This window comes from Actinophytocola sp., assembly GCF_009379765.1.
Taxonomy (GTDB): domain Bacteria; phylum Actinomycetota; class Actinomycetes; order Mycobacteriales; family Pseudonocardiaceae; genus Actinophytocola.
Genome location: NZ_WHTD01000004.1, coordinates 1 through 57,070, shown reverse-complemented (window position 1 = coordinate 57,070; position 57,070 = coordinate 1). Strand labels below are relative to the sequence as shown.

Annotated in this window: 56 protein-coding genes and 5 pseudogenes (1 of these 61 cut by a window edge); 37 read left to right on the top strand and 24 right to left on the bottom strand. The window is 71.0% G+C overall.

What is annotated here, in order from left to right:
* The 8 genes from GEV28_RS02020 to GEV28_RS01985 form a co-directional block, all read right to left on the bottom strand.
* Positions 1-267 carry the 5' end (the start) of a LacI family DNA-binding transcriptional regulator gene (locus tag GEV28_RS02020; RefSeq protein WP_291407927.1) on the bottom strand. 768 nt of this gene lie to the left of the window's left edge, so 267 of the gene's 1,035 nt are visible here — the first part of the coding sequence; the start codon lies at positions 265-267; its stop codon lies beyond the left edge, outside the window.
* An 8-nt stretch (positions 268-275) separates the two neighbouring features.
* On the bottom strand, positions 276-1,199 hold the full coding sequence (locus GEV28_RS02015) for an ABC transporter ATP-binding protein (RefSeq protein WP_291408046.1): 924 nt from the start codon (positions 1,197-1,199) through the stop codon (positions 276-278).
* On the bottom strand, positions 1,199-2,149 hold the full coding sequence (locus GEV28_RS02010) for an ABC transporter ATP-binding protein (RefSeq protein WP_291407925.1): 951 nt from the start codon (positions 2,147-2,149) through the stop codon (positions 1,199-1,201). Before GEV28_RS02010 ends, GEV28_RS02015 begins: the two co-directional genes overlap by 1 nt.
* Complete coding sequence (locus tag GEV28_RS02005; RefSeq protein WP_291407923.1) at positions 2,150-3,112, bottom strand: ABC transporter permease; 963 nt, start codon at positions 3,110-3,112, stop codon at positions 2,150-2,152.
* Positions 3,109-4,104 carry an ABC transporter permease gene (locus tag GEV28_RS02000; protein WP_291407921.1) on the bottom strand — a complete coding sequence of 332 codons (996 nt, stop codon included), beginning with the start codon at positions 4,102-4,104 and terminating at the stop codon, positions 3,109-3,111. Before GEV28_RS02000 ends, GEV28_RS02005 begins: the two co-directional genes overlap by 4 nt.
* A gap of 3 nt (positions 4,105-4,107) precedes the next feature.
* Positions 4,108-5,838: an ABC transporter substrate-binding protein gene (locus tag GEV28_RS01995; protein WP_291407919.1), complete on the bottom strand. Its 1,731-nt coding sequence runs from the start codon at positions 5,836-5,838 to the stop codon at positions 4,108-4,110.
* Positions 5,839-5,862: 24 nt separating this feature from the next.
* Positions 5,863-7,761, bottom strand: a complete 1,899-nt coding sequence (locus tag GEV28_RS01990) for a cellulase family glycosylhydrolase (protein WP_291407917.1) — start codon at positions 7,759-7,761, stop codon at positions 5,863-5,865.
* 366 nt (positions 7,762-8,127) lie between these two features.
* Positions 8,128-8,661 (bottom strand): hypothetical protein, encoded by a 534-nt coding sequence (locus GEV28_RS01985; RefSeq protein WP_291407915.1) that lies wholly within the window; start codon positions 8,659-8,661, stop codon positions 8,128-8,130.
* Here GEV28_RS01985 and GEV28_RS01980 point away from each other — a divergent pair.
* Positions 8,639-9,451, top strand: a complete 813-nt coding sequence (locus GEV28_RS01980; RefSeq protein ID WP_291407913.1) for an alpha/beta hydrolase — start codon at positions 8,639-8,641, stop codon at positions 9,449-9,451. The two genes, GEV28_RS01985 and GEV28_RS01980, sit on opposite strands and share 23 nt — an antisense overlap.
* A 55-nt stretch (positions 9,452-9,506) precedes the next feature.
* Entirely contained in the window at positions 9,507-10,277 is a 771-nt protein-coding gene (locus GEV28_RS01975; protein ID WP_291408044.1) for a putative hydro-lyase, read from the top strand.
* Between the two features lie 42 nt (positions 10,278-10,319).
* Here the strand turns inward: GEV28_RS01975 and GEV28_RS01970 are convergent, their stop codons facing one another.
* Positions 10,320-10,481, bottom strand: a complete 162-nt coding sequence (locus GEV28_RS01970; RefSeq protein ID WP_367115015.1) for a hypothetical protein — start codon at positions 10,479-10,481, stop codon at positions 10,320-10,322.
* On the opposite strand from GEV28_RS01970, the gene GEV28_RS01965 reads away from it, so the two are divergent.
* From GEV28_RS01965 to GEV28_RS01955, 3 genes are all read left to right on the top strand, one after another.
* Complete coding sequence (locus GEV28_RS01965; protein WP_291407911.1) at positions 10,474-10,776, top strand: VOC family protein; 303 nt, start codon at positions 10,474-10,476, stop codon at positions 10,774-10,776. The genes GEV28_RS01970 and GEV28_RS01965 overlap by 8 nt on opposite strands.
* Positions 10,777-10,887: 111 nt before the next feature.
* Complete coding sequence (locus GEV28_RS01960; protein ID WP_291407909.1) at positions 10,888-12,333, top strand: arylsulfotransferase family protein; 1,446 nt, start codon at positions 10,888-10,890, stop codon at positions 12,331-12,333.
* 15 nt (positions 12,334-12,348) lie between these two features.
* Positions 12,349-13,164 carry an alpha/beta hydrolase-fold protein gene (locus GEV28_RS01955; protein ID WP_291407907.1) on the top strand — a complete coding sequence of 272 codons (816 nt, stop codon included), beginning with the start codon at positions 12,349-12,351 and terminating at the stop codon, positions 13,162-13,164.
* A gap of 1 nt (position 13,165) precedes the next feature.
* On the opposite strand, the gene GEV28_RS01950 is transcribed toward GEV28_RS01955, so the two are convergent.
* Entirely contained in the window at positions 13,166-13,663 is a 498-nt protein-coding gene (locus GEV28_RS01950) for a VOC family protein (protein ID WP_291407905.1), read from the bottom strand.
* Positions 13,664-13,732: 69 nt separating this feature from the next.
* On the bottom strand, positions 13,733-14,143 hold the full coding sequence (locus tag GEV28_RS01945; protein ID WP_291407903.1) for a nitroreductase/quinone reductase family protein: 411 nt from the start codon (positions 14,141-14,143) through the stop codon (positions 13,733-13,735).
* Between the two features lie 193 nt (positions 14,144-14,336).
* Here GEV28_RS01945 and GEV28_RS01940 point away from each other — a divergent pair, with 193 nt between their 5' ends.
* Positions 14,337-15,659 (top strand): M28 family peptidase, encoded by a 1,323-nt coding sequence (locus GEV28_RS01940; protein WP_291407901.1) that lies wholly within the window; start codon positions 14,337-14,339, stop codon positions 15,657-15,659.
* Positions 15,660-15,776: 117 nt separating this feature from the next.
* Here GEV28_RS01940 and GEV28_RS01935 read toward each other — a convergent pair whose 3' ends face one another.
* Genes GEV28_RS01935 through GEV28_RS01915 form a run of 5 tightly spaced genes read right to left on the bottom strand, consistent with a single transcriptional unit; the run spans position 15,777 to position 19,506 of the window.
* Positions 15,777-16,523 (bottom strand): IclR family transcriptional regulator, encoded by a 747-nt coding sequence (locus tag GEV28_RS01935; protein WP_291407899.1) that lies wholly within the window; start codon positions 16,521-16,523, stop codon positions 15,777-15,779.
* A gap of 16 nt (positions 16,524-16,539) precedes the next feature.
* Positions 16,540-17,460: a PDR/VanB family oxidoreductase gene (locus GEV28_RS01930; RefSeq protein WP_291407897.1), complete on the bottom strand. Its 921-nt coding sequence runs from the start codon at positions 17,458-17,460 to the stop codon at positions 16,540-16,542.
* On the bottom strand, positions 17,457-17,612 hold the full coding sequence (locus GEV28_RS01925; RefSeq protein ID WP_291407895.1) for a hypothetical protein: 156 nt from the start codon (positions 17,610-17,612) through the stop codon (positions 17,457-17,459). The genes GEV28_RS01930 and GEV28_RS01925 overlap by 4 nt, the downstream gene beginning before the upstream one ends.
* Positions 17,609-18,625: an aromatic ring-hydroxylating dioxygenase subunit alpha gene (locus GEV28_RS01920; protein WP_291407893.1), complete on the bottom strand. Its 1,017-nt coding sequence runs from the start codon at positions 18,623-18,625 to the stop codon at positions 17,609-17,611. The genes GEV28_RS01925 and GEV28_RS01920 overlap by 4 nt, the downstream gene beginning before the upstream one ends.
* A 44-nt stretch (positions 18,626-18,669) precedes the next feature.
* On the bottom strand, positions 18,670-19,506 hold the full coding sequence (locus tag GEV28_RS01915) for a PaaX family transcriptional regulator C-terminal domain-containing protein (RefSeq protein ID WP_291407892.1): 837 nt from the start codon (positions 19,504-19,506) through the stop codon (positions 18,670-18,672).
* Between the two features lie 92 nt (positions 19,507-19,598).
* On the opposite strand from GEV28_RS01915, the gene GEV28_RS01910 reads away from it, so the two are divergent.
* The 12 genes and pseudogenes from GEV28_RS01910 (at position 19,599) to GEV28_RS01855 (ending at position 29,147) form a co-directional block, all read left to right on the top strand.
* Positions 19,599-20,774 carry an ABC transporter substrate-binding protein gene (locus GEV28_RS01910; RefSeq protein ID WP_291407890.1) on the top strand — a complete coding sequence of 392 codons (1,176 nt, stop codon included), beginning with the start codon at positions 19,599-19,601 and terminating at the stop codon, positions 20,772-20,774.
* A gap of 66 nt (positions 20,775-20,840) precedes the next feature.
* Positions 20,841-21,065 (top strand): annotated as a pseudogene (locus tag GEV28_RS01905) (ATP-binding cassette domain-containing protein); the annotation flags it as partial.
* A pseudogene (locus GEV28_RS01900) lies at positions 21,002-21,271 on the top strand (hypothetical protein); the annotation flags it as partial. The pseudogenes GEV28_RS01905 and GEV28_RS01900, both read left to right, overlap by 64 nt.
* Positions 21,272-21,562 carry a hypothetical protein gene (locus tag GEV28_RS01895; protein ID WP_291408050.1) on the top strand — a complete coding sequence of 97 codons (291 nt, stop codon included), beginning with the start codon at positions 21,272-21,274 and terminating at the stop codon, positions 21,560-21,562.
* A 117-nt stretch (positions 21,563-21,679) separates the two neighbouring features.
* Entirely contained in the window at positions 21,680-22,330 is a 651-nt protein-coding gene (locus GEV28_RS01890; RefSeq protein WP_291407887.1) for an ABC transporter ATP-binding protein, read from the top strand.
* Positions 22,320-23,180, top strand: a complete 861-nt coding sequence (locus tag GEV28_RS01885) for a branched-chain amino acid ABC transporter permease (protein ID WP_291407885.1) — start codon at positions 22,320-22,322, stop codon at positions 23,178-23,180. Before GEV28_RS01890 ends, GEV28_RS01885 begins: the two co-directional genes overlap by 11 nt.
* Complete coding sequence (locus GEV28_RS01880) at positions 23,177-24,121, top strand: branched-chain amino acid ABC transporter permease (protein ID WP_291407883.1); 945 nt, start codon at positions 23,177-23,179, stop codon at positions 24,119-24,121. Before GEV28_RS01885 ends, GEV28_RS01880 begins: the two co-directional genes overlap by 4 nt.
* Positions 24,118-25,074 (top strand): alpha/beta hydrolase, encoded by a 957-nt coding sequence (locus GEV28_RS01875; protein ID WP_291407881.1) that lies wholly within the window; start codon positions 24,118-24,120, stop codon positions 25,072-25,074. The genes GEV28_RS01880 and GEV28_RS01875 overlap by 4 nt, the downstream gene beginning before the upstream one ends.
* 300 nt (positions 25,075-25,374) lie before the next feature.
* Positions 25,375-26,286 carry an SDR family NAD(P)-dependent oxidoreductase gene (locus GEV28_RS01870; RefSeq protein WP_291407878.1) on the top strand — a complete coding sequence of 304 codons (912 nt, stop codon included), beginning with the start codon at positions 25,375-25,377 and terminating at the stop codon, positions 26,284-26,286.
* Positions 26,283-27,200 (top strand): amidohydrolase family protein, encoded by a 918-nt coding sequence (locus GEV28_RS01865; RefSeq protein ID WP_291407876.1) that lies wholly within the window; start codon positions 26,283-26,285, stop codon positions 27,198-27,200. Before GEV28_RS01870 ends, GEV28_RS01865 begins: the two co-directional genes overlap by 4 nt.
* Positions 27,193-28,692, top strand: a complete 1,500-nt coding sequence (locus GEV28_RS01860) for a long-chain fatty acid--CoA ligase (RefSeq protein ID WP_291407874.1) — start codon at positions 27,193-27,195, stop codon at positions 28,690-28,692. Before GEV28_RS01865 ends, GEV28_RS01860 begins: the two co-directional genes overlap by 8 nt.
* The gene (locus GEV28_RS01855) at positions 28,689-29,147 is read left to right on the top strand and encodes a MaoC family dehydratase (RefSeq protein ID WP_291407872.1); all 459 of its coding nucleotides are present in this window, start codon (positions 28,689-28,691) and stop codon (positions 29,145-29,147) included. The genes GEV28_RS01860 and GEV28_RS01855 overlap by 4 nt, the downstream gene beginning before the upstream one ends.
* Here GEV28_RS01855 and GEV28_RS01850 read toward each other — a convergent pair.
* Positions 29,077-29,547: a GNAT family N-acetyltransferase gene (locus GEV28_RS01850; protein ID WP_291407870.1), complete on the bottom strand. Its 471-nt coding sequence runs from the start codon at positions 29,545-29,547 to the stop codon at positions 29,077-29,079. The two genes, GEV28_RS01855 and GEV28_RS01850, sit on opposite strands and share 71 nt — an antisense overlap.
* A gap of 78 nt (positions 29,548-29,625) precedes the next feature.
* Here GEV28_RS01850 and GEV28_RS01845 point away from each other — a divergent pair, with 78 nt between their 5' ends.
* Positions 29,626-31,077, top strand: coding sequence for a hypothetical protein (locus tag GEV28_RS01845; protein ID WP_291407868.1), 1,452 nt, complete (start codon positions 29,626-29,628; stop codon positions 31,075-31,077).
* An 87-nt stretch (positions 31,078-31,164) separates the two neighbouring features.
* Positions 31,165-31,629 carry a response regulator gene (locus tag GEV28_RS01840; RefSeq protein ID WP_291407866.1) on the top strand — a complete coding sequence of 155 codons (465 nt, stop codon included), beginning with the start codon at positions 31,165-31,167 and terminating at the stop codon, positions 31,627-31,629.
* Between the two features lie 52 nt (positions 31,630-31,681).
* Here the strand turns inward: GEV28_RS01840 and GEV28_RS01835 are convergent, their stop codons facing one another.
* Positions 31,682-32,296 carry a hypothetical protein gene (locus tag GEV28_RS01835; RefSeq protein ID WP_291407864.1) on the bottom strand — a complete coding sequence of 205 codons (615 nt, stop codon included), beginning with the start codon at positions 32,294-32,296 and terminating at the stop codon, positions 31,682-31,684.
* A gap of 129 nt (positions 32,297-32,425) precedes the next feature.
* On the bottom strand, positions 32,426-32,965 hold the full coding sequence (locus GEV28_RS01830) for an AraC family transcriptional regulator (protein ID WP_291407862.1): 540 nt from the start codon (positions 32,963-32,965) through the stop codon (positions 32,426-32,428).
* Positions 32,966-33,028: 63 nt separating this feature from the next.
* Between GEV28_RS01830 and GEV28_RS01825 the strand changes: the two are divergent.
* Positions 33,029-33,466, top strand: a pseudogene (locus GEV28_RS01825) (VOC family protein); the annotation flags it as partial.
* Positions 33,467-33,500: 34 nt separating this feature from the next.
* On the opposite strand, the gene trxA reads toward GEV28_RS01825, so the two are convergent.
* On the bottom strand, positions 33,501-33,878 hold the full coding sequence (gene trxA / locus GEV28_RS01820) for a thioredoxin (RefSeq protein ID WP_291407860.1): 378 nt from the start codon (positions 33,876-33,878) through the stop codon (positions 33,501-33,503).
* Positions 33,879-34,020: 142 nt separating this feature from the next.
* Here trxA and GEV28_RS01815 point away from each other — a divergent pair, with 142 nt between their 5' ends.
* From GEV28_RS01815 to GEV28_RS01780, 8 genes are all read left to right on the top strand, one after another.
* Positions 34,021-35,184, top strand: coding sequence for a histidinol-phosphate transaminase (locus tag GEV28_RS01815; protein WP_291407858.1), 1,164 nt, complete (start codon positions 34,021-34,023; stop codon positions 35,182-35,184).
* Positions 35,185-35,268: 84 nt separating this feature from the next.
* On the top strand, positions 35,269-36,270 hold the full coding sequence (locus GEV28_RS01810) for a LacI family DNA-binding transcriptional regulator (protein ID WP_291407856.1): 1,002 nt from the start codon (positions 35,269-35,271) through the stop codon (positions 36,268-36,270).
* 117 nt (positions 36,271-36,387) lie between these two features.
* The gene (locus GEV28_RS01805) at positions 36,388-37,683 is read left to right on the top strand and encodes an extracellular solute-binding protein (protein WP_291407854.1); all 1,296 of its coding nucleotides are present in this window, start codon (positions 36,388-36,390) and stop codon (positions 37,681-37,683) included.
* Between the two features lie 12 nt (positions 37,684-37,695).
* A complete protein-coding gene (locus GEV28_RS01800) occupies positions 37,696-38,643 on the top strand; it encodes a carbohydrate ABC transporter permease (protein WP_291407852.1) in 948 nt (315 codons plus the stop codon).
* Positions 38,640-39,476, top strand: coding sequence for a carbohydrate ABC transporter permease (locus tag GEV28_RS01795; protein WP_291407850.1), 837 nt, complete (start codon positions 38,640-38,642; stop codon positions 39,474-39,476). The genes GEV28_RS01800 and GEV28_RS01795 overlap by 4 nt, the downstream gene beginning before the upstream one ends.
* Entirely contained in the window at positions 39,473-41,737 is a 2,265-nt protein-coding gene (gene yicI / locus GEV28_RS01790; RefSeq protein WP_291407848.1) for an alpha-xylosidase, read from the top strand. Before GEV28_RS01795 ends, yicI begins: the two co-directional genes overlap by 4 nt.
* 18 nt (positions 41,738-41,755) lie before the next feature.
* On the top strand, positions 41,756-44,734 hold the full coding sequence (locus GEV28_RS01785) for a glycoside hydrolase family 3 protein (RefSeq protein ID WP_291407846.1): 2,979 nt from the start codon (positions 41,756-41,758) through the stop codon (positions 44,732-44,734).
* Positions 44,731-47,577, top strand: coding sequence for a beta-galactosidase (locus GEV28_RS01780; RefSeq protein ID WP_291407844.1), 2,847 nt, complete (start codon positions 44,731-44,733; stop codon positions 47,575-47,577). Before GEV28_RS01785 ends, GEV28_RS01780 begins: the two co-directional genes overlap by 4 nt.
* Positions 47,578-47,580: 3 nt before the next feature.
* Here the strand turns inward: GEV28_RS01780 and GEV28_RS01775 are convergent, their stop codons facing one another.
* Positions 47,581-47,802, bottom strand: a complete 222-nt coding sequence (locus tag GEV28_RS01775) for a hypothetical protein (RefSeq protein ID WP_291407842.1) — start codon at positions 47,800-47,802, stop codon at positions 47,581-47,583.
* Positions 47,803-47,844: 42 nt separating this feature from the next.
* On the opposite strand from GEV28_RS01775, the gene GEV28_RS01770 reads away from it, so the two are divergent.
* Genes GEV28_RS01770 through GEV28_RS01760 form a run of 3 tightly spaced genes read left to right on the top strand, consistent with a single transcriptional unit; the run spans position 47,845 to position 50,538 of the window.
* Positions 47,845-48,615 carry a FadR/GntR family transcriptional regulator gene (locus GEV28_RS01770; RefSeq protein WP_291407840.1) on the top strand — a complete coding sequence of 257 codons (771 nt, stop codon included), beginning with the start codon at positions 47,845-47,847 and terminating at the stop codon, positions 48,613-48,615.
* A 46-nt stretch (positions 48,616-48,661) separates the two neighbouring features.
* Positions 48,662-49,378, top strand: coding sequence for a cache domain-containing protein (locus GEV28_RS01765; RefSeq protein WP_291407838.1), 717 nt, complete (start codon positions 48,662-48,664; stop codon positions 49,376-49,378).
* Positions 49,375-50,538, top strand: a complete 1,164-nt coding sequence (locus tag GEV28_RS01760) for a metallophosphoesterase (protein ID WP_291407836.1) — start codon at positions 49,375-49,377, stop codon at positions 50,536-50,538. The genes GEV28_RS01765 and GEV28_RS01760 overlap by 4 nt, the downstream gene beginning before the upstream one ends.
* 24 nt (positions 50,539-50,562) lie before the next feature.
* On the opposite strand, the gene GEV28_RS01755 is transcribed toward GEV28_RS01760, so the two are convergent.
* On the bottom strand, positions 50,563-50,976 hold the full coding sequence (locus GEV28_RS01755) for an MmcQ/YjbR family DNA-binding protein (RefSeq protein WP_291407835.1): 414 nt from the start codon (positions 50,974-50,976) through the stop codon (positions 50,563-50,565).
* 84 nt (positions 50,977-51,060) lie between these two features.
* Here GEV28_RS01755 and GEV28_RS01750 point away from each other — a divergent pair, with 84 nt between their 5' ends.
* From GEV28_RS01750 to GEV28_RS01730, 5 genes are all read left to right on the top strand, one after another.
* Positions 51,061-51,549, top strand: a complete 489-nt coding sequence (locus GEV28_RS01750; protein WP_291407833.1) for an SRPBCC family protein — start codon at positions 51,061-51,063, stop codon at positions 51,547-51,549.
* Positions 51,550-51,589: 40 nt separating this feature from the next.
* Positions 51,590-51,943: a LuxR C-terminal-related transcriptional regulator gene (locus GEV28_RS01745; RefSeq protein WP_291407831.1), complete on the top strand. Its 354-nt coding sequence runs from the start codon at positions 51,590-51,592 to the stop codon at positions 51,941-51,943.
* Between the two features lie 455 nt (positions 51,944-52,398).
* Positions 52,399-53,136: a transposase gene (locus GEV28_RS01740; RefSeq protein ID WP_291407829.1), complete on the top strand. Its 738-nt coding sequence runs from the start codon at positions 52,399-52,401 to the stop codon at positions 53,134-53,136.
* Between the two features lie 658 nt (positions 53,137-53,794).
* On the top strand, positions 53,795-54,109 hold the full coding sequence (locus GEV28_RS01735) for a hypothetical protein (RefSeq protein WP_291407827.1): 315 nt from the start codon (positions 53,795-53,797) through the stop codon (positions 54,107-54,109).
* The gene (locus GEV28_RS01730) at positions 54,106-55,743 is read left to right on the top strand and encodes an ABC-F family ATP-binding cassette domain-containing protein (RefSeq protein ID WP_291407825.1); all 1,638 of its coding nucleotides are present in this window, start codon (positions 54,106-54,108) and stop codon (positions 55,741-55,743) included. Before GEV28_RS01735 ends, GEV28_RS01730 begins: the two co-directional genes overlap by 4 nt.
* Before the next feature lie 534 nt (positions 55,744-56,277).
* Here the strand turns inward: GEV28_RS01730 and GEV28_RS01725 are convergent.
* Together GEV28_RS01725 and GEV28_RS01720 are read right to left on the bottom strand one after the other, a co-directional pair.
* Positions 56,278-56,695 (bottom strand): annotated as a pseudogene (locus GEV28_RS01725) (transposase); the annotation flags it as partial.
* A 168-nt stretch (positions 56,696-56,863) separates the two neighbouring features.
* Positions 56,864-57,070 (bottom strand): annotated as a pseudogene (locus GEV28_RS01720) (hypothetical protein); the annotation flags it as partial.

The following is a 57,070-nucleotide window of genomic DNA, read 5'->3' as shown; positions in this document are numbered from 1 at the left end:
CATCGCGCTCTCCATCCCGGAGATCAGCTTCATGAAGAACGGCTCGACCCCGAGCGTGCTCGCCGGCCGGGCCAGCACCAGCCCGAACGCCCCCGCGCGGGCACCGGACAGCGCCTTGGCCGCGCTGTTGGGATGCCAGCCCATCTCCAGCGCCATCTGCAGCACCCGCTGCCTCGTCGACTCCGACACCCCGGGCTGGCCGTTGAGCGCGTAGGAGACCGCCCCCTTGGACAGTCCGGCCCTCCTGGCGATGTCGGTGATCGTCACACGTTTCGTCACTCGTTACCGCATTTCCGTCCCTCGTGGAGCTTGAAGCATGCCACGAGATGCTCGTCCTCGACCTCGGCGAGATCGGGCCCCTCGCCCGGGTGTCGCTGGTGGTAGAGGCACGGGCCCGCCGACTCGGCGACGTCCTCCTCCGCCCACTTGCGACGCAGCTGCGGGACCGACGCCAGCAGTGTCCTCGTATAGGGATGCAGCGGGTTGCCGAACACCTTCTCCGTCGATCCGCGCTCCACCACCGACCCGCGGCGCAGGATCACCGTCTGGTCGCTCAGGTAGTTGCCGAGCGACAGGTCGTGGGTGATGAACAGGACCGCGAGGCCGCGCTCCTTGAGGTCGGCCAGCAGGTTGAGCACGTCGATGCGGGTCGACGCGTCGAGCATGCTGATCACCTCGTCGGCCACCAGCAGCTTGATGTCCAGCAGCAGCGCCCGCGCGATCAGCAGCCGCTGCAGCTGCCCGCCGGAGAGCTGGTGCGGGTACCGGTCGAGCACCGCGGCGGGGTTGAGGCTCACTGCCGCCAGCGCATCGTCCACCTTGGTCCGCCACGCCGCGTCGCTCGTTCCCGGGAAGTACGCGGTCCGGATCATCGCGAGCACCCGGTCCGCCTTGAACACCGGGTTGTAGGAGCTGAACGGGTCCTGGAACACACCCTGGGTCGTGCGGTAGTACGACTTCAGCCCGCCGCGCCGCAGCGAGGAGATGTCCGTGCCGTCAAAGGTGATCGTGCCGCTGGTCGCCCGGTCGAGCCGCAGGATCAGCCGGCCGATCGTGGACTTGCCGCTGCCGCTCTCGCCGATCAGCGACACCACCTCGCCCGGCCGGATGTCGAAGCTGACGTCCCGCACCGCCGGCAGGTCCTTGCCGGCGAACGCGCCCACCCGGTAGGTCTTCGAGATCCGGTCCAGCTTGAGCATCACGAGGCCTTCCAGCAGGCGACCGAGTGGTTCGGCTCGATCTCGACGAACGGCGGCTCCTCGGCGCACTTGTCGAAGGCGAGCGGGCAGCGGTCGCGGAAGCGGCACCCGGTGGGAGGGTTCAGCAGCTGCGGCGGGCTGCCGGGGATCCCGCTGAGCCGCTTGCCGCCGTAGCGCACGCCCACCTCGGGCAGCGAGGAGATCAGCAGTTGGGTGTAAGGGTGGCGGGGCGAGTCGACGAGCACGTCGGTGGGTGCCTTCTCGGCCAGTTTGCCCGCATACATCACCGTGATGCTGTCCGCGATCTGGTAGACGAGCGACACGTCGTGGGTGATCACGATCATGCTGCGCACGAGGTCCTCGTCGCGGAAGCGGGCGAGCGTCCGGGCCACCGCGCGCTGGGTCGACACATCCAACGCGGAGGTGACCTCGTCGGCGATCAGCAGCGACGGGTTGAGCAGCGTCGAGATCACCATGACCATCCGCTGCTTCATCCCGCCGGAGAGCTCGATCGGGTACCGGTCGAGCACGGCCCGGTCGAGGCCGACGAGCTCGAGCCGGCTGTCCAGCTCGGACCGGACGGTGGCGAACCTGATCCGCCGCGACTCGACCAGCTCGCGCACCATCCTGCCGATCTTGCGGGTGGGGTTCATCGCGCTCATCGCGTACTGCGGGACGATCGAGACCTCGGTGAACCGGAACTCGTTCATCTTCGCGTCGGTCCCGATCGGCAGCTCCCGGCCGTCGAGCGTGACCGCGCCGCCGACGTGCCTCATCCGACTGTCCAGCCGGATGAGACTCTTGCCGAGCGTGGTCTTGCCGGAGCCGGACTCCCCCACCAGCCCCATGATCTCCCCGTCGGTCACCGAGAAGCTCACGCCGTCCAGCGCCCGCACGTCACCGCGCAAGGTCCGGTAGTACACCCGCAGGTCGTCGACGACGAGACTCATCTACATCTCCCGCAGCTTCGGGTTGAACACCTCGTCCAGGCCGACGTTCATGATGTAGAGCGCGCCGACGATCATCGTGATGCCCAGGCCCGGCGGGATGAACCACCACCACATGCCGAGGTTCATCGCGCTCCACTGCTTGGCGTGGTTGAGCATCAGCCCGAGCGAGATGCCGTCGGTGGGACCCAGTCCGATGAAGTCGAGCGTCGCGGCGAACAGCACCGAGCCGCCGAACAGCAGGATGAACACCATGAACAGGTAGGAGGCCATGTTCGGGGCGATCTCGCGGAGGATGATCCGGCGCACCGGCGCGCCACTCAGCTTCGCGAGGTCGACGAACTCCCTGGCCCGCAAGGAGAACGTCTGTGCCCGAACCGCCCTGGCCACCCACGGCCAGGAGAACAGCCCGATGATCACGGCCTGCACCTGGACGTCGCGGACCTGGAGGTAGGCGGCGATGATCATGAGCACCGCGAGCACGGGCAGCACCAGCACGACGTTCGTGATCATGTTCAGGATCTCGTCGACCATCCCGCCCCGGTAGCCCGCGGTGAACCCGATGAGCATGCCGATGACCCCGGCGATCAGCCCGGCCACCACGCCGACGAAGAACGTCGCCCGCAACCCGTGCACGAACTGGGACGCCACGTCCTGGCCGAACGTCGTCGTGCCGAGCCAGTACTCGCCCGACGGCGCCGCGGCCGGCGGGCCGACGTAGGCGAGCGGGTCGGCCGAGGTGAACCACGGCCCGACGAGCGCCGCGAGGAGGAACAGCACCACGACGGAGAGCCCGCCCACGAGCTTGCGGTTGCGCACCGCGAAGTACAGCGCCTCCCGGCGGACCCCCGCCGCCGGGACGACGGCGACCCCGGGCACGGCCGCGAGCTCGGGTACCGGCCCGCCCGGCACCGCGACGGGCTCGTCCGGGCCGACAGCCTCCGGCGCCCTGTCCGACGTGGTCACGCCGACCCGCCTCCCATCCCGGTCCTGGTCCGGGGATCGACCAGGACGTAGACGATGTCGATGACGAAGTTGGCCACCAGCACCCCGATCACGATGAACAGGAAGATGCCCTGCAGGAGGAACAAGTCGTTCGTCTTGATCGCCTCGAGCACCAGGTAGCCCAGCCCGCGGTAGTCGAAGACGATCTCGGTGACCACCGCGCCGCCGACGATCACGCCCAGCTGCAGCGCGAGCCCGGTGATCTGCGGGAGCATCGCGTTGCGGTAGGCGTAGCGGCGGACCAGCTTCGTGGGCGCGCCGAGCGCCCCGAGGTAGTGCGCGTAGTCCGCCTCCAGCTCGTAGATGATCAGGTTGCGCATCCCGATCGCCCAGCCGCCGAAGGCCACCAGGAACAGCGACAGGAACGGCAGGAACCAGTGGCTGATCAGGTCGTTGATGAACAGCCACGACCAGGCCGGCTCGAGCGACGCGCTGAAGCTGCGGCCGACCGGGAAGATGCCGGCAACCTTGCCCAGCCCCCACGCGAGCAGGATCGCCAGCCACATGTACGGCGTCGCGGTGAGCACGTACCAGACCGGCAGGACGGTGTTGTCGAGCACCTTCTTGCGTGCGGCGTAGGCGCCGAACTTGTTGCCGGCCCAGTAGCTCAGCAGGATCGCCGGGATGAGCAGGCCGAGCGTGTAGGGCACCGCGGCGAGGATGATGCCCGTGACCGGCTGCGGGAACGCCCACAGGCTCACCCCGAGGTCACCGCGGAACAGACCGCCCCAGAAGTTGAGGTACTGCTGCCACACGGGGACGTCGAACCCGAACAGGGCCGAGTAGTACTCCCGCATGGCCGCCACGCCCTCGGGCGTCTGCAGCCCGGCCCGTGCCACCATGCTCCGGACCGGATCCCCCGGCATGAACCGGGGGATCAGCCAGTTGATCGTGACCGCCACGAAGAAGGTGAGGGCGTAGATCAGCAGCTTTCGGCCGAAGTAACGAGCCATCGGTCACTTCTTCTCGGCGGGCCGCAGCTCGGTCAACATCTTGATGGCGTCCCGCTGGAGGTAGCCACGCCACATGGTCGGCAGGTAGTTGGGTCCGCCTTGCTCGGCCGACGGCCAGTTCGTCCACACGGCATTGCTGGCCTGGGCCCACAAGCCGTTGTACCACAAGGGAATCGCCGGCATGTCGGTCAGCTGGATGCGCTGCAGCTGCGAGGAGATCGCCTTCATCCCGGCCAGGTCGTCGATCTTGGTGCCGTCGAGCTGGTTGACAAGCGCCCACGCCTGCGCGTTCTCGTAGCGGCCGTAGTTGACTGTGGTCTGCTGTTTGTGGACCGGCAGCCCGAACACGTACTCGTAGTAGCGCCACGGCGTGTTGTCCATCTGCCGCTGGTTGTCCAGGATGATGTCGAACTCGCCGCTCTCGCGCATGTCCTGCACCACGGTGTCGGCCGGCGTCTCCGAGGTGACCGAGATTCCGGCCGCCTTGGCGCCCTCGGCGATCACCCGGGCGGCCTCGTTCCAGTCGGTCCAGCCGGACGGCGTCGCGAGCTTCAGGTCGATCTTCGCGCCGTCCTTGCCCTCGACGAGCCCGTCGCCGTTGGTGTCCCGGTAGCCGGCCTGCGCCAGCAGCCGCTTGGCCTTGCCGGTGTTGAACGAGTAGCCGAGCCGGTCGACCTGCGCCTTGTCGATGTACTTGTCCCAGATGGGCAGCAGCCCGGTCGGGTCCGCGGCCTGGACGATCTGCCCGTACACCGAGTTGACGATCTTGCCGACGTCGACCGAGTTCGCGAGCGCCTGGCGGAACTTGGGGTCGTTCATCGGCGCCTTGGTCGTGTTCGGCACCATCCAGGTCGTGTTGGCCGCCAGCATGTACGGCGCCTCGGGGTAGTAGGTCTGGAGCTGGTAGCCGCCCTTGACGAGCGTGGCGATGCCCGGCAGGAAGTTGTTGGAGAGGTCGATGCCGCCCTGCAGCAGCTGGCCGAGCGCGGCCTCGTTGCTGGTGTTGACGATGTCGATGACGTACGTGGGCTTCACGTCGAGGTCGAGCATCTCCTTGCCCCACCACTTGTCGTTCTTCTTCCACACCTGGCGGTCCTGGTCGTGCGTCTCGTACAGGTACGGGCCGGAGCCGACGGGCTTCTCGTTCGCGCCCGCGGTCACGTCCTCCTCGGACTTGTTCTCCCACAGGTGTTTCGGCACGATCGGGTTGAAGTAGACCCAGTTCGCCCACTGCTGGTAGCGCGGTTCCTTGAAGGTGAAGCGAGCGGTCAGGTCGTCGACGGCCTCGGCGCTGTCGAGGAACTCCCACAGGGGGTGGTAGGGCACCGACTCCATCTCGCCGAGGTTCACGGTGAACACCACGTCCTCGGCGGTGATCGGCTTCCCGTCGCTCCACGTGAGACCGTCGCGCAGGGTCACCTCGTAGGTGGTGTCGTCGGTCCAGTCGCCCTTCTCGGCGAGCCACGGCTCGAACTCGTCGGTGAGCGGGTCGTAGAGGAACAGCGTCTCGTAGACCAGGCCGACCGTGCCGGTGGCGTAGGTCCAGTTCATGATCGGGTTCCAGTTGGACGGTGGGCCCCACTGGGTGCCACTGGTGAACAGGGTTTCCGCCCTGGGGTAGCTCCCGTCGCCGGCGGCATCGCCACCGGGGTCGCCGCCGTCCGCGCCGGTGCAGGCAGCCGCCAGCATTCCGGCCGACAGGAGCAGGATCAGAAACCTCAACCGGTTTCGCATCGTGATCTCTCCTTATTCGACTGCTCAGGATTCGAGCGTCAGCTGCAGCACCCGGACCCCGAAGGCGGGCAGCGTCACCTCATCGACCGGCTGCTCGGACTCGAGCTCGGTCAGCTTTCCGGCCGCGACCGGCCGTACGGTCCGGTCGGCGGGCGACTGGCTGACGAGCCAGACGAACCGGCGACCGTCCTCGTGCGACAGTGTGGCGGCGTGCACGAGCGGGTCCGCCACGGTCACCGGCCGCACGACGCCCGCGAGGTCCGCCAGCGCGGCGTAGATCCGGTGGGACGGCTCGGGGTTGACCCGCGGGGTGGCCGCCGCGAGGGCCTCGATCGGGTACGTGCACAGCACGATCCGGCCCGACCCGACGCGCCGCCCCAGCAGCGCCGGCCGCCCGTGCCGGTCCACCGCGACGACCTCCGCACCGGCCGGTCGCACCGGCAGGTAGGCGTTCTCGCCGCCGCCCGTCGGGAACCGCAGCTCGGTCCCCTCGAGGATCGGGCCCAGGTCGCGGAGGAACCGGACGGTCACCTCGTCGTCCTCGATCGGGTCGAGCAGGCCGTAGCGGAGCTGGTGCTCGATGCCGAACATGCCGTTGACGTCGGCGTGCCACGGGCCGCGCTGGACGGCGTTGCCGCCAGGGCTGTAGGACACGTAGATGGTCGCACCTTCCTCGGCGAACCGGGCCAGGTCGCGCCAAGCGGGTGCGGTGAGCTGCTTGGCCGACGGCACGAGGTAGAGCTTGCGGTCTTCTGGCAGCCCGTCGGCCTCGCGGGCCGGCTCCACCTGGAGGTCGGCCTCACGGGTGGCGACGTAGGCCTGGCGCAGCACGTCGAACACGAACGTGCGGTCGGACGGCACGGTGAACGGGTACGCGCGCTCCAGATAGGACGGTACGACGAGCGCGGCCTCAGGCGCCGGGCGAACGCAGGCCGGGAAGTCCACGTGGGACAGGACCTCGGCGAACTCCCGGACGGCCACCAGCTGCGGCTTGGGTGTGCCCCGCGCGTCGGTGAGCCCGAAGTGCATCTCGAACGCATGGTGCCGGTAGGGATCCTGGTCGAACAGGTCGTCGTAGTCGGTGTTGTTCCAGGCGATCCAGCCGGTCGAGCCGGCGAGCAGCGTGTTGTGCAGGATCTGCCGGTAGTAGTGCGCGGCGTGCTCCTGCGAGGTGAAGTTGTCGGTGACGCCGAACTCCTCGAGCACGACGGGCTTGCCCATCGTGGCGGCCAGCGCGCAGATGAACGCGGCCGTCAGGTGCTGGCGGACGACGTCGTTCTCCATCCGGTAGACGTGCGGGCCCACGAAGTCGGTGAGGCCGGCGAGGTCGCGGACGGAGAACCCGTTGTCCACCCCAGTGATCTCGATCCCCCAGGCCCCGTCCCCCACCGACACGGGCTGGGTCCCACCGCCCGCGCGGACGGCGTCGATCATGAGCTGCGCCCACGGGGTGACGCGCTCGGCGGGCGCGGGCTCGCCGTAGATGGGCATCTCGTTGGACAGCAGCCAGGCCGCGATCGCCGGGTGAGCGTGGAACCGCCTGGTCATCTCCTTGACGAACCACGCCTGGCGGGCGACCAGCCAGACGTCGCCGTAGAGGTCACGGCCCGCGCGCCAGGAAGGGTCCCAGTTCTCCCCGGACATGTGGCCGACGATGAACGTCGGGATCGTCCGCATGCCGGCCTCGACGTGCTGGTCGAGGAAGTCGGCGAACCGGGCGCACAGCTCCTCGTCGACCCGGTCTGGCTCGGGGTGGAAGTCCGGCCAGTAGAAGAAGGAGCGGGTGAGGTTCAGGCCGTGCTCGCGCAGGACCCGCAGCTCCTGGTGGATGACGTCCGGGTCGTAGCGACGCCACATGAGCGGCCCGCCGACCCGGGACCAGAAGTTGGCACCGAGCCACGGCCGTCCGTCGATGAGGAGCATCGTCGCCTCTCGCGCCGTCGCGGACGCACTGAACCGGATCAGTGGAGAAAGTGGAGCTGGCCAGCGAATGTGTCAGACCATACGCGGTCGATCTTCGAATGCCCAGAAACTTAACAAGTTCAGTGATTATTGGGACCGATCGCGACTTTCCGCCAACTGGTGAAGCGGTTCAGTTAACGAAACTTTCGCGAGTCCAACACGCACGACCCGCGAGTCCAACATTCACGACCGCCGAGTCCAACATTCAGGGTTCGCGAATGTTGGACTCGGCTGTTCCGAATGTAGGACTCGCGGGTGGTCGTCCGCGGGGCTGGACACAGTGCGGGGCCGGGTCGGCATGCCCCGCCGACCCGGCCCCGACCGGCTTCACCCGCGTGGCTGACGCCTGGACCGCACGCCGGCCGCGCCCAGCGCGGTCGCCCCGGCCCCGCTGACCGGGATCGACCCCGCCCCGGCCACGACCTGCCGCCGCTCGTGCCGCGCCCGCTCGCTCGGCCCCGCGGCCAGGTGCCGGGCCCTGCGGTTGCCGGCGATCACCCGCGCCGCGATCGGCGGTGTCATCAGCCGTGCGGGCTTCTCCAGTAACGCGCTCACCCGCACGAACCGCGTGGCGACGACCGGGTCGCGCTCGGCGGCGATCAGCAGGCGCCGGACGTAGGAGTTCACGAGCCGGACCGACCGCGGGCGCGGGCCCTCGACCTGCGGCAGCGCCAGGTCCGCGCCGACGGCCAGCTGCCAGGCCACGTCGATCCGCTTCGCCGCCGCCCGGAAGAAGCGCCGCGCGAGGTCGCGGTCGCCGCGGCGCAGGCAGTCCCGCAGCTCCATCGCCTCCATCGCGGCCACCGACATGCCCTGCGTCTCGGCGGACGGCGTGCGGGTGGCGTACGCGTGCTCGGGCACCGGTCCCCCGCTGGTCAAGGCGGCGAACTGGCTCACCCACCTGGACCTGGAGTGGTCGAGCGCGATCTGGGCGCACTGGCTCGACGGGCTGGCCCACCACCACCGGCTGATCCGCTACGACGAGCGCGGCTGCGGGCTGTCCGACTGGGACGTCCCGGATCTCGGCTTCGACGCGTGGGTCAACGACCTCGAGCTCGTGGTGGACGCCGCCGGGCTCGACCGGTTCCCGCTGCTCGGCGTGTCCCAGGGCGGGGCCGTCGCGATCGCCTACGCGGTGCGGCACCCGGAGCGGGTGTCCCGCCTGGTGCTGGCGGGCGCCTACAGCCGCGGCCGGCTCGCCCGGGCCAGGACGGTGGCCGAGCGCGACGAGGCGACGCTCGACCTGCAGCTCGCGCGGATCGGCTGGCGGCATGACGATCCGTCGTTCCGGCAGGTGTTCGCGAGCCAGTTCCTGCCGGACGGTTCGCGCATGCTGTGGGACGCGTTCAACGACCTCCAGCGCGCCACGACGTCCACCGAGAACGTGGTGCGGTTCCTCGACGCGTTCGCCCACATCGACGTGTCCGCGCTGGCACCGCACGTGTGGTGCCCGACGCTGATCCTGCACTGCCGGGACGACCTGCGGGTGCCGCGCTCGCAGGCGCAGGAGCTGGCCGCGCTCATCCCGGACTGCGAGCTGCGGTTCCTGAACAGCCGCAACCACATCCTCACCGCGGACGAGCCGGCGTGGCCGGTGTTCCTGGCCGAGATCGAGCGCTTCCTGGCCGTCGACGCGTTCGCGCCCCGGTGACGGTCCACATATGGCACACCGGCTTCCGCGGTGCCGGTGGCTGACCGACAATCCGGTGGTGACCCCCGACGAGGTCAGGACCACCGCGACCGGCCCGACCGCGGGGCTGGCGCCCGGCTACGCGCAGGCGAACCTCGTCGCCGTGCCGCGGGACTGGGCCTACGACGTGCTGCTCTTCGCCCAGCGCAACCCGAAACCGTGCCCGGTCCTGGACGTGACGGATGTCGGGAGCCCGCGCACCGCGCTGGCCCCGAACGCCGACCTCCGTACCGACCTGCCCCGCTATCGCGTGTGGCGCAACGGCACGCTGGTCGCCGAGCCGACCGACGCGCTGGCCCACTGGCGCGACGATCTCGTGGCGTTCCTGATCGGCTGCAGCTTCACCTTCGAGAGCGCGCTGTCGGCGGCCGGCGTGCCCCTGCGCCACGTGGCGCAGGGGCGCAACGTGGCGATGTACGTGACCGACCGCGAGTGCCGTCCCGCCGGCCGCCTGCACGGCCCCCTAGTCGTGTCGATGCGCCCGATCCCGCCGCACCTGGTCGAGACCGCCGTCCGGGTGAGCGCCCTGATGCCGGCGGTCCACGGCGCCCCGATCCACACCGGCGACCCGGCCGCGCTGGGCATCGCGGACCTGACCGAGCCGACCTACGGCGACCCCACCGACGTCGAACCCGGTGACGTGCCGGTGTTCTGGGCCTGCGGCGTGACACCCCAGGCCGCCCTGACGGCATCGAGACCCCCGTTCGCGATCACCCACGCCCCGGGCCACATGTTCGTCACCGACATCCCCGACACCACCTATCAACTCGGCGGTCGAGCTCGATGAGCACCACCGGCCTGGTCGCACGCGCGAGGATGCGGTGCGCACTCAGCCGGGCGGCGTGAGGTCCAGCTCGAGCCGGTGAGCCAGGTCCTTGATCTCGTGGCCGACTGCCGCGGTCACGGTCTTGGTGAACGGGACGTCCTGGTGGATCGCATGAACCCGCAGCACCCCGGCTTTGCGGTCCGCGATGGCGTCGAGCTTGCCCACCAGCCGGTCGCCGTACAGGATCGGTAGCGCGAAGTACCCCGGCGGAGTTGGGTGCCGAAGACCTCGTCGACCCGCACGGGAGCGGTCCGTCGTTCTGGTTCCAGGCGATGGACGCGCCGCGGCCCGGCGCAACCGGATCCACATCGACGTCTCCGTACCGCACGACCAGGCTGAGGCGCGGGTCGCGGCGGCGGTCGCCGCGGGCGGGCACCTGGTCACCGACGAGCACGCGCCGGCGTGGTGGACGCCGGCCGACGCCGAGGGCAACGTGGCCACCTGGATGGGCCGCGACTGAGCGCCGGCCGTCACCTGAGCAGGCGTCGAACCGCCGACTCTCCCGCGGCAAACTGTCCACAAAGGACTCGCTCGATAACACGGGGTGCCCGGACCGTGTTGGAATGGTCCTATGTGGCGACTCGCGATGATCCTGCCCCTGCTGCTGGTCCTCGGCGGATGCGTGCCCGGCGACGCGGCCCCGAAGAGCAAGCCGACCACGGCGCCGCCCCTGGCCGAGTACGTCACCCGGCCGGACCTGACACCGCCGGTCGTCGACATCACGACGTCGAGAGCCGGCATGGATCCCGGGGACGTGGTCCTGCTCGCCCGCATCGGTGACCGCGAGGATGGCGAGACCCAGGGTTACGCGCTCGTGGTGGACGCCTCCGGCGAGCCGGTGTGGACCAAGCGGTTCGACGACGACGGCACGTTCCCGAACGACCTCGCGGTGCAGACCTACCGGGGCGAGCCGGTACTCACCTACTGGCACGGCTCGTCACCGGAGCGCGGCTGGGGCGACGGCGAGTACGTGGTGCTCGACCAGAGCTACCGGCAGGTCGCCACGGTCCGGGCCGGGAACGGGCAGTCGGCGGATCTGCACGACATGGTGATCACACCGCGCGGCACGGCGCTGCTGCTGTGCTACCCGACCGTGCGCGGCGACGAGTCCGTCCGCGAGGGCGTGGTGCAGGAGGTCGACATCGCGACCGGCCGGGTGCTGTTCGAGTGGCACAGCATCGACCACGTACCGGTGTCGGACTCGGCCGAGCCGTTGCCGAAGGACCCGAAGAAGCCCTACGACTACTTCCACGTCAACTCGGTCGACGAGGACGCGGCCGGGGACCTGCTGATCTCGGCGCGGCACACGAAGGCGATCTACAAGATCTCCCGGCGCACCGGCGAGGTGCTGTGGCAGCTGGGCGGCGAGCACGGCGACTTCACCCTCGACGACGGCGCGGAGTTCGCCTGGCAGCACGACGCGCGGTGGCGGCCAGGCGGCCGGATCAGCCTGCTGGACAACGCGTCCAACCTCGACGACCAGGGCTCACCGTCGCGGGCGCTGGTGCTCCAGGTGGACGAGCGGGCACGCACCGCCTCCCTGGTGAGTGCCTTCTCGAGCCCGGACGCGCTGACCAACGGCAGCCAGGGCAGCCACCAGCTCCTGCCGAGCGGCGACAGCTTCGTCGGCTGGGGGTCGCGGCCGAGCTTCACCGCGTTCGACCCGACCGGCGAGGTGCTTCTGCACGGGAGGCTGCCGGACAACACCTTCTCCTACCGCGCGAAGCTTGCGCCGTGGACCGGCCGGCCGACGACCCCGCCCGCGGTGGCCGGTCGCGCCGGCGACGACGGGACGACCGTGCACGTGAGCTGGAACGGCGCGACGGACGTGAGCCGGTGGCGTGTGCTGGCCGGGCCGTCGGCCGACCGGCTCGGCGTGACGCTGGAGGCACCGCGGACCGGTTTCGAGACGGAGATCGAGCTGCCGGACCCGGCGCCGTTCGTGGCGGTCGAGGCGTTGGACGCGGCCGGGAGACCGCTCGGCCGGTCGATTCCGACCAGAACGACCACCGGGTGACGATACGGTCGGGGCGTGCGACGGCGAACCCTTCTTCGTGGCGCGAGCGGCCTCGGCCTCGCCGGCCTGGCCGGCTGCTCGTCGCCCGCGCCGCCGCTGCCTCCGCCGACGGTGACCGGCTCGAAGCCGAACCGCCCGGTGAACGTCGAGTACGTGCGGTCCGAGGCACGCGGCAGGAACGTCACGCTGGTGGTGATGCGCCCGGCCGGCGAGGTGGACTCCACCCTGCCGGTCTGTGTGGCGCTGCACGGTCGCGGGTCGGACGCCCGGATGTTCGTGCAGCTGGGGGTGCCCGACCTGCTAACCCAGCTCGCCGGCGAGGGGAGGCCGCCGTTCGCGATGGTGGGGGTGGACGGCGGCAACGACTACTGGGTGGCCCGCACCCACCATGACGACCCGCAGCGGATGCTCACCGAGGAGCTCCCCGGCTGGCTGGCCGAACGCGACCTCGAGCCGGCGCCGTTCGCCGCGTTCGGCCTGTCGATGGGTGGGTACGGGGCGTTGAACTACGCGCGCACGACGCCGCACCCCGTGGTGGCGGCGTTGAGCCCGGCACTGTTCCTGGACTGGCCGGACGCCGAGTCACGCGACGCCTTCGCGGGTGAGGAGGCGTGGGCGTCCACCGACCCGTTCCAGCACCTCGACGCCCTGGGCGACACGAAGCTGGGCGTGTGGTGCGGCACCGACGACCCGTTCGTCGACGCCGCCCGCAAGCTGGCGGACGCGGCGTCGCCGGAGGTGGCCGCATTCGACCCCGGCGACCACGACGCGCCCTACTGGCTACGCACGGTCCCGAGGGCGGTCCGCTTCCTCGCCGACCACGCCGGATGAGTCAGCGGACCACGTTGCCGTACATCTCACCCAGCTCGTCGGAGATCAGCTCGACGCGGGCGCCGTCCGGGTCCTGGAAGTAGACCGACACCTCGCTGTGCACCTCGTGCGGCACGCCCGCAGCCTCCAGCTTCGCCGTCAAGGCCTCCCAGCGCGCGGACGCCACGGAGATCGCGACGTGGTGCAGGCCGCCGAGGACCTCGGCGTAGGGACCCACGTCCAGGCCCGGGAAGTCGAAGAACGCCAGGAGGTTGCCGTTGCCGATGTCGAAGAAGAAGTGGGACGAGCCCGGGTAGTCACGGTTCTCGATGAGCTCGGTGAGCGGGAACTCGAGCAGGTCCTGGTAGAACCGGATCGTCCGCTCCACGTCGCCGCTGATGAGCGCCGTGTGGTGCAGGCCCCGGGCACTCGACGCCGGCCGCTCGGACCTCGGGCGCAGGTGGGCGGACCGGAGCCGGTCCCGGGCCTCGGCCAGTGCTTCGACGTCCCGTGTGGCCACGGCAACCTCCCGAACTCGTACGGCACCGTCTCCGGCATCGTGAGAATAGGGCTCAGCACCCACCGATGGTCACCCGACCGGCTCGAGGCGGATCAGGGGGAAGGCCCGCTCGGTGCGGGTCTGGTACTGGAGCAGGTCGGGCCAGTACTCGACGTACCTCGGGTAGAGCCGCGCCCGCTCCGGGCCGTCGCGCGGCACGGTCGGCTTCGTGGTGACGGTGCGCTCGCCCACCTCGACGGTGACCTCGACCATGGCGTCGACATTCGCCACCCAGACAGGCTCCTTCTCCGCGCCACCCGCGGAGCCGACGAGCACGAAGCCGTCGCCGTCGGGCAGGTAGACCAACGGTTTGACGATCTCCTTGCCCGTTCGCCGGCCGACCGTGTGCAGCAGCAGCACGTGCGCTCCCTCGAAGTGCCCGCCCACGATGCCGCGGTTGGCGCGGAACTCCTCGATCACCTGGCTGTTGACGTCACTCATCCTCGGCGTCGCCTCCCTGAATGCTGTGCACGCGCTCTTGAACAACGTTCGGCTCACGCTTAGTCCTCGCCTGGCGGACGATCGGGCGCCGGCGCGGGGCAGATCCACCGAAGCTCCTGAATGGGAAGTACGGGAAGAACAGGACTCGAACGGCTGTACGCGACACCCGCGGTGGTCGTGGACGCTCGGTTCGTTGTCCTTCCCACCCCTGCTGGAGGCAATGATCATGCGCACCCGTGTCTTCCTCGCCGTCCTGACCGCCGGCGCGGTCATCGCGATCGGCACGCCGGCGACCGCCGCACCGCCCGTCCCACCGGCCGCGCCCGACATCCCCGTCGCCAACGTCCAGGCCCATCTCAACCAGCTGCAGTCCCTCGCCACCAGCAACGGCGGCAACCGGGCGCACGGCAGACCCGGCTACCGCGCCTCGATCGACTACGTGCGGGCGCGGCTCGACGCCGCCGGCTACGTGACCACCCTGCAGCCGTTCACATCGGGCGGCGCCACCGGCTGGAACCTGATCGCCGAGTGGCCGCGCGGCGACGCGAACGACGTGATCATGGCTGGCGGGCACCTCGACAGCGTCACCGCCGGGCCGGGCATCAACGACAACGGGTCCGGGTCCGCCGGGCTGCTCGAGGTCGCGCTCACCGTCGCGAGCCAGGACCTGACGCCGACCAAGCGGATCCGGTTCGGCTGGTGGGGCGCGGAGGAGCGTGGGCTCGTCGGCTCGACGTTCTACGTGAACAACCTGCCCGGCGCCGAGCGCGCGAAGATCAAGGGCTACGTCAACTTCGACATGATCGGCTCGCCGAACCCCGGCTACTTCGTCTACTCGTCGTCGGGCCAGCCGGCCGGGTCGATCGAGCTGCAACACGTGCTCGAGGCGCCGTTCGTCGCGATGGGCGTGCCGACCGAGCTGACCTCGGTCGGCGGCAGGTCCGACCACGCCGCGTTCGCCAACGTCGGCATCCCGACCGGCGGGCTCTTCACCGGCGCCGAGGTCACCAAGACCAGCGCGCAGGCGCAGAAGTGGGGCGGCACCGCGGGGCAGGCGTTCGACCGCTGCTACCACGCCTCCTGCGACACGACGAGCAACATCGATGTCACCGCGCTGGACCGCAACACCGATGCGATCGCCTACGCGATCTGGACGCTGTCCACCGCCACGACCCCGCCGGCCGGGCCGCGTTTCGAGAACCCGACCGACGTGGCGATCCCCGATCTGTCCACAGTGGAGAGTCCGATCGAGGTCACCGGCGTGCCGGGCAACGCACCGACGACACTGCGGGTCGGGGTGGACATCCGGCACACCTACATCGGCGACCTCGTGGTCGACGTCCTCGCCCCGGACGGCACCGTGCACAACCGTTCCGGCGGCAGCACCGACAACCTGAACACCACGTATTCGGTGAACGCCGGCTCGGAGGTCGCCAACGGCACGTGGCGGCTGCGCGTCCGCGACGCGGCCCGCGCCGACACCGGCACGATCAGCGCGTGGAGCCTGCAGTTCTGACTCGAACCCGCCTCCGCCCGACGACCGGGCGGAGGCGGGTGCCGCACTACCGAGCCGCGGTGCGAGCTGAAAGGATATGCGCACGTCCGCCGGAACGGAGCCATGCACCGCTACTGATCATGGGTGCCGGGGTTCCAGGGCGCGGGTGATGCCGCGGGCGGCTGCCTTCACCAGAGGAGCCAAGGCGGCGGGTTGGGCGGTGTCGGCGCGGACCACCAGGGAGACGGCGGCCAGTACGTGGCCTTCCGGGGACCGGACGGGGGCCGCCACGGACAGGGCGTCCAGGGTGACCTGACCGTCGCTCACGGAGTGGCCGGACTTGCGGACACCGGCCAGGACCTCGCGGAGGCGGACCGGGTCGGTGATCGTCTTCTCGGTGTAGGCGTGTAGCGGGGCCGCCAGGACCTCCTCCTGGACTTCCGCCGGGGCCGTCGCCAGCAGGACCAGGCCCACGCCCGTCGCGTGCAGGGCGAAGCGGCCGCCCACTCTCGTCAGTACCGGTACCGCCCGGCGGCCCGCGATGCGCTCGACGAACACCAGCTCCAAGCCCTCGCGCACGGCGAGCTGAACGTTCTCGTGGGTGACCTCGTACAGGTCCTCCAGGAAGGGCATCGCCGCCTCTCGCAGGGCCAATCCGCGTGGCGCAAGGGACGCGACCTCCCACAGGCGGAGTCCTATGTGGAACCGGCCGTCCGGCGCGCGTTCCAGGGCGCCCCACCCGACCAGCTCCTGGGCACGCCGGTGGGCGGTCGGGAGGGACACGCCGGCCCGGCGGGCCAACTCGCTCAGCGTCAGCTCGGGGGTGCTCGGTGTGAACGCGTCCAGGAGCGCCAACACCTTGCTCGTCACCGATCGGCCCGGCATCGGCACCTCCTCCCGCTCACAAGTCCAGGACCAGCCTCCCACCGGCCGACCTCGACACGCAGATCATCATCGTCTCCCCCGCTGCACGCTCGTCCTCCGTCAGCAGCGAGTCGCGGTGCTCGGGGGTCCCGCCCAGCACGTCCGTCTCGCAGGTGCCGCACGTTCCCTCCTCGCAGGATGACAGCACCGCGACCCCCGCACCTGTCAACACCTCCAGGATCGACCGGTCCGCCGGCACCTCCAGGGTCCGGCCGGAGCGGGCCAGCTCCACCTCGAACGCCGCGAACGACTCCCCTGACACCGGCTTCGGGGCGAAGCGCTCCACGTGCAGCGCCTCGGGCGGGCAGCGCTGCTCCACCGCGGCCAGCAGCGGTTCCGGACCGCAACAGTAGACCGCCGCCGTCGAGTCCTGTTCGGACAGTACCGAGAGGTCCAGCAGCCCGGTCTCGTCCTGCGGGCGGACGCTCACCCGGTCGCCGTGGGCCGCCAGTGCGGGCAGGAACGCCATGGACGCGCGGGTCCGTCCGCCGTAGAGCAGTCGCCAGTCCGCGCCCCGCCGCGAAACGGCCGCGATCATGGGCAACAACGGGGTGATCCCCACGCCACCCGCGACGAACAGGTACCGGGGCGCGGCGACCAACCCGAAGTTGTTGCGCGGCATGGAGACGCACAGCCGGTCCGCCACGGACAGCCTGTCGTGCACGAACGCCGAACCGCCACGGCCGGCCGGCTCATGCAGTACCGCCAACCGCCACGAGGACCGGTCGGCGACGTCGCCGCACAGCGAGTACTGCCGCACCAGGTCCGGGCGCAGCTCCACGTCCACGTGCGCGCCCGGCTCCCACTCGGGCAGCGGCGCGCCGGCCGGGTCCCGCAGCGTCAGCAGCACCACGCCGTCGGCCACGGGATCCTTGCGCACGACCTCGACGGCGATCACGAGTGCCCCTCCGGATGCGCCAGCAGCCACTCCCAGAGCTCCACCGGATCCTCCGACTCGTGCGAAGCCCCGCAGTGGCACACGCCGACCAGCAGGTCCGTCCCGAGTGTCCAGTGGACCCGGTAGACGGTGTCGCCGGACAACGCGGTCATACCGACGCCATGCGCTTCAGGATGCGGCGCGCCGCGAGTCCGCCGGTGTCGATGTTGACCGACAGCTCCTGGTACCCGTCGGGCTCGGCCCGGGTCACCTTCTCCAGGATGTCCAGCGCGGTGACGTCCTGCAGCACCACGGTCCGGTTGCTCTCCGCCAGGAAGTCCGACACGCCCTGGTCCGCCAACGCGAAGTCCCTGGCCACCGCCCAGAAGTCGTGCGTGCTGTGCTCGGTCTCCGGGGTGATCGCGTACACCACCTCGACATGGAAGCCGTCCGGGTCCGCGCCGTCGTCGCGGGGCAGCACGCCGGCGGGAGCGATTCGGCTGTGCAGCAGGTACAGGCACGGCGGGTGGTACTCGATGTCCTGCCACCGGGTGATCCGGCCGTCGATTCCGGTGGACTTGGCGTAGAAGGGCGGGCACGCGGCGTCGGCCATGTGCCGGCTCACGTAGATCACCCCGCGGTCCTCGTCCACCTCGGTCGTGATCGGGGTGGACGCCACCTCCGGCGTGCCGATGTAGCCGCCGTGCAGGTACGTCTCGTGCGACAGGTCCAGCAGGTTGTCGACGAGCAGCTCGTAGCGCGCGGCGAGCGGCTCCATCCCGCACACCGTCGTGTATCCAGGGTCGGCCAGCCACGGCGCGCGCGGCGGTGCCGAGGAAGGCGACGACGAGCCGATCCACACCCACACGAACGAGTCCTGCTCCACGACCGGGTAGGACCGAACCCGTGCGGTGCGCGGGATCCGCTTCTGCCCCGGCACGAACACACATGACCCCGCGCGGTCGTAGGTGAAACCGTGGTAGCCGCACACGATCGTGTCCCCGTCGAGCCTGCTCTCCGACAGCGGGTAGCGGCGATGCACGCACCGGTCCGCGAGCGCCACCACCTCGCCGGACTCCGTGCGGTAGAGGACGATCGGCTCGCCGAGGATCGTCCTACCGAACAGCGAGCGCTCGATCTCGCACCCGTACGCCGCGACATACCACTGGTTCCGCACGAAGTTCATCCACCGACGATCGGCCACCGGCGGCGAACCCAGAAGCCCTGCTTTCACTCACTGAAAGGGGAACCGTCCGGCACCGTGTCCAGGAGCTCCGCGGCGATCTCCGCGGCCGGCCGGGAGAGCGTGCCCTCGATGTCGCGGAACGCCTTCTGCGCCGGGTTGGCCGGCCAGTCCTCGGGCAGGTGCCGCACCGGCAGCCGAGGGTCCTTCCGGATGATCCGCAGCCACTCCGTGACGATCGACAGGTGCGCGGCGAGCGGATCCTCGGGATACGGCTGCGAGTCCGCCCAGCGGTCCAGGAAGGAGCGATACCCGGCCGCGATCGGGCCGAGGTCGTAGGCGTCCCCGACCAGCTGCCCCACGTCGGTCGGCTCGTCGACGGTCGCCCGGAACACCCGGACGTGCGCCTCGAGCCCCAAGGAGGCCACGATGTCGTCGACCCGGACGTGGCCCGGCGCGATCCACAGCCCACCCTGCAGGGGACCGAACCCGGCCCACGCCAGCTTCGCGCGCAGGTCGTGCCGCTGGCGCTGCCACGCCTCGGGCAGCGAGAAACCCAGCAGCGTCCAGTCGCCGTCCCAGTCGTCGTTGACCGCGCCGGTCCGCCAGATGCGGGTGTGCCCGTCGCGCAGGATCTCCGCCGTGCGCCGGGTGAGCCCGAAGTACATGCGCCTGCCGTGCTTCTGGCGGCGCAGCAGCCCCCGGTTGACCATGCGGGTGAGCGTCGAGCGGGTCGCGTGCTCCGAGACACCGAGCCGGCCGAGGGCGTCGATCACACTGCCGGAGAAGACGCACAGGTCGCGGTCGTACAGGTAGTCGCCGAGGAACGTGAGCATCAGCGACTGCGGCCGCGGACCCGCGGGCTCCTCGTGTTCAGCGGTCACTCCGCAATGTTAGGCATAATCTTGACGGCTGCAACAGAGGAGCCTAACTTTGTGTCCTGGCTCGCATCGCGCTCCTGGTACAAGGAGGTACCGTGCGTCGACTCCTTCCGCTCCTGGCCACCCTCGCCCTCCTCGCGACCGGATGCGGTGGTGGCGGCGACCAATCCGGCGACACGATCAAGGTCGGCCAGATCGTGTCGCTCACGGGGAACTACTCGCCGCTCGGCAGCGAGAACAAGAAGTCCGTGAAGCTCGCCGTCGACCAGGTCAACCGCGACGGCGGGGTGCTCGGGCGCAAGATCGAGCTCGTGGTCAAGGACGACAAGAGCCAGCCCGACCAGTCGGTGCTGGCGTTCAACGACCTGCGCGGCCAGGACGTGGCCGCCGTCATCGGCTCCCCCTTCTCCAACTCCGCGCTCGCCACGGTCCCCTCGGTCGACCGCGCGGAGATCCCTTACCTGTCCCTGACCCCGGCCGACGAGCAGGCCGACCCGGTGCACCCGTACGTGTTCGTGGTCCCCGCCACCTCGGCCACCTACGGCGAGCGGATCCTGCAGTACCTCGAGGCGACCGGACTGTCCACAGTGGCCATCGCGCACGACACCAAGAGCTCCTACGCCCAGGCCGGGTTCAAGGGCATGCGGGAGAAGGCGGCCGAGTACGGCATCGAGCTGGTGGCCGACGAGGAGTTCCAGACCGACGCGACCGAGTTCGGCGCGGTGTTCGGCCACGTGCGCTCCTCCGGCGCGCAGGCGCTGGTGGTGTGGGCGACCGGCCCGCCGGCGGTCGCGCTGACCAAGCAGTACGCGAGCGCCGGGCTCGACATCCCGCTCGTGCTCACCGGCGCACAGGCCAGCAAGCTGTTCCTGGACCCGGTGGGCGACGCGGCCGAGGGCGTGCTCGTGGCCAGCTCGATCGGGGTCGTCGGCCCGGACCTGCCGGACGGCGCACAGAAGGACGCGGTCGCCGAGCTGACCACGTCGTTCCAGGACGAGTACGGCTACCCGCCGCCGCAGTTCGCGCAGGACGGCTACAGCGCGGTGAAGCTGCTCGTCGCGGCGCTCGAGAAGGCCGGCAGCACCGAGCCGGCGGCCATCCGGGACGCGCTGCAGGGCCTGACGCTCGTCACCCCGAACGGCGAGTACACCTACAGCGAGGACGACCACGCGGCGCTGGGACCCGAGTTCATCTCGGTCAACACCGTGACCAAGGGCGCGTTCCGGCCGACCGAGTGGGCCAGCACCCAGCTGGCCGGGCTGGCCGGGTAGCAGGCTTTGTCCACCCCACCGGCACCGCTGCTCCACGGGAACGGGCTCCGCCGCTCGTTCGACGGGGTGTTCGCCGTGCGCGACGTCGACCTCGAGGTCGCGCACGGCGAGCTGCGGGCCGTCATCGGGCCCAACGGGGCCGGGAAGTCGACGCTGTTCAACCTCATCGGCGGCCAGCTGCGCGCCGACGCCGGCACGATCGGCTACGACGGCGACCGGGTCGACCGGTGGCCACCGCACCGCCGCGCCGGCGCCGGCATCGCCGTGGTCTTCCAGGGTGCGCGCATCTTCCGCGGCATGACGGTGCTGGAGAACGTCATGGTCGGCGCGCACGGGGTGACCCGGTCCGGGTTCCTCGCGGCGGTGTCGCGCTGCCGAGGCACCGCCGCGAGGAACGGGAGATCGCCGCCGACGCCCGGGAGTGCCTCGCCCGGACCGGGCTGGCGGACTGGGCCGACCGGCCGGCGGACGCGCTGCCGCTGGGCCAGCAGCGCGGTGTGCAGCTCGCCAGGGCGCTGTGCGGGCGGCCGAGGCTGCTGCTGCTCGACGAGCCGGCGTCCGGGCTGCGCGCGGCCGAACGGGCAGAGCTCGCCGCGCTGATCGAGAGCCTGCGTGCCGACGGGCTGACGATGCTGCTGGTCGAGCACGACGTGGCGTTCGTGACCCGGCTCGCCGACCGGGTCACGGTGCTCGACCTCGGCCGGGTGATCGCCGAGGGCACACCGGCCCAGATCCAGGCCGACGAGCGAGTGATCGCCGCATACCTGGGCGACGAGGTCCCCGCATGACCGAACCAACGCGACAGGGCGAGCCGAAGTCACGAGCCCGTGAGTGGAACAGGCCCGCGAACCAGCGAGCGGAGCGAGCCAATGTCACCGCGCGAGCCAGTGATACAGGTCACCGAGTTGACCGTCCGTTATGGCGCGGCGGTCGCGCTGGACCAGGTGAGTCTCTCCGTCGGGGCGGGCGAGCTCGTCGCGCTCATCGGGCCAAACGGGGCCGGAAAGTCCACTTTGGTCAACACGCTGTCCGGGATGGTCGCGCCCGCCGCGGGATCGGTCGCCGTGCGCGGCCGGCTCGCGCACGTGCCCGAGGGCCGGCAGGTGTTCGGTGAGCTCACCGTCGAGGACAGCCTGCGCCTCGGCGGGTGGCGTGTCAGGAACCGCGACACGCGGCCGGTCCACGCGGTGCTGCCGAAGCTCGTGCCGCTGCGCGACCGGCGGGCCGGGCTCCTGTCGGGCGGCGAGCAGCAGATGGTCGCGGTCGGCCGGGCGCTGATGAGCCGGCCGGACGTGCTGGTGATCGACGAGCTGTCGCTGGGCCTCGCGCCGCTCGTGGTCGCCGACCTCGTGGCGCACCTGCGGGAGCTCAACGCGCGGCGGGGCCTCGCGGTCCTGCTGATCGAGCAGAACGCGCGGCTGGCGCTGGAGCTGTGCTCGCGGGCCTACGTGCTGGAGGCGGGCCGGATCGTCGCCGAGGGCGCGTCGGCCGAGCTCGCGGAGAGCGCCCGGGTGTCCGACGCCTACCTGGGCGGGGTGGTCACCGATGCCGAGTGACCTCGCCGGCTACCTGATCACGGGCCTCGGCACCGGGTGCGGGTTCGCGCTGATCGGCAGCGGGCTGGTCGCGATCTACCGGGTCACCAGGGTGGTGAACTTCGCCCAGGGCGCGTTCGCGGTCGTCGGGGCGATGTGTGCGTCGTCCTTCCTGGCCGTGCTGCCGCACGGTGTGGGCGAGCTCCTCGCGGTCGCGGTCGCCGCGCTGGTCGGGCTGCTCGCCGGGCTCGTGGCGATCGGCCGGCCGGGCACGACGCCGCAGTCCGCGCTGATCGTCACGCTGGGGCTCGCGATCTTCGCGTACGCGGTGGAGGTGCTGGTCTGGGGTGACCAGCCACGCTCGTTCGCCGGGCTGCCCGGCGCGGTGCCCGTGTTCGACGCCCGGGTGCAGACCCACTACCTGCTGGTCATCGGCGTGACGATCCCGGTGTTCGCCGGCATGGCGGTGTTCTTCACCCGCACCGACGTCGGCAAGGCGCTCACGGCGTGCGCGTCCAACCCGTACGCCGCCAGGATCATCGGCATCGACGTGCGGCGGATGGGTCTGCTGGCCTTCGTCATCGGCGGCGCGCTCGGCGGGCTGGCCGGCGTGCTCGTGACCCCGGTCCAGCAGGTCACGTTCGACGCCGACGTCACGCTGATCGTCAACGGCTTCGCGGCGGCGATCCTCGGCGGGCTCACCCGGCCCGCGGTCACGCTGCTCGGCGGGCTGCTGCTCGGCGTGACCCAGGCGCTGGTCGCCGGGTACGGCAACGCGGCGCACCAGACCGAGATCGCGCTCGGGCTGATGCTGGCCGTGATGATCTGGCGGGCCGCGCGCCGCCCGGCCGCCCAGCAGGAGCCGGCATGAGAACGGCACTCCTCCTGGCCCTCGCCGCGGCGACGCTCGCCCTGCCGTCCATCTTGGACGGCCAGCAGCTCGGCATCTACGTCCTCGCGGGCCTCGCGGCCATGGTGACCGTCGGCCTGTCGCTGCTCATGGGCTACGCCGGGCAGATCTCGCTCGGGCAGGCGTCGTTCTACGCGATCGGCGCCTACACCGCGGGGCTCCTCGCGGTGCACGGCACCCCACCGCTGCTGGGCCTGCTCGCCGCGCCCGTCGTGGCCGCCACGTTCGCCACCGTCGTCGGGATCGGCGTGCTGCGGCTGCGCGGGCACTACCTCGCGTTCGCCACGCTGGCGATGCAGCTCATCCTGCTGTCCGTGCTCGCCCAGTCCGAGTGGGCGGGCGGCGCGATCGGCCTGCAGGGCATCCCGCAGCTGTCCGTCGGGAGCGTCGAGCTCGACGAGGACATCCACTACGCCTACCTCGTCTGGGCGGGGCTGGCCGTCACCCTGCTCGTGGCGCGCAACCTCGTCGCCTCCCGGGCCGGGCGCGGGCTGCGGGCCCTGGCCACCAGCGAGGTCGCCGCGGCCGCCAGCGGCGTGCCGGTCGGCCGCTACCGGCTGGCCGTGTTCGCGCTGTCGGCCGCGTTCGCCGGGCTGGCCGGCGGGATCTACGCGTTCTACCTCGGCTACCTCGGCCCCGGGTCGTTCCCGGTCCTGCTGTCGGTCGAGTACGTCGTGATGGCCGTCGTCGGCGGCCTCGGCACGGTCGCCGGCGGAGTCGTCGGCGCGGTCGCGATCGTGCTGCTCGTCCAGCTGCTCAACGACATCGGCACGCAACCGGGCATGCCGAGCTACGCCCCGAGCGTGCTCTCCTACGCGGTCTACGGGCTGCTGCTGGTGCTCGTCGTGCTGTACCTGCCGCGCGGGATCGTGCCCGCGCTCCGGCGAGGGGAGCGATCATGAACGTCCTTGTCGTGGCCACGCTCGAGGACGAGTTCGCCGACCGGTTCGGCCGGCCCCGGCGCGCGATCGCCTGGGGCACCTCGCTCGGCGGCATGATCACCACCGGGCTCGCCGAGCGACACGGCCGCCGGTTCGCCGGCGCGCTCGCGATGTGCGGCCTGCAGCACGGCGGCGTGGCCAACTGGAACAACACGCTCGACCCGGTGTTCGCGGTCCGCACGCTGCTGGCCCCCGGCTCGACCGCGCCGCTGACCGGCCTCCCGGACCAGGCCACCGCGCTCGCCTCGGCGGCGGAGCTGACCGCCGCGCTCGACGCCGCCCAGGCCACGCCGCAGGGCCGCGCGCGCACCGCGCTGGCCGCCGCGCTGCACAACCTCCCCGCCTGGACCGATGCCAACGCACCCGAACCGGTCCCCGGCGACCACGACACGGCGCAACGCAACCAGTACCTCGCCCTGCGCGGCACCGTCTACGTGGGACTGTCCTGGCGGCAGGAGGCGGAGACCTGGGCCGGCGGCAACATGGCGTGGAACACCGGCGTGGACTACGCCCGGATGCTCGCCCGGTCGTCGGTACGCGCGGAGGTCGTGGCGCTCTACGCCCGCGCCGGCCTGTCACTCGGGAAGGACCTGGCGGCACTGGCCCGCGCGCCACGGATATCGGCCGATCGCGCCGCGGTCGCGTACGTGATCCGCAACCTGACCTTCACCGGCCGGCCGGCCGCGCCGCTGCTCACCATCCACACCACCGGCGACGCGCTGGTGCCGGTGCAGGTCCAGCGGGCCTACGCGGACGCGGTCGCTGAGTCCGGCCGGGACCGCCTGCTGCGCCAGGCCTTCGTGCGCCGCGGCGGGCACTGCTCGTTCACGACCGGGGAGATGCTGCCGCGCTGGAGGCCCTGGAGCAGCGCGTCGGCACCGGGCACTGGCCCGACACCGGACCGCGCGCGCTGAACCGGGCGGCCGAACGACTAGGTCGTGTCTCGTGGGTCTTGGTCGATGGGATTCGTGATCCAGATGTCTCCTGGCAAGGCGGCGGAAGGTCGCGCATACCGGGTTGTATTCGGGCCTTCCGACAACGCGGCCAGGGGACAGCTGGGCGCGAATACCACGATCCAAGATCCGCGAGACATGGCCTAGACCCCGCGGCCACGCCCGCATACACGACCTACCGGCCGGCGCCGTACCCGCGGCCGTTCGACCTGGCGCACTGAGGCTTGACGCACCGAGACCTTGTACCGAGAGGAGCCCGGCATGGATCTCACCGGACGGGTGGCCGTCGTGACCGGCGCGGGCCGCGGGCTCGGCTTCGCCTACGCCTCCGCGCTGGCGGCGGCGGGCGCGAGCGTCGTCCTCAACGACGCGGACCCCGACGCCGCGGCCGGCGCCGCCGAACAGATCACCGGCGTCGGCGGCCGGGCGGTCGCCGAGCCCGGCGCGGTCGGCCCGGCCGAGGTGGCCACCGCGCTCGTGGAGCGGGCGGTCCACGAGTACGGCCGGCTCGACGCGCTGGTCACCAACGCCGGCGTCCTGCGGGACCGGATCCTGTGGAAGATGTCCGACGAGGAGTTCGACACGGTCGTCGACGTCCACCTGCGCGGCACGTTCACCTGCGTGCGCGCGGCGGTCCGGCGGATGCGCGAGCAGGAGGGCGGCGGCCGGATCATCGTCGTCGGCTCCCCCGCCGGCCAGCGCGGCAACGTCGGCCAGACGAACTACTCGGCGGTCAAGGCCGGCATCGTGGGCATGGTGCGCACCTGGGCGATGGAGTGCGCGAAGGCCGGCATCACGGTCAACGCGGTCGTCCCGGTCGCCGCCACCGCAATGACCGCGACCATCCCCGCGTTCGCCCCGCACGTCGAGGCGTGGCGGGACGACGGCGTCCCGCTGCCGGACTGGCTGCGGGCCGGCGAGGGCTTCGGGAGCCCGGACGACGCGGCCGGACTGGTGGTGTTCCTGGCCTCCGCCGCGGCCGCGTCGGTCACCGGCCAGGCGGTCGGCATCGGCGGCGACAAGCTCTCCCTGTGGACGCACCCGGAGGAGCTCACGGTGTCCTATCGGGACGGTGGGTGGAGCGCCGACGCCATCGCCGGCGTCTGGGCCTCGACGCTCGGCCGATACACCCAGCAGGTCGGCATCCCCGCACCGGCGGGACCACCGGAATGAAGATCGAGGACCTGCTGGCGATCGACATGCACGCGCACGTCGAGCTGTCCGCGGACGGTCACGCGTCGCTGCCGGACCACCTCATGGCGGGCTCCGCCGAGTACTTCAAGGTGGCCGGCGAGCGGGCCGCCGCGGTGCCCGAGATCGCCGCCTACTACCGGGAGCGGCGGTTGGCCGCCGTGGTCTTCACGGTGGACGCGGAGACCGCCACCGGCCACCCGCCCGTGTCCAGCGAGGAGATCGCCGAGGCGTGCGCCCCGCACGCCGACGTGCTGATCCCGTTCGCGAGCGTCGACCCGTGGCGCGGCCCGGCCGCGGTCCGCCAGGCGCGCACGCTGATCGAGCGGTACGGGGTGCGCGGGTTCAAGTTCCATCCGAGCGTGCAGGCGTTCCACCCGAACGACCGGACGGCCTACCCGCTGTACGAGGTGCTGGCCGAGCACGGCATGGTCACTGTGTTCCACAGTGGACAGACAGGGATCGGTGCGGGGCTGCCCGGGGGTGGCGGGGTGCGGCTCAAGTACTCGAACCCGATGGCGCTCGACGACGTGGCGGTGGACTTCCCGGACCTGCGGATCGTCATCGCGCACCCGTCGTTCCCGTGGCAGGACGAGGCACTCGCGGTGGCCACGCACAAGCCGAACGTGTACATCGACCTGTCCGGCTGGTCCCCGAGATACTTCCCGCCCCAACTCGTCCGTTATGCCAATACGCTGCTCAAGGACAAGGTGCTGTTCGGCTCCGACTTCCCGGTCATCACCCCGGACCGGTGGCTGGCCGACTTCGCCGACCTGGACGTCAAGCCGGAGGTGCGGCCGATGATCCTCAAGGACAACGCCGTGCGGCTGCTGGGCCTCGACAGGAACGATGACAGGAACGATGACAGCCTCGACGACAAGGACTCCCATGCGTAACGAGGGCATCGGCTCGTGGACCGCGCGCCGGGCGCGGATGTCGCCGGACCGCACCGCCGTGGTCCACGACGGTCGCGAGTGGACATACGCGGACCTGCACGACCGCAGCACCCGGGTGGCGCACATGCTCGCCGGGCTCGGCGTGGACAGCGGCGACCGGGTCGCCTACCTGGGGCCGAACCACCCGACGTTCCTGGAGACGCTGTTCGGCACGGGCCTGGCCGGCGGGATCTTCGTGCCGCTCAACACCCGGCTCACGCCGACCGAGCTGGCCCACATCCTGCGCGACAGCGGCACGTCCGTGCTCGTGCACGCGCCGACGCACGAGGAGCACGCCATCGAGCTGCGCGAGCTGGTGGACGTGCCGCACGTGCTGAACCTCGACACCTACGAGCTGCTGGTGGCCGGCGCGTCCGCGGAGCCGCTCGACGAGCCGGTCGACCCGGACGACGTCGCCATGATCATGTACACCTCGGGCACCACCGGACGGCCCAAGGGCGCCGCGCTGTCGCATGCCAACATCCACTGGAACAGCTTCAACCTGCTGATCGACGTCGACCTCGCGGGCGATGAGATCACGCTCGTCAACGCGCCGACGTTCCATGTGGCCGCGCTCAACCAGACCGTGCTGCCGACCCTGCTCAAGGGCGGCACGGTGGTCCTGATGTCCGCGTTCGACCCGTCGGAGACGCTGTCGCTGATCGCCGAGCGCCGGGTCACCTACCTGTTCGGGGTGCCGGCGATGTTCCAGGCGGTCGCGGCCGCGCCGGGGTGGGGCGCCGCGGACCTGTCCTCGGTCCGCACGATGATCTGCGGTGGCGCGCCGGTCCCGGAGAAGGTGATCACCACCTACCAGGAACGCGGGCTGATCTTCCTGCAGGGCTACGGGCTCACCGAGTCGTCGCCGAGCGCGTTGTTCCTGCGGGCCACGGAGTCGCGCGGCAAGGTCGGGTCCGCGGGGACGCCGTGCTTCTTCACCGACCTGCGGGTCGTTGGCCCGTCCGGCGACGAGGTCTCTCCCGGTGAGCCGGGCGAGGTCGTGCTGCACGGTCCCAACGTCATGTCCGGGTACTGGGGCAAGCCGGCGGAGACCGAGGCGGTGCTGTCGACCGACGGCTGGCTGCGCACCGGCGACGTGGCGGTGGCCGACGAGGACGGCTACCTCTACATCCGCGACCGGATCAAGGACGTGATCATCTCCGGTGGGGAGAACATCTACCCGGCGGAGGTCGAGGACGCACTGCACCAGCACCCGGCCGTCGCCGACTGTGCGGTGATCGGGGTGGCCGACGAGAGGTGGGGCGAGGTCGGCCGGGCGGTCGTCGTGCTGCGCGAGTCCGCGTCGCCGGAGGAGCTGCTCGCGTCGCTGACCGGGCGGATCGCCCGGTACAAGATCCCGAAGTCGATCGTGTTCGCCGACACGCTCCCCCGCACCGCGTCGGGAAAGCTGCTCAAGAGCCGGCTGCGCACCACCTACGGAGGCCCACGGTGACCACTGTCGTGCACGGGCTCGCGGAGCTGGCGGCCCTCGTCGGGCGCGACCTCGACCCGGGCGAGTGGCACGTGATCACCCAGGACCGCGTCGACATGTTCGCCGACGCGACCGGCGACCACCAGTGGATCCACGTCGACCCGGTGCGGGCCGCGGCCGGCCCGTTCGGCGCCACCATCGCGCACGGCTACCTGACCCTGTCACTGATCATTCCACTGTGGACGGACATGGTGCGCATCGAGAACGTGCGGGTGGCGGTGAACTACGGGCTCGACAAGGTCCGCTTCCCCACGCCGGTGCCGGTGGGCGCGAAGGTGCGGCTGCACGCCCGGCTGTCCGCGGTCGAGGAGCTGACCGCGGACAGCGTGCAGGCGAGTGTGGCGTTCACCATGGAACTGGCCGGCGCGGAGAAGCCGGCCGTGGCGGCGCGGGCGGTGTACCGCTACCAGTTCTGACCATCACGAGGGCGTCGGTGCCGCTCGGCCGGTAGTAACCGGGCAGCCGTGCGGTAACCACGAACCCGCACCGGACGTAGACCTCCCGCGCCGGGTTGCCGGCGGCGACCTCGAGCGTGACCGGCCCCGCGCCCAGCACGGCGGCGAGGAGCGCGCTGCGCACCCCCCGCCGCTGGTCCTCCGGGCGAACGAGCACCTTGTCCAGCCGGCCCGCCCCGAACCGGGCGAACCCGATGACGGCCCCGCCCGAGACCGCGACGCGGGACCGGAAGGACGGCGACAGCGACGCCAGGAACATCAGCCTCGGCCAGCCGTCGGCACCGAAGAGCCGCGCCTCGAGCGCGAGCAGCGCGGGCAGGTGCGCCCGCGCCAGCGGGCGGATCTCAGGGGCGCCACTCATTGTTGGTCTCGTTGTCGAACACGGCATCCGGCGCTGGCCGCGGTCGCGGCCAGGGCGGCCGGCTCGGGCAGCCCGGCGGTGCTGTTCGACGTCACGCACTTCGGCTCCGACGGGTTCTCCACGCCACCGCCCGCCGACGTCACGCCGCCGACCGCGCCGGACCGGGTCGCCACCGACACGCTCGCCTTCCACCTCGCCGGGGTGGGGTTCCAGCTGCACACGTGGGCGCCGGACACACCGGGCAAGCAGGTGGACGGGGTGTCGACGAGCCGGATCGCGGTGAGCCCGCACGGCGAGGGGCTCGCCAGCAAGCTCTTCAACGGCAGTGTGGTGATCAACCCGGACTTCCTCTACGACGCCGCGCACAGCGTGGAGATCCTGCTGACGCTCGGCTATGCCCCGTGGCGGCCGACGTACGCGGACTCGCTGATGATCACGTTGGCCTACCAGGGGATGGTGGACGCGGCCGCGGCGGACGACGGCGCGCCGGTGCTGTTCCTCCAGTCGCCGGTGGCGCCCTTCCGCGACCCGCCGCGTCAGTTCCGGGTGGACGGTTCCGGTGAGGCACCCCGGGTGGCGAACGGGATGGCGCTGCGGATGCTCGTCGGGCTCGAGCACACCAACCGGCGCAAGCGGATCGCGTTGATGTGCCGGCTCGCCGCGCTGTCCACCGAGAACGGGTTCGGGCTGCAGGTCGCGGACCGCCGGTTCGGGCGGGTGCGCGGCGAGTGGTGGTCGGTACTGGCGCCGGCCGAGGAGCGCTACGCGGCACGGAAGGCGTCGCTGTTCGGCTGGGCGCCGGACTCGGTGCCGACGACGGTGCAGCTGCTGACGTTCGTCGGGCCGGCCAGGGTCGGCTCGTCGGCGGCGATCGCGGCTGACCTGCTGTCCCGCAACGTCGGCGTCCTCGCGGTGTCCGAGGCGTCGATGCAGGAGATCGCGTTCATCAACCTGATGGTGCCGCTCGCGCCGGCCCGGGTGGGTCGGGCGCGGTTGTCCAGCACGTGCCTGTCGATCGCCGACGGCCTCGGCCAGACGGCGAGTGAGTGCGGCCTGACCCGCCGGCAGGCGGTGCGGGCGAAGAGCCGGATCACCTCGTCGGCGGCGGTCGACTACCAGTTGCTGCGCACGGGCCCGATACGCCCGCGGATCAAGGAGTCGGCGAGCGCGAACGACCATCCGGTGTGGCTGTCGTGGGGTCTTCCGGTCAGCTCGTCGCCCCCGGACGTCGCCGAGCTGGTGGTCGCCCAGCTCCGCGAGGCCAAGGACCGCATCGTCGACGCCCGCATCGACTACTACCGCGCCCGCGCCCTGCCCGACGGCCGGGTGACGGGTCGGGCGAAGATCACCGTCACGCTCGTCGAAGGGCTCACCCGAGGCCGGATACCGGGGTTGCTGAGCGAGCTTTGCCCGTGGGCCCAACGGGAAGCCGTGGGCCGCCTGGTCACCGACGACCTGCCGCTGAGTGCGATCCGCCTGCGGCTGGCGTGGCGGGAACGCTGGCTGGGCAACTCCGGCACCATCGCCTGAGCGACCACGGGCGTCGTCGGCCAGGACACGACCGCCGTCACCAGGTTGGTTCTTGCTACCGGGCGGGCGGGCGTGGACAGTGGGCGCATGGTCGCTGTGCCACGTCCGGTGGACATCTTGCTGGTGGAGGACGACGCCGGAGATGTGTGGCTCACCCGGGACACGTTCGAGTACTTCAAGATCGGCAACTCGCTGCACGTGGTGAGCGACGGGATCGCGGCGCTTCGGTTCGTGCGCCGGCAGCCGCCGTACGAGGACGCGCCGCGGCCCGGGCTGATCCTGCTCGACCTCGACCTGCCTCGGCTGGACGGCCGGGAGGTGCTGGCGGAGCTCACCGCGGACCCCGCGCTGCGGGACATCCCGGTGGTGATCCTGACGACGTCCGATGCCGAGTCCGACATCTTGCGCACCTTCGACCTGGGCGCCGGCGCGTACGTGACGAAGCCGGTGGACTTCGACCGGCTGGTCGAGCTGGTCCGCGACCTCGACGGCTTCTACCTCACCGTGGTCCGCGCCCACCGTCCGCCGGCGACCGCGACCCGGACGCGGTGAGCCGGGTGAGCGGGCGCGAACGCCCACCCACCCGGATGTCACCGGAATTCGCCTAACACATCGTCGTGGCCATGACGTCCGTCGGGCTCGCCCAGGACGCGCAACCGTTGTAGGAATGGCCGTACCAGTTGTGGCCGAATTCGTGCGCGGCGAGAAGCGCGGGGTCATTGACCGCGCCCGGGAACAGCTTGATGAGCTGACCCATGCCGTAGTTGCAGCCGACCACGATGAGACGGCCGTCCTTGGTCAGTCCGTGGACGGGCTCGTTCTTGAATCCGCAGTCGGTGATCGCCGAGTTCTGGCACTGGACCGGCGTGCCGCCACCCTCGGAGGCGCCACCCCAATAGTTCGCGCCCGTGCGGATCGGCGACTCCCAGCCACCACACGACGGCTGAATCGTGTATGACCAGGCAGGCGCCGCCGCGGGCATCACCTCGGCGGCACTATCGACGGCACCGTCGGCCGGGGCCTCGCTCACGGTCGCGCTGGCGATCGGGGCGCCGATCACGCCCAACGCGACCGCTGCCCCGAGTGTCGTTACCAGCTTCGTTGCCAGCCTGAACATCGCATCTCCTGTCGACGAGAACAGAAACGGACAGCACTTCAGTAGCAGGGTTGACTGATGAACTAATGCGATGGAAACAATTCTGGGAATCTGTGAACGCACTTGATCGAAATCCCGCGCGGATTTCCCGACCGGGCGCCCACTACATCCCCAATATGACCGAAATTACTGATATCCGAAATAGCGTGCAACCCTACGAAAGTAGGGGTAAACCAATGAAAGATCTTCAGGTCAACTGGCGCCTGCCCGACGCCGGTAGGTGCCGGGCGTCGTGCCGGTGTGCCGGGAGAACGCGGCGGAGAACGCCGCCTCGGACCCGTATCCCATCCGGGCCGCGACGTTTGCCGCCGTCGCGCGCTCGACCGCGAGCAAGGTCATCGCCCGGCGCATGCGGCACTGGAACACATACCTCATCGGCGTTTGCCCGACGGTGTCGGCGAAGCGCGCAGAGAACGCCGCGCGGGACAGGCCGGCGGCCCTGGCCAGCGCGCGCAACGTCCACGGCGCGGCAAGGTCTTCGTGCACCGCCGCCAAGGCACGGGCGACGTACGGGTCGTGCAGGCCGCGCAGCCAGCCGGGCTCCTCGGCCGTCTCGATGTGGTGGCGCAGCGCGCGGGTGATCAACGCGTCGGACAGCCGCGCCATGGCGACCTCGCTGCCGGGCCCGCCCTCGACGGTCTCGGTGGTGAGCGCGTCGGTCAGGCTCGCCAACCAGGCCGGCGCGCCCGGAACGTGCACGCACCGGGGAAAGTCCGCGAGCGCACCCGCCACGGGGCGCGCAGCCGGTAGCTCGCGCTCTCCAGCCGCAGCTCACGCAGGACCGCGGTCTCCGACCTCGCTCGCAGTGCGGCCTGGTACCGCGATCTGCTCGGGCTGGAGTACGTCCGCGAGTTCGGCGACGACGAGCGGGTCACCGGCTGCTCGCTGGCCGACTGGACCGCCCGCTACCTGATCGGCCTGCGCCTGCGCGCCACGATGCCCGGCGAGCCCGACCTGCGCGGCGAGCACCCGATCATCGTGGAAGCCGCCGACGCGGCGGCCGCGGCGCGCGTGCGGGCCCGCGCCGAGGCATCCGGCATCCCGTCCACCGGCGGCACCCACGCCGACGGCACATGGCTCGAGTTCCTCGACCCGGACGGGATCGCGGTCCGCGTCATCCACGACGCCGCCGGGCCGCGGACGTTCCTCGGCGTCCTTCCGGGCGGCCGCTTCTACGACACACCCCGCCTCGCCCTGCCCGCAGCCCCCGGAGACGCGGAAGGGGCGCCGTGACACGTCACGACGCCCCCGATGTTGTCGCGAACGATCAGGCCTCGGACCGGGCCGCCTGCTCCTTGGCGATCGCCTCGCGGACCTCGTCCATGTCGACCTCGCGCACCTTGCCGATCAGCTCCTCGAGCGCCGCGGACGGCAGCGCGCCGGGCTGGGAGTACAGGACCACACCGTCACGGACGGCCATCAGCGTGGGGATCGAGGCGATGTTGAACGCCTGCGCGAGCTCCGCCTGCGCCTCGGTGTCGACCTTGCCGAAGACGATGTCGCCGTGGGTCTCCGCGGCCTTCTCGAAGACCGGGGCGAACTGGCGGCACGGACCGCACCACGCCGCCCAGAAGTCGACCAGCACGGTGCCCTGACCGGTCACGACCTCGGAGAAGTTCTCGGTTGTCAACTCGACGGTGGCCACCAAACAGCTCCTTCTCTCGGTTACTCCTGGTTAACCGTGCAACCGGTGGCCTTGTTCCCCGGCGAAGATCCGGCGAACCACCTGAACTGGCCGGGCATTCCTTACGTATGTGCTCGTGACGAGAAGAAACGGAAGTGATCGCGTGCGCCACAGCGTGGACGCCGGTCTGTTCGGGCAGACCGCGCACAGCCCATCGTTCTTCGAGCTCTCCAGGACGCTCGGCGAGCACGGCCAACAACTGGTCGACTTCTGCATCCCGTGCAACCCGTACTTCCCCACGCCCGAGATGTTCGACGAGCTGGCGAACAACCTGGAGATGGTGCTCAAGTTCTACCCGAGCGACGCCGACACGATCGCCGGCCAGCTCGCCCGGGTACTCGGGCTCAACCCCGCCACGATCGCGATGTCCAACGGCTCGACCGAGCTGATCACGTGGATGGACCACCTGTGGTTCCACAGCAGCGTGGCGATCCCGATCCCGACCTTCGGGCGCTGGACCGACCAGCCGATGGAGACCGGCAAGCGGGTGGACATGTTCCCGCTGCGGGAGATCGACGGCTTCGCGCTCAACCTCGACGCGTACGTGCGGTTCATCCGCGAGCGCGGGTCCCGGGTCGCCGTGCTGTGCAACCCCAACAACCCCGACGGCGGCTACATCGCCCGGCGGGACATCATCCGGTTCATGGACGAGCTCACCGACCTCGACCTGGTCGTGATCGACGAGTCGTTCATCGACTTCGTCGACGCCGAGCACAGCCCGTCGGTGGCGCACGAGGCCTCGATCCGGCCCAACGTCGTCGTGCTCAAGAGCCTGGGCAAGAACTTCGGCCTGCACGGCATCCGGTTCGGCTACCTCGTCGCCAACCCGGGCCTCGCCGGCAAGATGCGCAAGACGCTCCCGAAGTGGAACCTCAACTCGCTGGCCGAGGCGGTCGTGTTCATGCTCCGCGACCACGCCGGGGAGTACCAGCAGAGCCTGGAACTGCTCGCCCGCGACCGCTACGCGATGGGCATGCTGCTCTCCCGGGTGCCGGAGCTGACCGTCTACCCGTCCCAGGGCAACTTCCTGCTCGTGAAGCTCGCCCCTGGCATCGACGGCACCGAGATGCGCGACCACCTGATCGAGCGGCACCAGGTCTTCATCCGCGAGTGCGGCAACAAGCTCGGCATGAGCAACCGGTTCGTGCGCCTGGTCGTCCGGCCGCAGCAGGACGTCGTCCGGCTGGTCGACGGCATCCACGGCTACCTGCACCCGCAGTGGGACGACGAGCTCTCCCGCCGCCGCGACGCGCACCGGAGCGCGTAACCGGCCATTGCCGATGGGGCAGGCGCTGCCCTACCATCGTGCGTCGAAGCGATTCGACAACCGACCGACCGCGGGCGGCACATCGTGGCGAAGATCGAGGACGTGGCCCGGCACGCCGGGGTTGCCCCCAGCACGGTGTCCTACGTGCTCAGCGGCAAGCGGTCGATCACCAGGGAGACCAGGGAACGCGTCCTCGCGAGCATCGAGGCCCTCGGCTACCAACCACATGCCGGCGCGCGGGCCCTGGCGAGCAACCGGTCGAACGTGGTCGCGCTCGTCGTGCCGCTGCGCACCGGCATCCACGTGCCGGTGATCATGCAGTTCGCCACGTCGGTCGTCACGGCCGCCCGGGAGCACGACCACGACGTGCTGCTGCTGACCCAGAACGAGGGTGAGGCGGGCCTGCGCCGGGTCGCCGGCACCGCCCTCGTCGACGCGATCATCGTGATGGACGTCGAGCTGCACGACACCCGCATCCCGGTGCTGCGGGAGCTCGAGCGGCCGGCCGTGCTCATCGGCTTCCCGCAGGACACGGCCGGGCTGACCTGCATCGACCTCGACTTCACCGCGGCGGGTGCGGCCTGCGTGGACCACCTGGCCGAGCTCGGTCACCGGCGGGTCGCGCTGGTCGGCTCGCCACCCGAGGTCTACGAACGCGAGACCGGCTTCGCGACCCGGACCACCGCCGGGTTCACCGAGGCCGCGGCCCGGCACGGGATCGCCACCAGCGTCCACCCGTGCGAGGCCACCCAGGCCGGCGCCCAGAAGGTCGCCGCCGAGCTGCTGCACGACCACCCCGACCTCACCGCGGTCGTGGTGCACAACGAGCCGGTCGTCGGGCCGCTGCTGTCCGCGTTCCGCGAGGCCGGCCGCGACGTGCCCGGCGACCTGTCCGTGGTGGCGATCTGCCCGGACGAGCTCGCCGAGCACACCATGCCGGCGCTGACCTCGGTGGCCATCCCGGCCGACGAGGTCGGCCGCCAGGCGGTCGGGTTGGTGATGGCCAAGCTCGACGGCCGGCAGGTGCCCGACGCGACCCTGCTTCCCCCACTACTCACCCGGCGGGCCAGCACCCGCACCACCTAGTCACCCGCACCACCCACAACTACATCCGGCGGCGCATCGTCGAAGCGATTCGACAGTCAGTCGACTGACCTTCGACGGTGTTCGACGGCGGGCCACCCACTGGTTGGAGGAACGACGATGTTCAAGCCAGGAAAGCGCATCGGGCTCGTGGCGGCGCTCGCCATGACCGCGACCGTCCTCGCCGCGTGCGGCGACGACTCGGGCGAGGCCGGCAACGAGCTCACCCTCTGGCACTACGAGGGCCCGGACAGCGCGATGGGGGTCGCCTGGGCCGAGGCCATCAAGGAGTTCGAGCGCACCCACGAGGGCGTCACGGTGACGTTCGAGGCGAAGGGCTTCGAGCAGATCCAGAAGAGCGCCCAGATGGTGCTCAACTCCGACGAGGCCCCGGACCTCATGGAGTACAACAAGGGCAACGCCACCGCCGGCCTGCTGTCCAAGCAGGGCCTGCTCACCGACATGAGCGCCGAGGTGACCGAGCGCGGCTGGGACAAGCTGCTCACACCCAGCCTGCAGACCACGTGCAAGTACGACGAGCGCGGCGTGATGGGCGGCGACAAGTGGTTCGGCGTCCCGAACTACGCCGAGTACACGATGGTCTACTACAACAAGGACCTGTTCGCGAAGCACGGCGTCGAGGTGCCGACGACGTTCGACGACCTCACCGCCGCGATGGACACGTTCGTCAAGGCAGGCGTGACGCCGCTTTCCGTCGGTGGCAAGGAGTATCCCGCGCAGCAGTTGCTCTACCAGCTCGCGCTGTCCAAGGCGGACAGCGACTGGGTGAACGACTTCCAGACCTACACCGGCGACGTCGACTTCCACGACGACGCGTGGACCTACGGTGCGGAGACGTTCGCGGACTGGGTGAAGAAGGGCTACATCGGCAAGGACTCGGCCGGCATCGACGCGGAGGGCATGGGGACCGCGTTCATGGCCGGCAAGTTCCCGATCATGGTGTCCGGCAGCTGGTGGTACGGGCGGGTGCAGTCGTCGGTCAAGGACTTCGAGTGGGACTCGATCCTGTGGCCGGACAGCGACCTCGCGCTCGGCTCGAGCGGCAACCTCTGGGTCGTCCCGCAGAACTCGCCGAACAAGGAGCTCGCCTACGACTTCATCGACATCACCATGGAGAAGGCCAACCAGGAGCTTCTCGGCAACTCCGGCGGCATCCCGGTCGCGGCCGACCCCGCGGCGATCACCGACCCGAAGAGCAAGGTGCTGATCGAGAACTACCAGACGCTCGTCGACCGGGACGGCCTCGCCTTCTACCCGGACTGGCCGGCACCCGGCTACTACGACGTCATGGTGTCCGCGGCGCAGAAGCTGATCAACGGCACCGCCTCCCCCGACGAGGCCCTCGACGAGCTCGCCGGGCCGTACGAGGAGAACCTCGCGAACATCGGCGAATGACAGGCGGCTGACGTGGCCCTCCGCACGCACGCCCCACCCAGCACGCCGGCGCCGAGCCGCACACCCGAGCGGCCGGCCCGGCGGGGTGGTGGCTACCTCCCCTACCTGCTCCCCGGCGTGCTGCTGTTCGCCGCGGTCATCGCGGTACCGCTGGCGATGAACGTCGGGATCAGCTTCACCCGCTGGCAGGGCGTCGGCAGCCCGGACTGGGTGGGCTTCGACCAGTACCGGAAGCTGTTCACCGACACGACGTTCTGGGTCTCGTTCCGGAACAACCTCGCGCTGATCGTGGCCATGGCGGTCATCCCGACGTTCGTCGGCCTGCTGCTCGCGACCGCGTTGTTCGACGTGGTCGCGAAGCGGTTCGGCGAGCGCACCACCAGCGTGCTGCGCGCGTCGTTCTACCTGCCGCAGGTGTTGCCCGCGGTGGTCGCCGGCGTGGTGTGGGGCTGGATCCTGCACCCGGAGTACGGCTCGGCCAACGCGCTGCTTCGGTTCGTCGGGCTCGACTCGTGGACGCAGAACTGGCTGGGCGACGAGAAGACCGCGCTGCTGTCGGTGATGGCGGTGCTCGTGTGGATCCAGATCGGCTACCCGCTGGTGATCTTCATGGCCGGCCTGCAGCGGGTCGATCCGGAGCTGTACGAGGCGGCCGAGATCGACGGCGCGTCCTGGTGGCAGCGGCTGTGGTCGGTGACCGTGCCGCAGATCCGGCCGGAGATCTTCGTGGTGTTGCTGACCTGCACGATCGCGGCGCTGAAGTCGTTCGACAAGATCTTCGTGCTCACCCGCGGCGGGCCGGGCGGCTCGACCAACACGCCGGCGTACTTCTCGTTCCAGAACTTCTTCGAGAAGGCCGACGTCGGCTACGGCGCGGCGATCGCGACGCTGCTCACCCTGATCATCGTCGGCCTCACGTTCCTGTTCCTGCGCGCGCAGAGCGGGAAGGAGCGGTCATGACGACCAGAACCGTCCGCCGCCCCGGCCAGGGCGCCGTGCTCGGCGTGCTGGCCGTGCTCGCGGCGCTGACGCTGTTCCCCTTCCTGCTGGTGCTGCTCAACGCGGTGAAGTCGCCCGGCGACTACACCGCGAACGGCCCGCTCGGCCTGCCGGAAGGCATCTACCTCAACGGGATCGCCGACTTCTGGGACCGGGTCGACTTCGGCCTCAAGCTGATGAACAGCACGGTCATCGCCGGCTCGGTCGCCGTCCTGGCGGTGCTCGTCTCCGTCGTCACCGCGTACGCGCTCGGCATCGGCCGGATCAAGGGTCGCCTGTGGATAGTCGCGATCTTCCTGCTGGCCAACCTGATGCCGCAGGAGGCGCTCGTCTACCCGCTGTACTACCTGGCCAAGGAGGTGGATCTCTACGACACCCGGCTTGCGGTGATCATCATCTTCACCGCGGTCCAGAGCGCGTTCGGCACCTACCTGCTCTCCTCGGTCCTCGCCACGTTCCCGCGCGAGATCATCGAGGCGGCCCGGATCGACGGGGCGAGCAAGTGGCAGATCCTGTGGCGGGTGGTCGTGCCGATCAGCTGGCCGACCCTGTCGGTGCTGCTGGTCTTCTTCTTCATCTGGACATGGAACGAGTTCTTCATCCCGATGATCATGCTGGTCTCCAACGACAACCAGACCGTCCCGGTCGCGCTCGGTGTGCTGCAGGGCCAACGGCTGATGGACGCCACCGCGCAGAGCGCGTCGGCGCTGCTGGGCATTCTGCCGGCGGTGGTGTTCTTCCTGATCTTCCAACGGACACTGACCCGGGGAATCGCGGTGGGAGCGATCAAATGAAGTTCACCGACGGCCACTGGATGATGCGCAAGGGCGTCACCGCGGCGTATCCCGTCGAGGTGCTCGACGCCTCGCCGACCCCCGAGGGTCTGCGAGTCATCGCGCCCACGTACCCGGTGCGCCACCGCCAGGACCTGCAGAGTGGCGCGGTGCTCACGATCGACGTCACGGCCCCGATGCCGGACGTGATCGGGGTGCGGCTCACCCATCACGCGGGCTCCGCGGCGAACTCGCCCCGGTTCGAGCTGTTCCCGGACGGCCGGGCCGGCGCCACGGTGTCGGTGGGCGACACCACCGCCGAGCTGACCTCGGGCGGGCTCTCCGTGCGGGCCAACCTCGCCGAACCGTGGGGGTTCGAGTTCGTCGCGGGCGGGAAGGTGCTCACCACGAGCGGCGCCGAGGACATGGCGATCATGACCACCGCCGAGGGCGAGCACCACCTGCGCGAGCGGCTCGGCCTCGGCGTGGGCGACGCGGTGTACGGGCTCGGCGAGCGGTTCGGCCCGCTGGTCAAGAACGGCCAGGTCGTCGACATCTGGAACGCCGACGGCGGCACCAGCAGCGAGCAGGCGTACAAGAACATCCCGTTCTTCCTCACCAACGCCGGCTACGGGGTGCTCGTCAACCATCCCGGGCCGGTGTCGTTCGAGATCGGCTCCGAGGACGTCTCCCGCGTGCAGTTCAGCGTCGGCGCGCAGTCGATGCAGTACTTCGTGATCCACGGCCCCTCCCCCAAGGAGATCCTCGCGAGGTACACGGCGCTGACCGGCCGGCCCGCGCTGCCGCCGGCGTGGTCGTTCGGGCTGTGGCTGTCGACGTCGTTCAACACCTCCTACGACGAGGAGACCGTCACCGGCTTCATCGAGGGCATGGCCGAGCGCGACCTGCCGCTGTCGGTGTTCCACTTCGACTGCTTCTGGATGCGGGAGATCAGCTGGTGCGACTTCCAGTGGGACAGCCGGACCTTCCCGGACCCGCGCGGGATGCTCACCCGGCTCAAGGCCCGCGGGCTGCGGGTGTGCGTGTGGGTCAACCCGTACATCGCGCAGCGGTCCGCGCTGTTCGAGGAGGGCATGGCCCGCGGGTACCTGCTCGAGCGGCCGAACGGCGACGTGTGGCAGTGGGACCTCTGGCAGCCGGGCCTCGCGGTGGTGGACTTCACCAACCCGGAGGCGCGGGAGTGGTACGCGTCGAAGCTGGACGCGCTGCTCGACATGGGCGTGGACTGCTTCAAGTCCGACTTCGGCGAGCGGATCCCCACCGACGTCGTGTACTACGACGGCTCGGACCCCGAGCTGATGCACAACTACTACGCCTACCTCTACAACAAGACGGTGTTCGACCTGCTGCGCAAGCGGCGGGGCGAGCGCGACGCCGTGGTGTTCGCCAGGACGGCAACCGTTGGCACGCAACAGTTCCCGGTGCACTGGGGCGGGGACAGCCTGTCGACCCCGCAGTCGATGGCGGAGTCGCTGCGCGGCGGCCTGTCTCTCACGATGTCCGGCTTCGGGTTCTGGAGCCACGACATCGGCGGGTTCGAGGGCACCCCGCAGACCTGGCTGTTCAAGCGGTGGATCCCGTTCGGACTGCTGTCCTCGCACAGCCGGCTGCACGGCAACTACTCCTACCGGGTGCCGTGGCTGTTCGACGAGGAGGCGGTCGAGGTCCTGCGGCTGTTCACCAAGCTCAAGGCGTCGCTGATGCCGTACCTGTACCAGGCGGCCCGGGTGGCGCACCTCGACGGCGTGCCGATGATGCGCGCCATGGTCGTCGAGTTCCCGGACGACCCTGCGTGCACCCACCTCGACCGCCAGTACCTGCTCGGCGACGACCTGCTCGTGGCGCCGGTGTTCGCCGCGGACGGCACGGTCGACTACTACGTACCGGCCGGCGAGTGGACGCACTTCCTGACCGGGCAACGGATCTCCGGGCCTACCTGGGTCCGTGAGCGGCACGGGTTCGACAGCGTGCCGCTGCTGGTGCGGCCCGGCGCGGTGGTCCCCGTCGGCGCGGTCGACGACCGGCCCGAGTACGACTACTCCGACGGCGTCACGCTGCGCGCCTACGACCTGGCCGACGGAGCCACGGTCACCACCCCGATTCCCACGGTGTCCGGCGACGTCGCCTGCACCTTCACCACGACCCGGCGCGGCGACACCGTCGTGGTCGAGGTCGACGTCCCGCCCGCGCGCTGGCGGGTTCAGCTGAACGGCGCCGACCCCGTCGACGCCACCGGATCGACCCTCACCGTCCACATCTGACAGCACACTGGAGTGCTCATGAGGATCAGAAGACGCACGTTCTTAGCCGTGTCCGGCGTGCTGGCCGCAGCCGGCGTCGCACCGGTCGAGGCCGCCGCTGCCGCGAGACCCGCGTACCCGTTCCGTGATCCCCGCCTGCCGTTGAAGGCACGCATCGACGACTTGCTCGGCCGGCTGACCCTGGACGAGAAGATCTCGTGGCTGCACCAGTACCAGCCGGCCGTTCCGCGGCTCGGCATCGCACTGTTCAAGACCGGCACCGAGGCGTTGCACGGCCTCGGCTGGTCCACCGACATCACCTCGACCCCCGACCCCGGCGCGGTCCGAACCGCGACCGCCACGGTGTTCCCCCAGGCGGTCGGGCTCGGCTCGACCTGGGACCCGGAGCTGATCAAGAAGGTCGGCTCGGTGGTCGTCGGCGAGCTTCGCGGCTACCACTCGGAGAACCCCGTGGTCTGGGGACTCAACGCCTGGGCGCCGGTGGTGAACCTCCTGCGCGACCCGCGCTGGGGCCGCAACGAGGAGGGCTACTCCGAGGACCCGCACCTGACCGGGGTGCTTTCCACGGCGTACGCGGGCGGCATGCGCGGGGACCACCCGTACCATCTCAAGACCGCGCCGACGCTCAAGCACTACCTGGCCAACAACAACGAGGTCCGCCGCGACCGCACGTCGTCGAACCTTCGGCCGCGGGTGAAGCACGAGTACGACGAGCTCGCCTTCAAGCCGGCGATCGCGAACGACGCGGCGACCGGCGTGATGGCGGCGTACAACCTGGCCAACGGCAGGCCGATGACCGTACACCCGGACTACAACGACGTGGTCCGGACGTGGACCGACCAGGCGCTGCTGAACGTGACCGACGCCGGCAACCCCAACAACCTCGTCGGATCCCAGGCCTACTACTCGACGCTGGCCGAGGCGGACGCGGCCACGCTGAAGGCGGGTGTGGACAGCTTCACCGTCGACAGCACCAATGCCGGGCCGACCACCGACGCGATCGACACCGCGCTGGCCGACGGCCTGCTGGCCGAGTCCGATGTGGACACCGCGGTCGGGCACATCCTGAACATCCGGTTCCGGCTGGGCGAGTTCGACCCGAACGGCGGCCCGTACGGCAGGATCACGATGGACGCGGTCGACACGCCGGCGAGCCGGGCGCTCGCGCGGAAGACCGCGGGCGAGGCGATGGTGCTGCTGAAGAACGCGGACCACGCGCTGCCGCTGGCCGACTCCCGCGATGTCGCGGTGGTCGGCCCGCTCGCCGACACGCTCTACACCGACTGGTACTCCGGCGCGATGCCCTACCGGGTCACCCCGCGCGCCGGCATCACCGCGCGGCTCGGTTCCGGTGGGACGGTCACCGGCGACGAGTCCGTCGACCGGATCGCGCTGCGGTCGGTCGACACCGGCGGCTTCGTCACCGCGGGGTCCGGTTCGGACGGCGCGCCGCTGGCCGCGACCGGCGCCGACGCGGGCGCGACCGCGCAGTTCGACGTGTTCGACTGGGGCCAGGGCGTGCTGACCCTGCGCAGCGTGGCCAACGGCAAGTACGTCGAGCGCGCCGACTTCGGGGCCACCAGCCCGTTCGTGAACCGGGCGCCGCAGCCGCGGGACTGGTTCGTGCACCAGCAGTTCGCGCTCGAGGACGCCGGCGACGGCACGTTCGTGATCAAGTACGTCGGGTACGAGACGGTCAACGACTGGGAGGGACCGAACAACTACCTCACCGTCGGCGCGGACGGCACGCTCCTGCTGGGCTCCCCCGACGCGGCCGGCGCGGCGCACTTCGCCAAGGAGACGGTGTCGAGCGGGATCGACAGCGCGGTGGCGGCTGCCACCGCGGCCGACGCCGCGGTCGTGGTGGTCGGCAGCATGCCGTTCATCAACGGGCGCGAGGACCACGACCGGACCACGATGGCGCTCGCCGAGAGCCAGTCCGCGCTCATCAAGGCCGTGCACGCGGCGAACCCGAACACGATCGTGGTGGTGGAGAACAGCTACCCGACCACGCTCACCTGGGAGCAGGACAACGTGCCGGCGATCCTGTGGACCACGCATGCCGGGCAGGAGACCGGCAACGCGGTGGCAGACGTGCTGTTCGGCGACGTCAACCCGGCCGGGCGGCTCACCCAGACCTGGTACCGGTCCGACGCCGACCTGCCGGACATCCTCGACTACGACATCATCAAGGCCGGCCGCACCTACCAGTACTTCGACGGCGACCCGCTCTATGCGTTCGGGCACGGGCTGTCCTACAGCGACTTCCGCTACGGCAAGCCGCGGCTCGACTCCTCGGTCCGTCCGAACGGGACGGTCGAGGTCCGGGTCGACGTGACCAACACGAGCCGGGTGGCCGGCGACGAGGTCGTACAGCTCTACACTCACCAGCGGGAGTCGCGCGACCTGCAACCGAACCTGACGCTGCGGACGTTCGACCGGGTGCACCTGCGAGCCGGCCAGACGAAGACCGTCCGCCTGTCGGTGCCCGCCGCCGAGCTCGGGCATTGGGACGTCACCCGCGGCCGCTGGGTCGTCGAGGCCGCGGTGCACGACGTGCTGGTGGGTGCCTCGTCGACCGACATCCGGCAGCGGGCGTCGGTGCGGACCAAGGGCGAGACGATCCCGCCCCGGGACCTTACGCGGACCACCCGGGCGATCGACTTCGACGACTATGCCGGGGTGGATCTCGTCGACACGTCGAAGGAGCGCGGCGACGCGGTCGGCGCGTCCACCGGCGACTGGGTCTCCTTCAAGGACGCGGACCTGCGGCACGCGCGGGCGTTCACCGCACGCGTCGCCGGTGGTCCGGGCACGATCGAGGTCCGGCTGGACAGCCCGACCGGGCCGCTGGCCGGCGCCGCGACCGTCGCGTCCACGGGGGACAAGTACGCGTACGTCTCGACGTCGGCCCGGCTGCGCGGCGCCGACGGGCGGCACGACGTGTACCTCGTGTTCACCGGTGACCTGCGCGTCGACGCGTTCTCGCTGCGATGAGGCGGCCCGTCGTCGGGCTGGTGGCCGCGGTCCTGACGGCGCTGCTGGCGGCGCCGGCGGGCACGGCTGTCGCGGCCCTCGCACCGCCGGCCCGGCCGGCCCACGTGGTCGGCTACGACCGGTACTCGCTGACCGTGGACGGCGAGCGGGTTTTCCTGTGGAGCGGGGAGTTCCACTACTTCCGGCTGCCGAGCCCGGACCTGTGGCGGGACGTGCTGGAGAAGATCAAGGCCGCCGGCTTCACCGGGGTCTCGCTGTACTTCAGCTGGGCCTACCACTCCCCCGCGCCCGGTGTGTACGACTTCACCGGCGTGCGGGACGTCGACCGGCTGCTCGACCTCGCCGAGGAGCTCGGCCTGTATGTCGTGGCCCGACCCGGGCCCTACATCAACGCCGAGACCAGCGGCGGCGGCTTCCCGGCGTGGCTCAAGCAGGTGCCGGGTCGGGCCCGGTCGAGCGACCCCGGATACACCGAGGCGTACCGGGAGTGGCTCGGGCACATCAACCCGATCATCGCGCGGCACCAGGTGACCCGCGGCGGCTCGGTGATCGCGTACAACGTGGAGAACGAGTACGCGGCCGGCACCGACGCCGCGTACATGCAGGACCTGCAGGACACCGCGCGGGCGGCCGGCATCGACGTGCCGATCACGCACAACCAGTGCTGCGACGCGTCCTGGCCGCCGACGTGGGCGGCCGGGCAGGGCGCGGTGCAGGTTCCGGGCGTGGACGACTACCCGCAGTCGTTCGAGTGCCAGACCCCGGACCTCTGGGGCCCGTGGGGCGAGGGCGTGACCGAGCGGCTGACCGACGACGCGCCGGTGTACGCGGCGGAGTACCAGGCCGGCGCGATCGACCTCAACCGCGCCGGGTACGACGCCTGCCGCTCGCTCACGGGCGTCGACTACATGAAGTACTTCTACAAGTCGAACCTGATCGCCAGCGGGGCCACGATGTTCGGCTACTACATGGCCTTCGGCGGCACCAACTGGGGCTGGCTCGGGCAGCCCAACGACGTGTACACCTCATACGACTACGGCGCGGCGATCACCGAGTCGCGCGGGCTGACGGAGAAGTACGCGGAGTTCAAGCGGCAGGGGTACTTCGTGCGCGCGGTCACGCCGCTGGCGGAGACCGATCCGGCGGCCGCGCCTGGCTCGGCGAACCCGGCGGTGGCGACCCTGGCGCGGGCGAACCCGGACACCGGGACGCAGTTCGTGCTCGTCCGGCACGCGGACCGCGCCTCGTCGACCGACGAGACGTCCACTCTGGACTGGTCCACTCCGGACGGACGGTACGCGGTACCGGTACGGGTGACCGGGCGGGACGCCAAGATCCTCGTGGCGGGCTACGACCTCGGCGGGCAGCGGCTGGTGTGGTCGAGCTCGGAGATCATGACGCACGAGCGGATCGGCGGCCGGGACGTGGCGCTGCTGTACGGCCGGGCGGGCGAGACCGCCTCGACGGTGCTGCGGTACGCCGCGCGGCCGTCGGTGCGGGTGCTGTCCGGGTCGGTTCGGTCCTCGTTCACCGGCGGTGACCTGCGGCTGGACTACACCCATGCCGGCCTGGCGCGGGTGCTCGTCACCGGTGGTGGGCGCCCGCCGCTGCTGCTCCTGCTAGGCACCGACGAGACGGCGGCGGAGTTCTGGCGGCTGGACACCGATGCCGGGCCGGTGCTGGTGCGCGGGACGTCGCTCGCCCGTTCCGCCCACGTGTCGGGCCGCACGCTGTACCTGCGTGCGGACACCGCGGCGGCCGGCGACGTGGAGGTCTTCGCGCCGGCGCGCCGGCTGGTGGTCGACGCTTCTCCCGTGTCCGTGCGGGAGTCCGCCAGCGGGTCGCTCGTGGGTCGGGTGCGTGGGCCCGACCCGGTGCGGCTGCCCGCGTTGAGGGACTGGCGGTACCGGGCCGGGGCGCCGGAGTCCCGGGTGGACTTCGACGACTCGCGGTGGACGGTGGCCGGCCACCGCACGTCGGTGAGCCCGTTCCCGCCGAGGACGCTGCCGGTGCTGTTCGCCGGCGACTACGGGTTCGACACCGGGCACGTCTGGTACCGCGGCTCGTTCACCGCCACCGGCGCCGAGACGGCGGTCGACCTGAACGCGATCACCGGCAAGAACGGCGTCTACCAGGTGTGGCTGAACGGGCGGTACCTCGGCTGGGCCCGGGGTGGCACCCAGGCCGACTCGGACGCGCCGGTGAACCTCGACCCCGGGCCCGGCTCGTTCGCGTTCCCACCGCTGGCGCCCGGTTCGCGGGCGGTGGTGTCGGTGCTGGTGGAGAACCTGGGCCACAACGACGACTGGACCGCCGACGACAACCGGTTCAAGCAACCACGCGGCCTGGTCGGCGCGTCGCTGGCCGGCACGGCCAACCCGATCACGTGGCGGGTGCAGGGGGCCCACCGGGACCGCACCGACCCGGTCCGCGGCCCGCTCAACACCGGCGGCCTGTACGGCGAGCGGGCCGGCTGGCACCTGCCTGGCGCGCCTGGCAGGTGGTCGGCTCCGCGACCGCCGGTGCCCGGGGTTTCCTGGTACCGCACGGAGTTCCGGCTGGACCTGCCGCGCGGCCAGGACGTCCCGGTCGGCCTGCGCTTCGACGGCACCGGGCCGTACCGGGTGCAGGTCTACCTCAACGGGTGGAACGTCGGCCGGTACACCGGTGACCTCGGCCCGCAGCGGGAGTTCGTGCTGCCGGCGGGCGTGCTGCGCGCGCACGGCCGGAACACGCTCGCCCTGGCGGTGGTCGCGCTGGACGCGTCGGCGTGGTCGGCGCCCCGGCTCGTCGAGCTGGGCAACCAGCGCGGCGGCGTGCCGGTACGTGACGTCCCCGGTTGAGAGTCAGCCGGACAGCGGGCAGGTCCGCACCAGGCCCCGGTTCTCCCCGCGATCCACCAGGGTCACGGTGGCGGGATCGGGGCTGGTGCGCGGGCCCGCGCCGGCCACGGTGCACACGACCTGGTCGACGGCCACAGTGGACAGTGCGGCGACGTCGCCGGAGAGCGTGCCGGTCACGCCGGTCGCGTCGGGGGCCAGGCTGGTCATCTCGAGGCCGGGCGGCACCTCGTTAGGCTCGACGCCACCGCTCGGGGGAGGAGATCGACAGTGACCGAGGCCCGTGCTCCCGGCTCGGCGGTATCGGGCTCCGCCCGGCATGTCGTCTTCGCGCCGCTGCGCGACGGCGGCCGGGTCGAGGTCGTCGCCCTGCGCATCAGCGAGGCCATCGGGCTCGGCCTGATCGCCGACGGCGAGCAGCTGCCCAGCGAGCTGGAGCTGGCCGCGGCGCTGAACGTGTCGACGGTGACCCTGCGCGAGGCGCTCGCCCTGCTCCGCCAGCGCGGCCTGGTCGAGACGCGGCGCGGCCGGGGCGGCGGGTCGTTCGTGCGCGCGCCGGTGGACGCCTCGGTCGAGCGGCTGCGGACGGTCCTACGCGAGACCGGCGTGCACGAGCTGCGGGAGATCGGCGACCACCTCCTCGCGGTGACCGCGACCGCGGCGCGGCTTGCCGCGGTGCGGGCGTCGGCGGACCAGATCGAGCGGCTGGGCGAGCTCGTCGAGCAGCTCGCCGCGGCCGAGACGGTCGGCGAGCGAAGACGGGCCGACGGCCGGTTCCACATCGAGATCGCCGCGGCCGCGCAGTCGACCCGGCTGACCAGGCAGGAGATCGACCTGCAGGGCGAGATCGGCGAGCTGCTGTGGATCCCGTTCGGCGAGGCCATCGAGCGGGACGAGCGGGTGCGGCAGCACCGCGCGGCGCTGGCCGCGATCGCGGCCGGCGACGGCGACCGGGCCCGCCGGCTCACCGAGGAGCACGTCGAGCTGGCCGTCACCCGGTTGATCGAGTTCCATCTACAGCTCAGCCGGCATGAGCCCTAAAGTGGGCAGCGACACCAGTCGTGGAGCCGCCGACCGTGGAGCTGCCGTGAGTGCGTACGCCGGTGAGGCCGCCGCCACGGTGGAGGCCGTGCTCCGGGACACCTTCACCGGCATCGACACGCTGCGCTCGCTCGCCGTCGACGTGCACCGCCGGGCCGTGGCCGAGGGCCGCGCGCCGACCACGACGGACCTGGAGACCATCCGCCCGACCGTGCTGGAGCACCTGTCGGCGCACGACCGGCTCGCCGGCACCGGGGTGATCGCCGCGCCCGGCACGCTCGCCGACCAGCCGCGTTGGCTCGAGTGGTGGCGGCGCTCGCAGTCCGACGGCGTGCCGCGGCCCCTCGCGGTCGACCTCGACCCGGGCAACGTCGGCAGCTACGAGTACCCGCTGGCGCCGTGGTTCGACGTGCCGTACCGGACCGGGCGGCGGGTCGTGGTGGGCCCGTACGTCGACTACGCGGGCACCGACGAGTACATCCTGACCTTCGCCGCGCCGATCACCTCCGATGCCGGCTTCTTCGGCGTGGCCGCGGCCGACATCCGGGCCAACGACTTCGAGCGCGCGATGCTGCCGATGCTCAACACCGAGGGACCCGCGACGCTGCTGGTGAACTCGACCGGCCGGGTGATCGCGTCGAACACGCCGGCCACGATCGTGGGCTCGATGGTCCGGCCCGGCCACGGCGACCGGCGGGAGCTGCCCGGCGACGACTGGTCCGACTGCGCGGGCCTGCCCTGGTTCCTGGTCCGGGCGGGATGACCCAGGCCGAGGAGCGGGTCGCCCGGCCGCGCAACCGACGGGTGTTCCTGGTGATCGTGCTGGCGGTCGTGGCGCTGCTGTTCGGCGTGCCGTGGTGGCTGCTGGTGCTCGCCGGTCCACAGTGGCCGGTGCCGGTGTTCGTCGCGGGCACGGTCGTGCTCGCGGGCGCGGCGATCTCCTTGCCGTGGCTGATGATCCTCGGCCACGGGCGCGGCCGGGACCGGGCGGCGCGGATCGGCGACACCGTGCTCGGGGTGGCGTGGGTGCTGTTCACCTGGACGGTGCTGGGCACCCTCGCCCGGCTCGCGCTGCTCTGGGTGGCCGACCCACTGCGGTCCCGGCTCGTCGCCGGGCTCGTGGTCGCCGTGGTGGTCGCGCTCGTCGTCTGGGGCAACGTCGAGGCGATGCGGGTGCCGCGGGTCCGGCGGGTCGACGTGGTGATCCCGCGGCTGGGTGCCGGCCTGGACGGGGTCCGGGTGGTCCTGCTGGCCGACACCCACTACGGCCCGATCGACCGGACCCGGTGGTCGCGGCGGACGACGGCCGCGGTCAACGCACTCGAGCCCGACATCGTCTGCCACGCGGGCGACATCGCCGACGGCACGGTCGACGCCCGCCGCACCCAGGCCGCACCGCTGGGCGACGTCCGGGCCCGGCTGGCCCGGGTGTACGTCACCGGCAACCACGAGTACTTCGGCGAGGCGCAGGCCTGGCTCGACCACATGACCTCGCTCGGCTGGGAGTCGCTGCACAACCGGCACGTCGTGGTCTCGCGGGGCGGCGCCCGGCTGGTGCTCGCGGGCGTCGACGACGCCACCGCGCGGGCCTCCGGGCTGCCCGGCCACGGCGCGAACCTGGAGTCGGCGCTGGCCGGAGCCGCCCCGGAGCTGCCGGTGCTGCTGCTCGCCCACCAACCCCGGCAGGTCCGCCACGCCGCGGCCGCGGGCGTCGACCTCCAGGTCTCCGGCCACACCCACGGAGGCCAGATCTGGCCGTTCCACTACCTCGTGCGGGTCGACCAGCCGACTGTGCACGGCCTGTCCCGGCACGGTGAGCGGACCCAGCTGTACACCACCCGCGGCGCCGGTTTCTGGGGTCCGCCGCTGCGGATCTTCGCCCCGAGCGAGATCACGCTCCTCGTCCTGCGCGCCGCGGGGTAGGGACATCCCCACCGTGCTCGCCCTTCACCCGACCTCCGGGCGCGGCACGAGCGCGACGAGCTTCTTGGGCGCCAGCACGCAGTAGCTCTCGGTGACCAGCTCGCCGACCTCGGCCCAGTCGACGCGGCCGGTGAGCATCATGCCGACGACGTTGTCGCCCCAGCCGGGCTTGAAGAACGGCGGGCCCATGACCCGCAGCGTCTCGAGCTCCTGGCCGGACGACCGGAAGGTCAGCACGAACACCGGCCCGGTGGTGCCCGCGGCCTTGGCGTAGGCCGGCGGCCACTCCCGGTCGACCTGGAGCACGTGGACGAACGTGCGCCTGCGGACACACCAGCGCTTGCCGACCCACGCCGTCTCCTCGTAGACGTCCGGCAGCGCGAGGCACACCGCCCGCAGCGGGCCGAGGATCTCCGGCGGAACCTCGGGTTGGGCCACGCGTACACCTTAGATGTCTTCCGACGTGCGCAGTTGCCCGTCGCCGTGTTGCCCGGGCCCACCGGCCGTGGTTACGTTTTCCGTATGGAGCCGACGATCTCGCGTAGCGTCGAGGTGACCGCCGACCCCGACACGGTGTGGTCGATGGTCACCGATCTCCCCCGCATGGGCGAGTTCAGCCCGGAGAACGTCGGCGGTCGTTGGGTGGGCGGAGCCACCGGCCCGGCGCTGGGCGCGGAGTTCCGCGGCGTGAACCGCAACGGCCACCGGCAGTGGTGGACCAAGGTGCGGGTCGTCGCCTGCGTGCCCGGCCGCCGCTTCACCTTCGATGTCCGCACCCCCTTCGGCGCCCGGGTGTCGCGCTGGTCCTACGAGATCACCCCCACCGAGACCGGCTGCCGGCTCACCGAGCACTGGTACCGCGTGGCGAACTACCTCATCCGCCGCTTCCTCGGCCCGCGGACGACGGGCCGCACCGACCGGCCGGGCTTCAACGCCCGGTCGATCGAGCACACCCTCGCCGCCGTCAAGGCCCGCGCCGAGTCCCACCCCGGATCCCGGCGGGCCGCCTGAGTCACGCCGTGCGGAACACCGACATCATCGCCATGTCCTCGTGCTCCTGCTCAAGGACCGGCTCGGCGACCTGGAGGACCTGATCCGCACGCTCCGCGAGGTGGCCCGCGGCGGGTCGGTGATCGACCCGACCGTCGTCGACGCCCTGGTGGCGCGGCGGGCGCGGACCGCGAGCTCGCCGCTGTCCGTGCTCACCGCGCGAGAGCTGGACGTGCTGCGCGAGATGGCCCAGGGCAGGACGAACGCGGGCGTCGAGCAGACCCTGCACCTGTCCGCCTCGACGGTCGAGAAGCACGTGAACTCGATCTTCGGCAAGCTCGGCCTGGCCGACGAGCCGGTCCACCGCCGGGTCGCCGCCGTGCTGGCCTTCCTCCGCGAACGGCCGACCGACTAGACGGTATGGAGGTCCGGGCTGGGGCCTCGCCGCAGGTGATCGTGGGTTGTCGGCAGGAGTGGGTCCTGGTTGGTAGAGCCACAGGTGTGGGAGGCCCCAGTGAGTGGGAATGGTACGAGTGTTGGTCTGGATGTGCACGCACGGTCGGTGGTGGCGGGTGGTTTGGATGGGCGGACCGGGGAGTTGTTCGAGCGCCGGTTGACCCCTGATTATGACGGTGTTGAGTCGTGGGTCAGGTCGTTGCCGGGCCCGGTCGCGGTGACGTATGAGGCTGGGTCGACGGGGTTCGGTCTTGCTCGGCGTTTGACCGGGCGAGGGATCGAGTGTTGGGTCGCGGCGCCGTCGAGGTTGCAGCGTCCGTCCGGGGATCGGATCAAGACCGATGTGCGTGACGCCCGGCATCTGGCCCGGTAGTGCAGCATGTGGGGGAGATCGTTGCGGTTGCGGTGCCGAGCGTGGAGCAGGAAGCGGCGCGGGATCTGGTGCGGGCCCGTGAGGATGTCCGCGGGGATCTGATGTCGGCGCGGCACCGGCTGTCGAAGTTGTTGCTGCGTCAGGGGATCGTCTACTACGGCGGTAAGCCCTGGACTGGTTCTCATGATCTGTGGTTGCGCGCGCAGCGCCGGTACCCGGTGTTCGGCCTGCCCGGTCTGGGGTTGGCGTTTGACATCGCTTACGACACGCTGCTGGCCACGGTGGCCCGCCGGGACCGGCTGGATGCCGCGATCATCGAGCTGGCTGCGGCCAGCGAGTTCACCCCGGTGGTGATCCGGCTGGGGTGCCTACGGGGGGTCTCGACGCTGACCGCGTTCGGGCTCGCGGTCGAGATCGGGGACTGGCACCGTCTTGAGGGCCGCTCGATCGGCGCCTATCTCGGGCTGGTGCCCACCGAGTCCTCCTCGGGCGGCTCCCGGTCACCAGGCTCGATCACCAAGACCGGCAACGGGCACGCCCGCCGGCTGCTGATCGAAGCGGCCTGGCATCACCGCAAGCCCTATCGCATCGGGGTGGACCTGCGGCGCCGACAGGACCGGGCCGGGCCCGCCGCGCGTGATCGCGGGCAGCGGGCGAACCGGCGCCTACACGCCCGGTGGGTCGGCTTCGACGCCCGCCGCAAGCGGCCGGTGGTCGCCACCACCGCGATCGCCCGCGAGCTCGCCGGCTGGTGCTGGTCGTTGGCCGTCCTCGACTGACTGCGGCGATCCCCTTCTCGCCTCCGTCGTTGATCGTTTCTCGCCGCTTGTCGGTGTCAACATCGTTCGTCCTCGCTGCGCTGCGGGCGCTGCATGGTGACACCTCCCACGCGCCGGGAAGCGACCGCCAGGACGGAGGAACCGGGGGCAGGCGACGCCCGGATGAGCACAGGTGGTGACGGCAGCGCCTGCGAGCGACCCGCGAACGCCCTATGAGCAACCCCCGCCAGGGGGAGCACGCTCGATGTCTAGACCGCGGAACCGCTCACCAGCCGAACAGTCCGTCCTGCGGTAACCAACCCGCGCATATCAGACTGACAACGCGTCGATACCGACACGCTCGCCACCACCTCTGCGGAATCCGGACACCGCCTCCCCCTGCCCACTTGACAAACCAACCTACATATCAGGGCGTGTCTCGTGGATCTTGGTCGATGGGATTCGTGATCCAGCTGGCTCCTGGCAAGGCGACGGAAGGCCGCGCATACCGGGTTGTATTCGGGCCTTCCGACAACGCGGCCAGAGGGCAGCTGGGCGCGAACACCACGATCCAAGATCCGCGAGACATGGCCTAGCCCGGTTCGTCACGTTCGACCGTGCCGTCCCGTCCTCGTGATCGAATGCCGACTCGAGGGAGGACGGCCTGGACACGATCTCCTTGCGCTACGGGATGTTCTCCGGTCCGCGGGCGTTCAGCGACAGGTTCGCGGGCATGTCGCACAAGCGGCTCCCGGTGCTGCCGACGGGCTCGGCGGCGGTGGCCGCGTTGGAGCGCGGCCGGCCACGGCGACGGCTCGTCGTCGACGACGAGCCGCTGAGCTGGCGACGGCGCACGGCACGCCGCACGCCGCGGTGGCCGCCGCACCGGACCAGCGCCTACCCGGGCTGCCCTGCTGGAGCTGGGCTGGTCGCCGCGGTTCGCCTCGGTGCCGGACGCGCTGCGGGCGTAGGCAAGTACGCTTCGTGCTGGTGAGTGCAACTTTGGTGGCCAAGGGACTGGCCGCCGGGTTCGGGGACCGGGTGCTGTTCTCGGGTCTGGACCTGGTGGTGGCGCCGGGCGACGTCGTGGGGCTGGTCGGGGTCAACGGGGCCGGGAAGTCGACCCTGCTGCGGGTGCTGGGCGGGGTCGGCGCGCCCGAGGATGGCTCGGTCCGGCTCAGCCCGCCCACCGCGAACGTGGGTTACCTGCCGCAGGAGCCGGACCGTCGGCCGGGTGAGACCGTCCGCGCGTTCCTGGGCCGGCGCACCGGGGTCACCGCCGCGCAGTCCGAACTGGACAGCGCGACCGCGGCCCTCACCGAGGGCGCCGCCGGTGCGGACGAGGCTTACGCGGTGGCGTTGGAGCGGTGGCTCGCGCTCGGCGGGGCCGACCTGGACGAGCGGATCGGTGAGGTGGTGGCCGACCTCGGGCTCACCGTGGGCCTCGACGCCGCGATGACGTCGCTGTCCGGCGGTCAGGCGGCCCGCGCGGGCATCGCGTCGCTGCTGCTGTCCCGCTACGACATCTTCCTGCTCGACGAGCCGACGAACGACCTCGACCTCGACGGCCTCGACCGGCTGGAGAAGTTCGTCACCGGGCTGCGCGCGGCGACCGTGCTGGTGAGCCATGATCGCGAGTTCCTCGCCCGCACGGTCACGACCGTGGTCGAGCTGGACCTCGCGCAGCACCAGGTCAACACTTTCGGCGGCGGCTACGAGTCCTATCTGGCCGAGCGGGAGGTCGCCCGCCGGCACGCCCGCGAGCGCTACGACGACTACGCCGACACCAGGGCGTCGCTGGAGCTGCGGGCGCGGACGCAGCGCGCGTGGATGGACAAGGGCGTGCGCAACGCGCGGCGCAAGGCCACCGACAACGACAAGATCGGCCGCAACAAGAAGGTCGAGGCGACCGAGAAGCAGGCCGCGAAGGCCAGGCAGACCGACCGGCTGATCGAGCGGCTCGACGCGGTCGAGGAGCCGCGCAAGGAGTGGGAGCTGCGGATGGAGATCGCCGCCGCGCCCCGGGCCGGCGCGGTCGTGGCGGCGCTGCGCGGCGCGGTGGTCCGGCGCGGTGAGTTCACCCTCGGGCCGGTGGACCTGCAGATCGACTGGGCGGACAAGGTCGCCATCACCGGCGCCAACGGGGCGGGCAAGTCGACCTTGCTCGCGGCGCTGCTCGGCCGGGTCGAGCTGGCGTCGGGGCACGCGTCGCTCGGGCCGGGCGTGTGGGTCGGTGAGGTCGACCAGACCCGGGCCCTGTTCGCCGACGACCGGACGCTGCTCGCCGCGTTCGAGGCGCAGCTGCCGGACTGGGCGCCCAGCGACGTTCGTACCCTGCTGGCGAAGTTCGGCCTCACCGCCGCGCACGTGCTGCGTGCCGCCGACAGCCTCTCCCCCGGCGAACGCACCCGGGCCGCGCTGGCGCTGCTGCAGGCCCGCGGGGTGAACCTGCTGGTGCTCGACGAGCCGACCAACCACCTGGACCTGCCGGCGATCGAGCAGCTGGAGGCCGCGCTCGACGCCTACCCCGGCACCCTGCTGCTGGTCACCCACGACCGCCGCATGCTGGACGCGGTCCACACGAACCGGCACATCCACGTCACCGCCGGCACGATCACCGACCGCTGACCTCTGCCGGCGAAGCGACTGTCTGGAGTGGACGAGGCGGTCTCGCTGCCCTCTGGCCGCGCTGGATCTGACGGCATCGAGATCTCCGCGCATCTTGCCGAGGCCTGTGGCGACGAGGTTTCCCGCGACGGACAGGTCGCCAACCGGCCATCCATGTCACCTCGCCGTGACCACTGAAGGGCGTCGGGACATCCTCGGTCGGTACGCCGCCAGGAAGCCGTTCGTCGATGCCTGGTGCGCTACCCCGCAATCGCGCGGTTGTGGGACATCGGTTCACCGCGCTCAACACCGATACGACCGGTGGGCGGTCCGCCGACCTCGAAGCCCACCACCGCTCCCACACTCGCGTCGAAGCCCGCATCCGCTGCGGCAAGCCACCGGCCTGTGCAACGTCCTTTACCGCGGCTACCCGGAGAACAACCCTGGCTGGAACTGGCGTCGACCGCCGCCCAACCTACTCACCTGTGCCCAAACACCCTGCTCCACCGGCGACCTCGCCCGCAGCGAACCCGCGACCTTCCACTACCGCATCTGCGCCATCCCCTCGATGACCCTGTCGGTGATCGTGGAGATGGTCTGTTTGGACACCTCCGCGCCGTAGATCTCGGCCAGGTGCGCAGCGATCTCCCCGTGAGTAAGTCCCTTGGCCGACAACGAGATCACCAGGTCATCCATCCCCGTCAACCGACGCTGCCGCTTGCCGACCAGCTGCGGCTCGAAGCTGCCGTCCCGATCACGCGGCACCGCGATGTCCACGGGACCAGCCTCGGTCAGCACCGTCTTGGCGCGCTTGCCGTTACGCGAGTTTTCCGCCGTTACGCCCGGCCGGGTCGTGCTTGGCGTAGCCGAGATGATCGTCCATCTCACCCTCGAACGCCGACTCCACAACCCGTTTGGTCAGCCGGGCCAACGGCTCACCCTCACCCGTCAGCCGCGGGCCCTCCGACCGGGCACGGTCCGCCAACTGCCCGATCAACTGCTCGTCCACAGCATCCAGCCCATCCACCGAACCCTCGGCGGCAGCGGCCTTCCCACCGGCTGTCACATCAGTCACAGGTGTCTTCTACTCCTCAGGAGTTACACCGTTCCAATTACCGTCCCCGAACGTTTGACAGTCCCATCAGAAGGGTGGGGGTGCTGGTTCGGGGTGGGTGAGGGGCTCGGGGTGGTGGGGGTAGTGGAACCCGCAGGGTGAGATCCATTCCAGGATCCCGGCGCGTTTGATGATCTTCCAGCCGCCGAAGGTCTTGCCGCGGTGGTGGCTGCGGCAGGCGGGGTGCAGGTTGTGTTCGTCGGTCGGCCCCGCCGGGTAGGGCTCGCGGTGCTC

Excerpts from the sequence above, each read along its gene's own strand:
- GEV28_RS02015 (WP_291408046.1), bottom strand. The coding sequence starts at position 1,199 with ATGCTCAAGCTGGACCGGATCTCGAAGACCTACCGGGTGGGCGCGTTC.
- GEV28_RS02010 (WP_291407925.1), bottom strand. The coding sequence starts at position 2,149 with ATGAGTCTCGTCGTCGACGACCTGCGGGTGTACTACCGGACCTTGCGC.
- GEV28_RS02000 (WP_291407921.1), bottom strand. The coding sequence starts at position 4,104 with ATGGCTCGTTACTTCGGCCGAAAGCTGCTGATCTACGCCCTCACCTTC.
- GEV28_RS01995 (WP_291407919.1), bottom strand. The coding sequence starts at position 5,838 with ATGCGAAACCGGTTGAGGTTTCTGATCCTGCTCCTGTCGGCCGGAATG.
- GEV28_RS01990 (WP_291407917.1), bottom strand. The coding sequence starts at position 7,761 with ATGCTCCTCATCGACGGACGGCCGTGGCTCGGTGCCAACTTCTGGTCC.
- GEV28_RS01960 (WP_291407909.1), top strand. The coding sequence starts at position 10,888 with ATGTGGCGACTCGCGATGATCCTGCCCCTGCTGCTGGTCCTCGGCGGA.
- GEV28_RS01945 (WP_291407903.1), bottom strand. The coding sequence starts at position 14,143 with ATGAGTGACGTCAACAGCCAGGTGATCGAGGAGTTCCGCGCCAACCGC.
- GEV28_RS01935 (WP_291407899.1), bottom strand. The coding sequence starts at position 16,523 with ATGCCGGGCCGATCGGTGACGAGCAAGGTGTTGGCGCTCCTGGACGCG.
- GEV28_RS01925 (WP_291407895.1), bottom strand. The coding sequence starts at position 17,612 with ATGACCGCGTTGTCCGGCGACACCGTCTACCGGGTCCACTGGACACTC.
- GEV28_RS01920 (WP_291407893.1), bottom strand. The coding sequence starts at position 18,625 with ATGAACTTCGTGCGGAACCAGTGGTATGTCGCGGCGTACGGGTGCGAG.
- GEV28_RS01885 (WP_291407885.1), top strand. The coding sequence starts at position 22,320 with ATGCCGAGTGACCTCGCCGGCTACCTGATCACGGGCCTCGGCACCGGG.
- GEV28_RS01880 (WP_291407883.1), top strand. The coding sequence starts at position 23,177 with ATGAGAACGGCACTCCTCCTGGCCCTCGCCGCGGCGACGCTCGCCCTG.
- GEV28_RS01875 (WP_291407881.1), top strand. The coding sequence starts at position 24,118 with ATGAACGTCCTTGTCGTGGCCACGCTCGAGGACGAGTTCGCCGACCGG.
- GEV28_RS01870 (WP_291407878.1), top strand. The coding sequence starts at position 25,375 with ATGGATCTCACCGGACGGGTGGCCGTCGTGACCGGCGCGGGCCGCGGG.
- GEV28_RS01865 (WP_291407876.1), top strand. The coding sequence starts at position 26,283 with ATGAAGATCGAGGACCTGCTGGCGATCGACATGCACGCGCACGTCGAG.
- GEV28_RS01860 (WP_291407874.1), top strand. The coding sequence starts at position 27,193 with ATGCGTAACGAGGGCATCGGCTCGTGGACCGCGCGCCGGGCGCGGATG.
- GEV28_RS01850 (WP_291407870.1), bottom strand. The coding sequence starts at position 29,547 with ATGAGTGGCGCCCCTGAGATCCGCCCGCTGGCGCGGGCGCACCTGCCC.
- GEV28_RS01840 (WP_291407866.1), top strand. The coding sequence starts at position 31,165 with ATGGTCGCTGTGCCACGTCCGGTGGACATCTTGCTGGTGGAGGACGAC.
- GEV28_RS01805 (WP_291407854.1), top strand. The coding sequence starts at position 36,388 with ATGTTCAAGCCAGGAAAGCGCATCGGGCTCGTGGCGGCGCTCGCCATG.
- GEV28_RS01795 (WP_291407850.1), top strand. The coding sequence starts at position 38,640 with ATGACGACCAGAACCGTCCGCCGCCCCGGCCAGGGCGCCGTGCTCGGC.
- yicI (WP_291407848.1), top strand. The coding sequence starts at position 39,473 with ATGAAGTTCACCGACGGCCACTGGATGATGCGCAAGGGCGTCACCGCG.
- GEV28_RS01785 (WP_291407846.1), top strand. The coding sequence starts at position 41,756 with ATGAGGATCAGAAGACGCACGTTCTTAGCCGTGTCCGGCGTGCTGGCC.
- GEV28_RS01780 (WP_291407844.1), top strand. The coding sequence starts at position 44,731 with ATGAGGCGGCCCGTCGTCGGGCTGGTGGCCGCGGTCCTGACGGCGCTG.
- GEV28_RS01760 (WP_291407836.1), top strand. The coding sequence starts at position 49,375 with ATGACCCAGGCCGAGGAGCGGGTCGCCCGGCCGCGCAACCGACGGGTG.
- GEV28_RS01750 (WP_291407833.1), top strand. The coding sequence starts at position 51,061 with ATGGAGCCGACGATCTCGCGTAGCGTCGAGGTGACCGCCGACCCCGAC.